This is a genomic window from Streptomyces sp. NPDC019890 (genome assembly GCF_044903445.1).
GTDB lineage: Bacteria > Actinomycetota > Actinomycetes > Streptomycetales > Streptomycetaceae > Streptomyces.
The window spans coordinates 631,149-688,194 of sequence record NZ_JBJDQK010000002.1 but is presented as its reverse complement, the minus strand read 5'-3'; the positions used below and the strand labels follow the sequence as shown (position 1 = coordinate 688,194).

The 57,046-nt window shown below is 70.5% G+C and carries 49 protein-coding genes and 1 tRNA gene (1 of these 50 running past the window's edge); 21 read left to right on the top strand and 29 right to left on the bottom strand.

The genetic code is table 11. The features are described from left to right. Nucleotides 1–13: 13 nt before the first annotated feature. The 5 genes from ACI2LP_RS07420 to ACI2LP_RS07400 form a co-directional block, all read right to left on the bottom strand. Entirely contained in the window at nt 14–355 is a 342-nt protein-coding gene (locus ACI2LP_RS07420; RefSeq protein ID WP_360872514.1) for a hypothetical protein, read from the bottom strand. Between the two features lie 62 nt (nt 356–417). Then, a complete protein-coding gene (locus ACI2LP_RS07415; protein ID WP_404723568.1) occupies nt 418–1,755 on the bottom strand; it encodes an AAA domain-containing protein in 1,338 nt (445 codons plus the stop codon). After that, nucleotides 1,752–3,338 carry a hypothetical protein gene (locus ACI2LP_RS07410; RefSeq protein ID WP_404723567.1) on the bottom strand — a complete coding sequence of 529 codons (1,587 nt, stop codon included), beginning with the start codon at nt 3,336–3,338 and terminating at the stop codon, nt 1,752–1,754. Before ACI2LP_RS07410 ends, ACI2LP_RS07415 begins: the two co-directional genes overlap by 4 nt. Further along, entirely contained in the window at nt 3,329–4,450 is a 1,122-nt protein-coding gene (locus ACI2LP_RS07405; protein ID WP_404723566.1) for a hypothetical protein, read from the bottom strand. Before ACI2LP_RS07405 ends, ACI2LP_RS07410 begins: the two co-directional genes overlap by 10 nt. Continuing rightward, nucleotides 4,380–5,282, bottom strand: a complete 903-nt coding sequence (locus ACI2LP_RS07400) for a phosphatase PAP2 family protein (RefSeq protein ID WP_404723565.1) — start codon at nt 5,280–5,282, stop codon at nt 4,380–4,382. The genes ACI2LP_RS07405 and ACI2LP_RS07400 overlap by 71 nt, the downstream gene beginning before the upstream one ends. A 192-nt stretch (nt 5,283–5,474) precedes the next feature. Here ACI2LP_RS07400 and ACI2LP_RS07395 point away from each other — a divergent pair, with 192 nt between their 5' ends. Next, on the top strand, nt 5,475–6,071 hold the full coding sequence (locus tag ACI2LP_RS07395; protein ID WP_404723564.1) for a histidine phosphatase family protein: 597 nt from the start codon (nt 5,475–5,477) through the stop codon (nt 6,069–6,071). Nucleotides 6,072–6,255: 184 nt separating this feature from the next. Here ACI2LP_RS07395 and ACI2LP_RS07390 read toward each other — a convergent pair whose 3' ends face one another. Further along, nucleotides 6,256–7,668 carry a tetratricopeptide repeat protein gene (locus ACI2LP_RS07390; protein ID WP_404723563.1) on the bottom strand — a complete coding sequence of 471 codons (1,413 nt, stop codon included), beginning with the start codon at nt 7,666–7,668 and terminating at the stop codon, nt 6,256–6,258. A 252-nt stretch (nt 7,669–7,920) separates the two neighbouring features. Between ACI2LP_RS07390 and ACI2LP_RS07385 the strand changes: the two genes are divergently transcribed. Then, complete coding sequence (locus ACI2LP_RS07385; protein WP_404723562.1) at nt 7,921–8,388, top strand: hypothetical protein; 468 nt, start codon at nt 7,921–7,923, stop codon at nt 8,386–8,388. 93 nt (nt 8,389–8,481) lie between these two features. Continuing rightward, nucleotides 8,482–9,378 carry a spermidine synthase gene (locus ACI2LP_RS07380; protein ID WP_404723561.1) on the top strand — a complete coding sequence of 299 codons (897 nt, stop codon included), beginning with the start codon at nt 8,482–8,484 and terminating at the stop codon, nt 9,376–9,378. 33 nt (nt 9,379–9,411) lie between these two features. On the opposite strand, the gene ACI2LP_RS07375 is transcribed toward ACI2LP_RS07380, so the two are convergent. Continuing rightward, on the bottom strand, nt 9,412–9,960 hold the full coding sequence (locus tag ACI2LP_RS07375) for a hypothetical protein (RefSeq protein WP_404723560.1): 549 nt from the start codon (nt 9,958–9,960) through the stop codon (nt 9,412–9,414). A 96-nt stretch (nt 9,961–10,056) separates the two neighbouring features. Between ACI2LP_RS07375 and ACI2LP_RS07370 the strand changes: the two genes are divergently transcribed. The 3 genes from ACI2LP_RS07370 (at nt 10,057) to ACI2LP_RS07360 (ending at nt 13,894) form a co-directional block, all read left to right on the top strand. Continuing rightward, nucleotides 10,057–10,788 carry a response regulator transcription factor gene (locus ACI2LP_RS07370; protein ID WP_404723559.1) on the top strand — a complete coding sequence of 244 codons (732 nt, stop codon included), beginning with the start codon at nt 10,057–10,059 and terminating at the stop codon, nt 10,786–10,788. Continuing rightward, the gene (locus tag ACI2LP_RS07365; RefSeq protein ID WP_404723558.1) at nt 10,785–12,179 is read left to right on the top strand and encodes a sensor histidine kinase; all 1,395 of its coding nucleotides are present in this window, start codon (nt 10,785–10,787) and stop codon (nt 12,177–12,179) included. Before ACI2LP_RS07370 ends, ACI2LP_RS07365 begins: the two co-directional genes overlap by 4 nt. A gap of 221 nt (nt 12,180–12,400) precedes the next feature. Then, nucleotides 12,401–13,894 (top strand): cellulose binding domain-containing protein, encoded by a 1,494-nt coding sequence (locus ACI2LP_RS07360; protein ID WP_404723557.1) that lies wholly within the window; start codon nt 12,401–12,403, stop codon nt 13,892–13,894. An 83-nt stretch (nt 13,895–13,977) separates the two neighbouring features. Here ACI2LP_RS07360 and ACI2LP_RS07355 read toward each other — a convergent pair whose 3' ends face one another. After that, nucleotides 13,978–15,399, bottom strand: coding sequence for a S41 family peptidase (locus ACI2LP_RS07355; RefSeq protein WP_404723556.1), 1,422 nt, complete (start codon nt 15,397–15,399; stop codon nt 13,978–13,980). Nucleotides 15,400–15,520: 121 nt separating this feature from the next. Next, nucleotides 15,521–16,372 (bottom strand): hypothetical protein, encoded by an 852-nt coding sequence (locus ACI2LP_RS07350; RefSeq protein WP_404723555.1) that lies wholly within the window; start codon nt 16,370–16,372, stop codon nt 15,521–15,523. 96 nt (nt 16,373–16,468) lie between these two features. Here ACI2LP_RS07350 and ACI2LP_RS07345 point away from each other — a divergent pair, with 96 nt between their 5' ends. Then, nucleotides 16,469–18,274, top strand: a complete 1,806-nt coding sequence (locus ACI2LP_RS07345; RefSeq protein WP_404723554.1) for a trypsin-like serine peptidase — start codon at nt 16,469–16,471, stop codon at nt 18,272–18,274. 116 nt (nt 18,275–18,390) lie between these two features. Here ACI2LP_RS07345 and ACI2LP_RS07340 read toward each other — a convergent pair. From ACI2LP_RS07340 to ACI2LP_RS07325, 4 genes are all read right to left on the bottom strand, one after another. Further along, nucleotides 18,391–18,463, bottom strand: a tRNA-His gene (locus tag ACI2LP_RS07340). A gap of 93 nt (nt 18,464–18,556) precedes the next feature. Further along, a complete protein-coding gene (orn, locus tag ACI2LP_RS07335) occupies nt 18,557–19,159 on the bottom strand; it encodes an oligoribonuclease (protein ID WP_404723553.1) in 603 nt (200 codons plus the stop codon). A gap of 35 nt (nt 19,160–19,194) precedes the next feature. Next, entirely contained in the window at nt 19,195–20,400 is a 1,206-nt protein-coding gene (locus ACI2LP_RS07330; RefSeq protein WP_360872470.1) for a helix-turn-helix domain-containing protein, read from the bottom strand. A gap of 386 nt (nt 20,401–20,786) precedes the next feature. After that, a complete protein-coding gene (locus tag ACI2LP_RS07325; protein WP_404723552.1) occupies nt 20,787–21,191 on the bottom strand; it encodes a hypothetical protein in 405 nt (134 codons plus the stop codon). A 398-nt stretch (nt 21,192–21,589) separates the two neighbouring features. Here ACI2LP_RS07325 and ACI2LP_RS07320 point away from each other — a divergent pair, with 398 nt between their 5' ends. Both ACI2LP_RS07320 and ACI2LP_RS07315 read left to right on the top strand, forming a co-directional pair. Continuing rightward, nucleotides 21,590–22,111: a universal stress protein gene (locus ACI2LP_RS07320; RefSeq protein ID WP_404723551.1), complete on the top strand. Its 522-nt coding sequence runs from the start codon at nt 21,590–21,592 to the stop codon at nt 22,109–22,111. A 179-nt stretch (nt 22,112–22,290) separates the two neighbouring features. Next, nucleotides 22,291–22,860 carry an acetate uptake transporter gene (locus ACI2LP_RS07315; RefSeq protein WP_404723550.1) on the top strand — a complete coding sequence of 190 codons (570 nt, stop codon included), beginning with the start codon at nt 22,291–22,293 and terminating at the stop codon, nt 22,858–22,860. Between the two features lie 210 nt (nt 22,861–23,070). Here ACI2LP_RS07315 and glmS read toward each other — a convergent pair whose 3' ends face one another. The 3 genes from glmS to ACI2LP_RS07300 form a co-directional block, all read right to left on the bottom strand. Further along, nucleotides 23,071–24,888 carry a glutamine--fructose-6-phosphate transaminase (isomerizing) gene (gene glmS / locus ACI2LP_RS07310; RefSeq protein WP_404723549.1) on the bottom strand — a complete coding sequence of 606 codons (1,818 nt, stop codon included), beginning with the start codon at nt 24,886–24,888 and terminating at the stop codon, nt 23,071–23,073. A gap of 42 nt (nt 24,889–24,930) precedes the next feature. Further along, entirely contained in the window at nt 24,931–25,218 is a 288-nt protein-coding gene (locus ACI2LP_RS07305; protein ID WP_404723548.1) for a hypothetical protein, read from the bottom strand. A 77-nt stretch (nt 25,219–25,295) separates the two neighbouring features. Beyond that, a complete protein-coding gene (locus ACI2LP_RS07300; protein ID WP_404723547.1) occupies nt 25,296–26,168 on the bottom strand; it encodes a DUF4429 domain-containing protein in 873 nt (290 codons plus the stop codon). Nucleotides 26,169–26,366: 198 nt separating this feature from the next. Here ACI2LP_RS07300 and ACI2LP_RS07295 point away from each other — a divergent pair, with 198 nt between their 5' ends. Then, nucleotides 26,367–28,034 carry a beta-N-acetylhexosaminidase gene (locus ACI2LP_RS07295; protein ID WP_404723758.1) on the top strand — a complete coding sequence of 556 codons (1,668 nt, stop codon included), beginning with the start codon at nt 26,367–26,369 and terminating at the stop codon, nt 28,032–28,034. Nucleotides 28,035–28,274: 240 nt separating this feature from the next. Here the strand turns inward: ACI2LP_RS07295 and ACI2LP_RS07290 are convergent, their stop codons facing one another. The 10 genes from ACI2LP_RS07290 to ACI2LP_RS07245 form a co-directional block, all read right to left on the bottom strand. Next, on the bottom strand, nt 28,275–30,056 hold the full coding sequence (locus ACI2LP_RS07290) for an IucA/IucC family protein (RefSeq protein ID WP_404723546.1): 1,782 nt from the start codon (nt 30,054–30,056) through the stop codon (nt 28,275–28,277). Beyond that, complete coding sequence (locus ACI2LP_RS07285) at nt 30,053–30,583, bottom strand: GNAT family N-acetyltransferase (protein ID WP_404723545.1); 531 nt, start codon at nt 30,581–30,583, stop codon at nt 30,053–30,055. The genes ACI2LP_RS07290 and ACI2LP_RS07285 overlap by 4 nt, the downstream gene beginning before the upstream one ends. Then, nucleotides 30,580–31,863 (bottom strand): lysine N(6)-hydroxylase/L-ornithine N(5)-oxygenase family protein, encoded by a 1,284-nt coding sequence (locus tag ACI2LP_RS07280; protein ID WP_404723544.1) that lies wholly within the window; start codon nt 31,861–31,863, stop codon nt 30,580–30,582. Before ACI2LP_RS07280 ends, ACI2LP_RS07285 begins: the two co-directional genes overlap by 4 nt. Next, nucleotides 31,847–33,289 (bottom strand): pyridoxal phosphate-dependent decarboxylase family protein, encoded by a 1,443-nt coding sequence (locus ACI2LP_RS07275; RefSeq protein ID WP_404723543.1) that lies wholly within the window; start codon nt 33,287–33,289, stop codon nt 31,847–31,849. Before ACI2LP_RS07275 ends, ACI2LP_RS07280 begins: the two co-directional genes overlap by 17 nt. A gap of 117 nt (nt 33,290–33,406) precedes the next feature. Continuing rightward, nucleotides 33,407–34,282: a siderophore-interacting protein gene (locus ACI2LP_RS07270; RefSeq protein WP_404723542.1), complete on the bottom strand. Its 876-nt coding sequence runs from the start codon at nt 34,280–34,282 to the stop codon at nt 33,407–33,409. Between the two features lie 2 nt (nt 34,283–34,284). After that, nucleotides 34,285–35,310: an ABC transporter substrate-binding protein gene (locus ACI2LP_RS07265; protein WP_404723757.1), complete on the bottom strand. Its 1,026-nt coding sequence runs from the start codon at nt 35,308–35,310 to the stop codon at nt 34,285–34,287. Between the two features lie 195 nt (nt 35,311–35,505). Next, nucleotides 35,506–36,666: an acyl-CoA dehydrogenase family protein gene (locus ACI2LP_RS07260; protein ID WP_404723541.1), complete on the bottom strand. Its 1,161-nt coding sequence runs from the start codon at nt 36,664–36,666 to the stop codon at nt 35,506–35,508. 2 nt (nt 36,667–36,668) lie between these two features. Beyond that, nucleotides 36,669–37,610, bottom strand: coding sequence for a hydroxymethylglutaryl-CoA lyase (locus ACI2LP_RS07255; protein ID WP_404723540.1), 942 nt, complete (start codon nt 37,608–37,610; stop codon nt 36,669–36,671). Next, entirely contained in the window at nt 37,607–39,550 is a 1,944-nt protein-coding gene (locus ACI2LP_RS07250) for an acetyl-CoA carboxylase biotin carboxylase subunit (RefSeq protein ID WP_404723539.1), read from the bottom strand. The genes ACI2LP_RS07255 and ACI2LP_RS07250 overlap by 4 nt, the downstream gene beginning before the upstream one ends. Nucleotides 39,551–39,564: 14 nt before the next feature. After that, nucleotides 39,565–41,181: a carboxyl transferase domain-containing protein gene (locus tag ACI2LP_RS07245; RefSeq protein WP_404723538.1), complete on the bottom strand. Its 1,617-nt coding sequence runs from the start codon at nt 41,179–41,181 to the stop codon at nt 39,565–39,567. Nucleotides 41,182–41,269: 88 nt separating this feature from the next. On the opposite strand from ACI2LP_RS07245, the gene ACI2LP_RS07240 reads away from it, so the two are divergent. Together ACI2LP_RS07240 and ACI2LP_RS07235 are read left to right on the top strand one after the other, a co-directional pair. Beyond that, nucleotides 41,270–41,863, top strand: coding sequence for a TetR/AcrR family transcriptional regulator (locus ACI2LP_RS07240; protein ID WP_360872429.1), 594 nt, complete (start codon nt 41,270–41,272; stop codon nt 41,861–41,863). 101 nt (nt 41,864–41,964) lie between these two features. Further along, nucleotides 41,965–42,744 (top strand): phosphatase, encoded by a 780-nt coding sequence (locus ACI2LP_RS07235; RefSeq protein WP_404723537.1) that lies wholly within the window; start codon nt 41,965–41,967, stop codon nt 42,742–42,744. 48 nt (nt 42,745–42,792) lie between these two features. On the opposite strand, the gene tesB is transcribed toward ACI2LP_RS07235, so the two are convergent. The 3 genes from tesB to ACI2LP_RS07220 form a co-directional block, all read right to left on the bottom strand. Further along, nucleotides 42,793–43,665 (bottom strand): acyl-CoA thioesterase II, encoded by an 873-nt coding sequence (gene tesB / locus ACI2LP_RS07230; RefSeq protein WP_404723536.1) that lies wholly within the window; start codon nt 43,663–43,665, stop codon nt 42,793–42,795. Nucleotides 43,666–43,696: 31 nt separating this feature from the next. Next, the gene (locus ACI2LP_RS07225; RefSeq protein ID WP_404723535.1) at nt 43,697–44,854 is read right to left on the bottom strand and encodes an acyl-CoA dehydrogenase family protein; all 1,158 of its coding nucleotides are present in this window, start codon (nt 44,852–44,854) and stop codon (nt 43,697–43,699) included. A gap of 110 nt (nt 44,855–44,964) precedes the next feature. Then, nucleotides 44,965–46,428 carry a PucR family transcriptional regulator gene (locus tag ACI2LP_RS07220; protein WP_404723534.1) on the bottom strand — a complete coding sequence of 488 codons (1,464 nt, stop codon included), beginning with the start codon at nt 46,426–46,428 and terminating at the stop codon, nt 44,965–44,967. A gap of 127 nt (nt 46,429–46,555) precedes the next feature. Here ACI2LP_RS07220 and ACI2LP_RS07215 point away from each other — a divergent pair, with 127 nt between their 5' ends. The 9 genes from ACI2LP_RS07215 to ACI2LP_RS07175 form a co-directional block, all read left to right on the top strand. After that, nucleotides 46,556–48,025: a sodium:solute symporter gene (locus ACI2LP_RS07215; protein WP_360882830.1), complete on the top strand. Its 1,470-nt coding sequence runs from the start codon at nt 46,556–46,558 to the stop codon at nt 48,023–48,025. A gap of 43 nt (nt 48,026–48,068) precedes the next feature. Further along, the gene (gene speB, locus ACI2LP_RS07210; protein ID WP_360882833.1) at nt 48,069–49,037 is read left to right on the top strand and encodes an agmatinase; all 969 of its coding nucleotides are present in this window, start codon (nt 48,069–48,071) and stop codon (nt 49,035–49,037) included. Further along, complete coding sequence (locus tag ACI2LP_RS07205; RefSeq protein ID WP_404723533.1) at nt 49,034–50,716, top strand: thiamine pyrophosphate-binding protein; 1,683 nt, start codon at nt 49,034–49,036, stop codon at nt 50,714–50,716. The genes speB and ACI2LP_RS07205 overlap by 4 nt, the downstream gene beginning before the upstream one ends. A 120-nt stretch (nt 50,717–50,836) precedes the next feature. Further along, on the top strand, nt 50,837–51,046 hold the full coding sequence (locus ACI2LP_RS07200; protein WP_404723532.1) for a type II toxin-antitoxin system VapB family antitoxin: 210 nt from the start codon (nt 50,837–50,839) through the stop codon (nt 51,044–51,046). Continuing rightward, nucleotides 51,043–51,465, top strand: coding sequence for a PIN domain nuclease (locus ACI2LP_RS07195; RefSeq protein ID WP_404723531.1), 423 nt, complete (start codon nt 51,043–51,045; stop codon nt 51,463–51,465). Before ACI2LP_RS07200 ends, ACI2LP_RS07195 begins: the two co-directional genes overlap by 4 nt. A 581-nt stretch (nt 51,466–52,046) precedes the next feature. After that, on the top strand, nt 52,047–53,537 hold the full coding sequence (locus ACI2LP_RS07190; RefSeq protein ID WP_404723530.1) for a UDP-N-acetylmuramoyl-L-alanyl-D-glutamate--2,6-diaminopimelate ligase: 1,491 nt from the start codon (nt 52,047–52,049) through the stop codon (nt 53,535–53,537). Between the two features lie 124 nt (nt 53,538–53,661). Continuing rightward, nucleotides 53,662–54,708: an esterase-like activity of phytase family protein gene (locus tag ACI2LP_RS07185; protein ID WP_404723529.1), complete on the top strand. Its 1,047-nt coding sequence runs from the start codon at nt 53,662–53,664 to the stop codon at nt 54,706–54,708. 96 nt (nt 54,709–54,804) lie between these two features. Beyond that, a complete protein-coding gene (locus tag ACI2LP_RS07180) occupies nt 54,805–55,761 on the top strand; it encodes a serine hydrolase (RefSeq protein ID WP_404723528.1) in 957 nt (318 codons plus the stop codon). A 100-nt stretch (nt 55,762–55,861) separates the two neighbouring features. Continuing rightward, nucleotides 55,862–57,046, top strand: the start of a protein-coding gene (locus ACI2LP_RS07175) for an ABC transporter ATP-binding protein (protein ID WP_404723527.1). Its footprint extends 2,526 nt past the window's final position; the window shows 1,185 of its 3,711 coding nt (coding positions 1–1,185); the start codon lies at nt 55,862–55,864; its stop codon lies beyond the right edge, outside the window.

Sequence of the window (57,046 nt, the reverse complement as noted above, 5' to 3'; positions counted from 1 at the left end):
CTCCGGCATCGTGCTACTGCTGAGATCCGCCCCGGAGCAGGTCGCGCCCGAACTCGATCATCTTCCTGGCATAGTCCTCGGTCCACTCTGCCCGCTCGGCGATGTCCCCGGGCGTCAGCCGGTCGAAGTGGCGTGGATCGGCCAGCTGTGCCGCCGCGATGGCCTGGTACTCCAGCGCCCGGTCGGCCGCCGCGCGGAAGGCGAGCGTCAGCTCGGTGGCACGCGCCAGCAGCTCCCCCGGGTCGTCCATCGACTCCAGATCGAAGAAGTGCTCCGGATCCGCCGCGGCCTCCGAGGGCTCGAAGAGCAGCGGTGCGGGCCGCAGCCTTCGCTCGGTCCGCTCGTGCTCTGACATGCGCTTCCTCCTGCTCATTGCCTCCGGGCCACCCTCTATTGTCCAACTCCCCGCAAGTGGGCCTACGGGACCCAGCTCACCCGGTGTTCCGCCAGGTGCGCCAGGACCGCATGGTTGGCCTCCCAGCCATCGGGAAACTTGACCGTGACGCCCAGCTGGACCGGCTCCGTCGACGGGTGTTCGTCCAGCAGATCGCCGACGCCCGCCCGGCACACCACGATGCATGCGTGGCGGTGGCGGGACGCCAGTACGCACAGCCGGCCCGTCTCCAGGTGGAACGCCGTCGCGTCCGGGCGGCCCGACAGCGGGTGGAGGACGACCGTGACGTCGAACTCCCGGCCCTGCAGCCGGTTCGCCGTGTCCACGGTGACATCCGCGACGCCCAGCTCGGCGAGCGCCGCGCGGACCGCCGCCGCCTGGTCTCGGTGGGCCGTGCCGACCGCGATCCGGTCGGCGGTCACCGGGACCGGGTCCGCGGACCGCTCGCTGGTGGCCGCGCCGCCGCGGTCCAGGAGCCGGCGGACGACCAGCGCCACGGCCCGTACCGCTTCGGGGTCGGTACGGGGAGTGTGCCGGGCGGGCAGTTCCAGCAGGCCCCAGCCCGACTCCGCCGCCTCGTCGAGCACCCGGTCCGGCCCCGATCCGTCCGACGGCACCCCGAAGGCGAGCCGCCGGTCGTCCGGGCCCGTGCCGCTGCGGAAGCGGGTGTACGGGTAGAACGCGTCGGAGACCAGCGGCGCGGCGGACGCCGGGAGCCGCCAGGAGACGGGCAGCCGGTGCTGAGGCAGCTCCGGATTGTGGGCCAGCAGTGTGGAGACGGCGCTCGCGGAGGGGTCGTACGACAGCCCGGCCCACTGGTCCGCGCCGACGATCGAGAACGGGTCCAGCTGCCCGGGGTCCCCCACGAACAGTGCGCGCTCGAACAGCCCGGCGACGGCGAGCAGCGCGTCGGAGCGCATCTGGTACGCCTCGTCGACGATGGCGTGCCGCCACGGCTCGACGCCCTGCACATGCGCCCACTTTGCGGCGGTCGAGATGACGATCTCCAGGCCCGCGAGGTCGCCCGCCTTGGCGGACTTGCGTACGTTGTCGAGCTCGTCGAGGGCCTTGTCGTACGGGTCGGGGTCATTGCTGTGCAGCCGCCCGACGGGCAGCTCGGGCTCCTTCTCGGCGAGCCGCACGACGAGGTCGTCCACCTGCGCGTTGGTCTGCGCGATGACCATCAACGGCCGTCCGGCCGCCGCGAGTTCACGTGCGGCGTGCACGACGAGCGTGGATTTGCCGGCACCGGGCGGGGAGTCCACGACAACGCCGCGGTGAGTCCCGTGAAGCGTGTCGCCGAGGATCGCCTCGGTGGCCCGAGCGGCCTCACCGGCGGGGTCGAATGCGTGCCCGCTCACAGCAGGTCCTCCGGGGTCACGGGGTCGGGGTTCTCTGCGGCGGTGCCCGGAGGGCCGCCGTGGGTCCACGGGGTCTCCTCCGGGGACGGGAGTTTCGGGCCGCCGCGTTGGTCGTGCTCGAACAGGGTCCAGGCGATCCGGTCGCCCTTCTCCGGTACGGAGCCCTCCGCCGGGTCCTTGGAACGGCCCATGCGGTCCGTCAGCCGCAGCACCAGCGTGCCCTGCTGCTCGTAGCGTACGAACTCCGCCGTCTGCGGCTTGCCGTCCAGCGTGCGGTACACCTTTGCCCGCTCGCCCAGCTGCGGGCGGTCGTCCGTACGGACCGTGAGCAGCGGGCGGGGGCTCGGGCGCTTCGATTCGGACCAGGCCATCACCACCTCGGTCACCTCGCTCAGGAACGCCTCGCCCGCGAGCCTGCGCCCGGCCAGGACCAGCGGGTCGTCCAGGGCCTCCTGCGCCTCCAGTTGGGCCTGGGCGCTCTCGCGGGAGGCGAGCTTCTGCGCGGCGGTGACCGCGTCGTCACGGCGGGGCTGCGGCGGCTCCCCGGCCCGGATGCGGTCGCGGTGCGCCGTGAACGACCAGCGGTCGCGCGTCCAGCGGTCCGCCGTGCGGGAGCCCTCCGGCAGCTCGCGCACCAGCTCCAGGCTGCGCCACACCGCGTCCCAGGTGGGCCGCAGCTGGGTCAGCAGCAGCCGGCGGATCTCCCGCTCGGCGGCGGCCAGTTCACCCAGCCGCGCATCCGCCACGGCCCCGTCATCCGCCGCGCCCAGCGCTTGGCGTGCCCGGTCGTACCGCTCCACCGCCGGGGCCAGCAGCCTGTTGTCGAAGGCCGGGTCGGTCGCAGGCCCGGCCGGCGGGCAGAGCAGCTGGCCCGCGGCATCCCGCGCGAGCTCGGCCCGCAGCGCAGCCTCCGCACCCGACTCGCCCTCGGGCACGTCGATCCAGGCGAGCAGCGCCCCCAGATGCTGGTCCTCCAGCGACGACTGGCCACTCGCCCAGTGCCGGTTCAGCAGATCGGTCGCGGCGAGCAGCAGCGATGACCCGGGCACCCGCGCCCGCTCGCCGTAGTGCGTCAGCCAGCGGCCCAGCAGTGGCACACGCGGCGGCGCGGGATGCGGCGCATCGGGGTCCTGCTCGGTCGTACGGCGAAACCGCATCGACCGGCCGAGCAGCCGTACGAAGTCGATGCCGGCCCTACCGGGCACGATCAACTGCGGTGCGTCCACGCACAGTTCGACCTCGACCTTGACCCTCTTGCCGGTCTCCGGGTCGGTATCGCTGCGCTCAGCGGGCTCGACAGCATCGGCGTACGCCTCCAGATGCGGCAGCACCGCATCGGCCAGCTCGGCCAGGAACGTGAAGCGCAGATCGCGGTCGCGCGGCTGGGCCACCACCAGCAGCCGCGGCTCGTCCGCATCCGTGCCGACCAGCGCACCCAGCGGCGCGCCGGCCTCGCCCGCCGTGGTGAGCGGCACAAAGACCAGCGGCCGCTCCGACAGATGCCGGTGCCGCACCGTGGCGAGCGGCGTCGCCCGCCCCGACTCCACGGCCTCCAGCCTGGCGAGTGTGGAGATCAACGACATCCGGCCGCCTCCAGCGCCTCGGCCCGCAGCGCCGCCGCCCGGCGCAGCGCCGCGACCGCCGGATCGTCCGGATCACCTGCCGCACCGCGTGCCGCCGCCAGGACCTCGCCGATCGTCGTCAGACCGCCCAGCTCGCCGCGCACCCCGCGGCCCAGCGTCTCCACCGCGCCCGCCGCACGGGCCTTGTCCCGGCAGTGGAAGGCCAGTTCGCAGGCGGCCAGGCACTCGGGTGCGTACGCGGCGGACACCGACTCCACGGCCGCCGTCAGTTCGTGTGCCGGGCGCTCCAGATCGAAGGTCGTGCCCTCGGGCAGCGCGGCGGCGATGTCCTCGATCCGGGTCAGCCGGGCCAACTGCCGCCGGGTGACCGACAGCTGCTTGCGCACATCGACGACGGACGCGGTCGGCAGATTGGAGAAGTCCTTGGGGCAGACCAGCAGGATCCGGTGCGCCACCTGCGCGCCCTGAGTGAGGGCGGCGACACGCTCCAGCGCCAGCACGTACACGGCGGCCTGGCGTGCGGCCGCGCCCACCTTCGCCGCGTCCGCCGCTGCGTCGATCATCGGGAACGACTTGATCTCGACGACCGTCCACCGTCCGTCGGGCGCGACGACCACCGCGTCGGGCTCCAAATAGGCGGGGGAGCCCGCCACCTCCAGCGCCAGCAAGGGGTGGTCGAGCAGCGTCCACGCGTCCGCCGCAGTGGCCTCCCGCAGTGCCAGCGCCGTACGCGCGGCCCGGCCCTCGGGGCCCGCCGCCGACAGATCGGGCAGCCGGCCCCCGGCCGGTTCGTCCACGCCCAACAGTCGCAGCAGCTCCTTGCCGCCGTCGGACTTGACCTTCGCCTCGAAGGCATTGCCCCGCATGAACGCGAACTGCGACTGTCCGAAGGCCGCGGGCGACCCCAGCGCGGAGGCCAGCGCCGCCTTGTCGACCCCGGCGCCGTCCAGCAGCGCGCGCCGTTTGCAGCCGGGGTTCGCGGCCAGGGCGGCGAGCGCGCGGGCGTCGAGCGGATGGGGCTGGGCGGCGGGGCCGCGCAGCTCAGCGAGCCGCTGCCGTAGTGCTGTCGTCGGCGCCTGCGGAGGTGGTCCGCTGTCCAGGGATTCGCTCACCCGCGGAAGTCTCGCATCCGCCACTGACAATCGTGGACTTCGAGCCGGAAGAGCCGGAGGGGGCGGAGGTGAAACGGGTGCGCACGCGGTCGGCGAGGCGCATCGCCGGGCGGGTCAGCAGCGCGCCGACGCACATGACCGCGACGCCCGCGGCCGCGTCCAGGAAGTAGTGGTTGGCCGTGCCCATCACCACGAGTGTGGTGAGCAGCGGGTAGGCGACGCCGAGGACCTTCAGCAGCGGCGTACGCCCGTGCCGCCACAGCATCACACCGCACCACAGCGCCCAGCCGACGTGCAGGCTCGGCATCGCCGCGTACTGATTGGTCATCGCGCCCATGCCGCGCGGCGCGCTCGCCTCGCCGCCCCACCAGCCGTACGAGCTGAACTGCGCCATCGTGTCGACGAAGCCCTGACCGGCGTCGAGTAGCCGTGGTGGGCAGGTCGGCAGAAGCGTGAAGCCGACGAGACCGAGGAGCGTGGAGAGCATCAGCCAGGTGCGCGCGGCCCGGTACCGGGCGGGGCGGCGGCGGAAGAGCCAGACGAGGATGGCCGGAGTGACGAGATAGTGCAGCGAGGCGTACGCGAAGTCGGCGGGGATGCCGAGGGCGGGGGTCTTGGTGAAGAGGCGGTTCAGGGGGTGCTCGGCGTTCAGGTGGAGTGCCTTCTCGGCCCGGAGTATCGCCATGCCGTGGTCGACGGCGGTCGTCACATCGCCGCGGGCGAGCAGCCGGCCGGCCGAGTACGCCACGTAGACCACGGCGATCAGCGGCAGTTCGGTCCACCAGCGGAGCCGATGGCGAGGCGCGGTGTACGGCATCCGAACGTTCTCCATGTGTGTTCAGGCGACCCTTGGCCAACGATCAACCGTACGGTGTATGAGAAAGCGCTCCGTCAGCGGGTCCCGGACTGCAACTGCCCTGCCCCCGACCTGTAGAGGGACGCTCGGAGCGTCCAGCAGGTTGCCCCGGGTTCAGGTGCGCGATGATGGAACGACACCGAATGTGAACCTCTGGAGAGCCCCCTCATGGCACCGCGCATCCTGCTCGCCCGGCACGGCCAGACCGAATGGTCACTGCTCGGAAGGCACACCGGCCGGACGGACATCCCTCTGCTGGAGGAGGGCAGGCAAGGGGCGAAACTGCTCGGCGAGCGGCTGCATCGGTCGCCGTGGTCGGGCCTGTCGGGCGTCGAGGTCCGGACCAGCCCGCTGCTGCGTGCGAGCGAGACATGCGCGCTGGCGGGGTTCGGCGAGCGGGCGTCCTCGTGGGACGCGCTGATGGAGTGGAACTACGGGGCGTACGAGGGTCTGACCCAGGCGGAGATCCAGGCGGACCGCCCGGACTGGTTCATCTGGCGCGACGGGGTACCCGAGGGGGAGACGCTGTCGGAACTCGGCGCGCGGGCGGACGAGGTGATCGCGTGGGCGCGCTCGGCGGACCGCGACGTGCTGGTCTTCGCGCACGGCCACATCCTGCGCGTCCTGGGCGCGCGCTGGCTGAACGAGGACCCGTCGTTCGCGGCGCGCATCAAGCTGGATCCGACGTCGCTGTCGATTCTGGGCTGGGCGTACGGGGAGCCGGCGGTGGAGCGCTGGAACGACACGGGGCACATGGAGGTGTGAGGGTCCGCGGTACGGGTTGCGGTGGCTCGGGCCGGGGCTTGTTCCCCGCCCCTTCCCTGAACCGGGGCGGAGCCCCGAAACCAGCCCCGCCGGCGATTGAGGCACCGGGGGCTGGGGGCTTGCCCCAAGTTCAGGGAAGGGGGCGGGGAGGGGAACAAACCACAGGCCCGAGCCACCGCACCCGTCACACTCGCCGCACCGCCTCCGCATGGCGGTCCAGAAACGACCCGACGCTCCCCGTCCCTCGCTCCGGCGCAAGCACACTCGCCGTGTCCGACAGCATCGACTGGATGCGCGACGACTGGACCCCGTCCAGCAGGTCCAGCACCTGGTGGCCCGCCTCCGCCGCCTCGTCGGGGAAACCCCCGCGCGCCAGGTCCGCCGCCAGTTCCGCGCGGTACAGCGCCAGGTTGCGGGTGAAGCGGCGGTCCTGGAGGGCCGCCGCGCGGCGCGCGTGGCGGGCCGCCCGTGGCCATTCGCCCAGCGCCGCCCAGCACTGCGCCTGCAACGACTCCAGCTCGGGCTCCCCGAAGAAGGACATCCACTCCGGATCCGCCTCCGCCGCCCCCCGGTCGAAGTACGCGTGCGCCCGCGCCAGCGACTTCTCGCAGCCCGACCGGTCCCCCAGCCCCGCCCAGCCGCCCGCCTCCCGCAGCGAGAGCAGCGACAGCAGCCGCGGTGAGGCCAGCCGGCGGGCCGCCTGCTGGCCCGCCTGGGCGGAGCGCACCGCCTCCCGGTGCCGGCCCGCGTCCCGCGCCAGGAAGGACGTATTGCAGAAGGCGTGCGCCTCCAGTGCCTCGTCGCCCGCCACCCGCGCCGTCGCCAGCGCCTCCGCGTAGTGCGAACGCGCATCGTCGAAACGGCCCGAGTCGTGCGCCAGCCAGCCCACCGAGATGGCGAGTTCGCCCGCCCCCGCGTGCAGCCGGTCCGCGGTCGAACGGCGTGCCGTCAGTCCCGCGTCGAGCAGCGCGTACGCGGCCCGCAGCGGCTGCGCGGCCCGTTGGTAGAGCCCGTCCGCGCCGTGCCGGTCGTCGAGCAGCCGGATCCGCCGTACCGCTTCCTCGACGGCGTTCACCTCCGCGTCGCCGACCCGGCGCTGTGCGGGCACGAGACCGAGGCCGAGCCCGAGGGACGCGGCCGCCACCGTGGCGGGGCCGCTCGTCATGAATGCGCGACGCAGCACGTCGCTCACCTCGTCGATGTTGCTGTCAAAGGGACTGGTGGGACTGGCGGGACTGCTGGAACTGGTGGGGCTGTCCAATGGACGGAGACAAGGGGCATCCGGTTCCGGCGGACGGCCCCTACCGCCCCGCCCGCCCCGCACCTGCTCCCGCGCCGTGAACCCCAGGTCTCCCAGCGCCAGACCGGGAAACATGTGCAGAAACACCCGCTCGTACGCGTAGTTCGGACAGCGGATCTCGCCCGCCTCGACGCGCCCGATGTAGCGGGCGTCACACGAGACCTGCTCGCCGATCTGCCGGGCGGCCTTGCGTACGGCCGCCGCGAACTCCCCAGGCGAGCGCTGTCCGCGCAGCCTGCGAAAGGCGAGGTTGGGAACTGCCCGTGCTGCCTGAGACGATGACGATGACGACGCCATGGCCGAGCCCTCTCTTGGTGCAGCTCTTCATGCAGCCGTGTTCCGGCGGAGCAAGAACGTACCCGCTGTGACGAGCCACTTACACAGAGTTTGCCTACAAAAGGGATATCTCCCCCTCGATCTGCCATGAACTGCCACCCTTTGCGGCGGCGTGCCGCCGTAGCCCTTGACGCGTAGAGGCGTTGAACCCTTCGGAGGCCCGATACGTGTCTCCACTCGAGCGAGGAGGGGATCCCCTTGTTGGAGGTCGGCATGAAGACCAGCGCCAACCGCGACGCGAACGGCTCCGGCACGACTGCGACGACTGCTCGCCACAGGCCAACCCCGGACAGCAGCGCACCACCCCACAGAGCCCCGGCCGACGACGACACCGAACCCTGCGACCTGGTGACCGTCCCTGCCCGCCAAGGGCTCGAGGCGGTGGACATCCTGCGCCGCGGCGCGGACGCCCCGGCCGTCGGTCCGGTAATCCACGACGGCGCCTGCGACACCCTCGGCTTCCTGGTGCCGCCCGGCACGGCCGACGGCTGGGACATGCCGGGCAGCGCCTGTACGCAGACCTCGGGACGCGGTCTGCGTATCCCTGCCGAGCTCCCGGCCACCGGCTCCGGCTGGCTGCTGCCGCCGGACGACACGGGCCCGGTCACCGACCCGGAGGTGCTGCGCGAGGCGCTCGGCGAGGCGGCCCGACTGATTGAGGCCGCCGACAACTGCGTATGAGCCGATAATGGGTGAGTAACAGGGAATCCCGGCCGGTCCGCTCGCAGCGGACGGGCCGGGCACCCGCGGACTCAGCGAGCGAGGAACGAGCGCGTGCAGCGTCGAGGAGCGTCGAGCGGGGGTACGAGCGCCCGGAGGCGAGCTGAGCGCAAAAAGGGCCCTGAGCCCGTCGTCGAGTACGTCGACGGCGGGCTCGCGGAGCTGATACCCGACCCCGACCGGCCGCGCGGCTGGACGCTGCTCGTCGACGGCGCCCCGCAGTCCCATGTCGACCTCGACGACCCGGCTCATCTCTCCTTCGAGTACCAGCGCCGCCTCGGCCATGTCGCCGATCTCGCGGCCCCGCCCGGCCGCCCGCTCCAGGTCGTGCACCTCGGCGGCGGGGCCTTCACACTCGCGCGCTACATCGCGGTGACCCGCCCCCGTTCCACTCAGCAGATCGTCGAGCTGGACGCCTCGCTGGTCCAACTGGTCCGCAAACAGCTCCCGTTGGACCCGGGCGCCCGCATACGGGTCCGGTCCAACGATGCCCGTGCCGGGCTCGCCAAGGTCCCGGACGGCTGGGCGGACCTGCTGATAGCCGATGTCTTCAGCGGCGCCCGCACCCCCGCGCATCTGACCAGTACGGAATTCCTCGCCGAGGTGCGCAGGGTTCTGGCGCCGGGCGGGCGGTACACGGCGAACCTCGCCGACGGGCCGCCGCTGGCTCATATTCGCGCCCAGGTCGCCACCGCCGCGGCCGTCTTCCCCGAACTCGCGCTCGCGGCCGATCCGACCGTGCTGCGCGGCCGCCGCTTCGGCAATGCGGTGCTGCTCGCCTCCGACCTGCCGCTGCCCGTCGCCGAACTGACCAGGCGGGTGGCGAGCGACCCGCACCCCGGCCGGGTCGAACACGGCAGAGCGCTGGTCGACTTCACGGGCGGCGCGGCCGCGGTCACCGACGCGAGTGCGAAGCCCTCGCCCGTACCGCCGCCGGAGGCGTTCCGCTAGTGCCCCGGAGCTCCAGCCTGAGCCGGTAACCGGCTAACGGTCGTCGAACTCGACCGTCGGTGGATGGCCGTTCCAGGTGCAGAACACCGAGACCTCGCGGCCGTTCTGGGTGAACGTCACCCGGATCCACTCCGGCTGCTTCCAGACCTGCATCTGCCAGCCCGAGTCCGGTGTCGCCGAGACCAGTTCCGCCGACGTCTTGCCGATGTCGAAGACGACCCGGCCGCCATCGACCGTATAACCCTTCACATTTCCGGATGTTGGCGGCGAATAGGCGGGCGGCGACGACGGCGACGTGTTCTTGGACGGCTTCGAGGCCGGTGGTGTGGCCGACGGCTTGCGGTCCTTGTTCGCCGCGTCCGACTTCGACGGCGACGGGCTCGGCGGCCGCTGTGTGGAGGAGGCCAGCGGCTTCGCGCCCTGCGTGGTGACCGAGTCCGCGCTGATGGGGAGCGCGCGCGGCCGGTCGTACGCGGTCCCGGACATGACGGTGTGGACGCCCCACCAGGAGAGCGTGACCGCCGCTCCGGTGGACAGCGACCACGCCATGGCATGTACGAGTCCTCTGCGCATCGGGCCCATACTGCACCACGCGCCCCACAGCTGTCCCGAGTCCCATGGTTGTCTCTCGGTTCACCCACGGGACCGACGTACTCCGGATGGCGTACGGTGCCGCCCATGGCAAGTGTGCTCGTGGTCGAGGACGACCAGTTCGTGCGCTCCGCCCTCATCAGGCACTTGACCGAGGCCTCCCACACGGTACGGAGCGTCGGCACGGCCCTCGAGGCGCTGCGCGAGGTGGCCCATTTCCGTTTCGACGTGGTCATTCTCGACCTCGGCCTGCCCGATCTGGACGGGTCCGAGGCGCTGAAGATGCTGCGCGGCATCACCGACGTACCGGTGATCATCGCGACCGCGCGGGACGACGAGGCGGAGATCGTACGGCTGCTCAACGACGGTGCCGACGACTACCTCATCAAGCCCTTCTCCGTGGAGCATCTGTCCGCCCGGATGTCCGCCGTGCTGCGCCGATCGCGGGCCTCGGCCGCGGACGCGCCGCCCTCGCGCGTCATCCAGGTCGGCGGGCTCTCCATCGACCCGTTGCGCAGGCAGGCCGAGCTGGACGGGGCGGCCCTCGACCTCACCCGCCGCGAGTTCGACCTGCTGGCGTTCCTCGCCGGGCGGCCGGGCGTCGTCGTACCACGCAAGGAACTGCTCGCTGAGGTCTGGCAGCAGAGCTACGGCGACGACCAGACCATTGACGTACATCTGTCATGGCTGCGGCGGAAGTTGGGCGAAACCGCGGCCAGGCCCCGGTACCTTCACACCCTGCGCGGCGTCGGCGTCAAGCTGGAGCCGCCGAACGGACACAGCTCGAGCGGACCCGAGTCGAACGGACACCGGCCATGAGATGGGCCCTGGTCAAGGTCTCCCTGGCCGTCACGGCGATGGTCGTGGTGGCCTTCGCGTTCCCGCTCGGGCTCGTCATCAAAGAGATGGCCAGCGACCGGGCCTTCTCCAACGCCGAGCGGCAGGCCGCGGCCATCGGCCCGACCCTCTCCATCACGGCCGAACGCGATCCGCTGGAGCGGGCCGTGATGTCCACGCAGGCCGGGGCGGCCGGGCGGATGGCCGTGCACATCCCGGCCTCCGGCGAGCCGGGCAGCCAGCCGGTGACCATCGGCACCCGCCGCGCCGCGCAGAAGGACCTGGCCACCACCCAACGCCTCGGCCGCGCCTCCATCACGGAGGTGACCGACGGCTCCGCGCTGCTCCAGCCGACCGCCATCAGCACCGGCCAGATCGCGGTCGTCGAGGTCTTCGTACCCGAGGACGAGGTCTCCAACGGTGTCGGCACGGCCTGGCTGGTGCTCGGCGGCGTCGGCATCGCGCTGATCGTCGGCTCGGTCGCGGTCGCGGACCGGCTCGGCATCCGGATGGTGCAGCCCGCCCAGCGGCTCGCGGGCGCCGCCCACGACCTGGGCGAGGGCAGACTGGGGGCGCGCGTCCCGGAGGAGGGGCCGACCGAGCTGCGCTCCGCCGCGATCGCCTTCAACTCCATGGCCGACCAGGTGGTCCAGCTCCTCGCCAATGAGCGCGAGCTCGCGGCCGACCTCTCGCACCGGCTCCGTACACCGCTGACCGTGCTCCGCCTCAATGCCGCCTCGCTGGGCGAAGGACCCGCCGCCGACCAGACCAGGGCGGCCGTCGAGCAGCTGGAGCGCGAGGTCGACACGATCATCCGCACGGCGCGCGAGGCGAAGCCGCAGACCGTGGCGACCGGCCCCGGCGCGGGCTGCGACGCCGCCGAAGTCGTCCGGGAGCGGATGGACTTCTGGTCGGCGCTCGCGGAGGACGAGGGCCGCAAGGTGCGGGTCGCGGGCGTCGACCGGCCCGTACGCATCCCGGTGGGCCGCCCCGAACTGGCCGCCGCGCTGGACGCGCTGCTCGGCAATGTCTTCCGCCACACCGCGGAGGGCACGGCCTTCTCCGTCGACCTGCACAACGGCGGGGACGCCGTCATCGTGCTGGTCTCGGACGCGGGTCCGGGCATCGACGACCCGGAGGCGGCGATGGCCCGCGGCAACAGCGGGGGCAGGGACGGCTCGACGGGGCTCGGCCTGGACATCGTGCGCAGGGTGGCGGAGTCGACGGGCGGGGACGTACGGATCGGCAGGTCGGTGCTCGGCGGCACGGAGGTACGGATCTGGATCGGGCTCGACCCGCGCGAAGGGGTGCCGGGGGAGCGGAGCCGGGGGCACCGGGGGACGGTCAGGCGCCGCAGGCGGGCGGCGGCGTAGTGCGGTGGGGCCGGGCCGCGGGCCGCTCGGTGGTTCGCCCGAGCCGGCTCGATGGGGCTCACCGGCGCCCGCACTGGTCTCGACCATTAATCCGCTCCGATGCCTTCCTTAAGGCCGCCCTAAGAAGTCCAACCCCCGCCCCGAACAGGCCATTTGTCCGTTTCGCGGCCGCTAGCGTGCTGCCACATCCCCCACTCCCGTAACGCAGAGGCAGGCACGCAATGGGCAGCACTACGCACCGGCGCACGGCGAGCGCAAAGACCAAGGCGCTCGGCGCCATTGTCGCGGCCGCGGTGATCGGCGGCGCGGCGTTCGCTCTCACGGGCACCGCGCAGGCCGCGTCCGTCGGCGCCGCCTACACCAAGACGAGCTCCTGGACCGGCGGTTACACCGGGCAGTACGTCATCACCAATGACACCGACAAGGCCCAGTCGGACTGGACGCTCGAATTCGATCTGCCCGCGGGCACCACGATCAGTTCGCTGTGGAACGGCGAGCACACCGTCAGCGGTCAGCACGTCACCGTGAAGCCCGCCAGCTGGAACAAGCAGCTCGCGCCCGGTGCCTCGGTGACCGTCGGCTTCGTCACCGCCGCGAGCGGCACCGCGACCGTCGCCGACCCGACCTCCTGTCTCATCAACAAGGTCAAGTGCTCGGTCGACGACGGCGCCACCCCGCAGCCGAGCGGCCGCCCCACCGAGCAGCCGACACCCACCCCCACCCCGACCGCGAGCTCCACGCCCACCAAGCCCCCGACCTCGACTCCGACGCCGACTCCCACGCCGACGCCCACGCCGACTCCCACGACGCCCGGCAGCGGGTCCGGCGCGGGCTTCGCGCCGTACGTCGACACGTCCCTCTACCCGGCGTACGACCTGGTGGACACCGCCACCAAGACCGGGGTCAAGGAGTTCAACCTGGCCTTCATCACCTCCGGCGGCAGCTGCGCCCCCCTCTGGGGCGGTGTCACCGACCTCGCCAGCGACAAGGTGGCCTCCCAGATAGGCGCGTTGCGCGCCAAGGGCGGTGACGTCCGGGTCTCCTTCGGCGGCGCCGCGGGCTCCGAGCTCGCGCTCAAGTGTTCCTCCGCCGACGAGCTGGCGAAGGCCTACGGCAAGGTCGTCGACGAGTACAAGCTCACCAAGGCCGACTTCGACATCGAGGGCGCGGCCCTGCCCGACACCGCCGCCAACTCCCGCCGCTCGCAGGCCATCGCGCAGCTCCAGAAGTCCCACCCGAACCTCGACGTCTCCTTCACGCTGCCCGTGATGCCCGAGGGGCTGACCCAGCCCGGCGTGGACCTGGTCGCCGACGCCAAGAAGAACGGCGTGAAGATCTCTGCCGTCAACATCATGGCGATGGACTACGGGCCCGCCTACAGCGGTGACATGGGCCAGTACGCCATCCAGGCTGCGACCGCGACCCAGGCGCAGATCAAGGGCGTGCTCGGGCTCTCGGACGCGGCCGCGTGGCAGGCCGTCGCCGTCACCCCGATGATCGGCGTCAACGACGTCGCGACCGAGATCTTCAAGGTCGAGGACGCGACTCAGCTGGTCGACTTCGCGAAGTCGAAGAACCTGGGCTGGCTGGCGATGTGGTCCTCGGCGCGTGACAAGGAGTGCGCGGGCGGCGCGAAGCCGACCGCGGACGCGACGTGCAGCTCGATCGTTCAGGAGCCGCTGGCCTTCACGAAGGCGTTCGCCGCCTTCAAGTAGGCACGACGAGCACCTCGGCGCCCCCCACCCGCGCGTCCCGGCCGGACTTCCCCCCACCCGGCCGGGACGCGCGCTTTCGTTGGTCAGTGTGGTGCGTGCCCGCCGAGCACGGCGACGGCCCGGTCGAAGGCCGAGTCCCGGCCGTGCTCGAACTCCTCCTCGGTGAAGACCGGTTCGTGCAGGTGCGGCGGGATGCCCGGTCCGTCGAAGGTCGCTCCCGTACGGGTCAGGAACTCCTCGTTCGGGAGCATGAACGCCCAGCCGTTCGGCAGCGCCCGCATCATCGTGTCCGAGAACACGCCCTGCGTGTGCTCGCCGATCCTGACCGTCCGGCCGGGGCGCTCCATCAGGGCCTGGGTGAACGTCTCCCCGGCGCTGACCGTCGAGCCGCCGGTCAGCACGGCCACCGGTCCGGTGTACCGGGGAGCCGCCGCGGGCCGTACGTACTGCGGCTGCGGGCGGGTGAAACGGGTCGGGTCGCCGGGGTCGTTCCTGTTCCGCTTGGCGTAGGCGAAGTAGGGGCGGTCGGTCAGCCGCCCGGCGAGCTGGAGCCCCAGCGAGTCCGAGCCGCCGCCGTTGATCCGCAGGTCGATGACGAGGCCGCGCAGGCGGGCGGTGTTCGCGGTGGTGAGGATCGCGTCCAGCGCCTCGTCCAGTGCGGCGCTGTTGGCCGCGAAGTCGTCGGCCTTGGCGTATCCGCCGAATCCTGACACCCGCAAGTAGCCCTGTCTGCCGGGAAGTTCGGCGTACGAGATGCGGCCGTTCGCGAACTGCCGCAGCTTCTTGCCCGACAGATCCCGCTTCTCGATGTACGACGTGACCTTCGCGTCCAGTTCCTTGGTGGGCATGACGGTCCCCGGCCGGGCCATGCCGAAGGCCCCGGTCCTGCCCGCGAACACGGCGACATGCATGTCGTGCAGGGGCGAGACCATCTCCCGGAAGACCGCGAAGAGTTCGGCGTCGGTCGTGCCCGCGTGGATGCGGGGGCGGTAGCGGTCCCGTACCGCGTGCCAGTCGACGCCCTTGGCGGCGAAGAAGGGATAGTTCTCCTCGAAGGTCTGCCAGAAGATGTCGAAGGCGGCGACCGGACCGCCGGGCGCCGGTGCGAGGGAGTCGGCGGGCAGGGCGTCGATCCGCCGCAGCCCACGGTCGCCGGGCGAGCCGTCGATGTGGAACGCCGCCCGGTCCGGCCGCCCCTTGGACCGTACGGTGAAGACGAAGCCGTCGTCGCCTGCGTACCGCGCCGTCCCGCCCTGCCCGCCCGCGCGCTCGGCGCCGACGCCCTTGACGCAGCTGACTCCGGTGACCTGGTACTCCTGCAGGTGGCCCGCGTCCAGCGTCAGCACCTCACCGTATCCGTCCACCCGCCACACCCCGGTCGGCACAGCCGCCGGCTGCGCGCTCGCCGCCGGGGCGAGCGGCAGGGCCATGCCCGCGGTGACGGCCAGCAGCGCTGCCGCCGCGACGGTCCTGCGGATGGTGCCCGATCCACTCCTGCGCTGCATGGTGATGCCTTCCCCGTACGCCGTTGATCCGGTAGCACCACGATCGGCCCCGCAACGGCATGGGGGACATCCCGCTGTCCGGTCGGTATGGGGTGGGGAAAACCCCCGCGAGGGCTGAGGCTCACCGAGCCCTGGCGCGCCGCCTGAGCACAACCAGAGCGCCTGTCACCGCAGTGAGGGCGACCGCGCCGCCGCCCGCCCATGCGGCGGTGGGCGCTCCAGCGTCGGCCGAGTCACCGGCGAGGGGCTTCTTGGCCGTATCGCAGTCGCCCGTGCCGGACACGACGCGGTACCGAGCCCAGACGGTGCGCCGGTCCTCGGGCCGTGGGTCGTTCTTGTCCTCGCGGTAGACGGCGTACAGACCGGGCTTCGCGTCGCAGGCGATCGTCGCCGTGGCCGTGAGGACGTTCTTCCCGCCGCGCAGTACGGGTTTCCCGGTGAAGGCGGGGGAGTTGAGGGCGACCGCCCCGTCGGAAGCCATGCTGTCGCTGGCCGTGATCCGGCCGCCGGCCGGGACGGCCCGTACGTCCCACTCGGTCTGGGGCCAGGGCGCACCCTTGTCCCAGTGCTCTTCCTTCGACGTGGGCGGCAGGTTCTTCAGCTTCGCCCGGCACTTCTGCAGCGCGGACGCGTCGGCCTTCTCGACCCGTACCTTCGTGAAGAGCGAGCCGTCGTCGCCGAGCAGGACCGGGTAGGTGCCGGGCTTTGCATCGCACTTGACGGCGACGGTGGCGGTCAGCCGTGGCGCGTTCATCCGCAGGGTGCCGTCGGAGAGGAAGGACTTCGAACGGACCGCGAGCCCGTTTGCGACCTCACCCGCGCGGAGGTCCACCGTGAGGACGTCGCCGGGCCGGACGGGGCGCGTGTTCTTGGGTCCGTACGGCAGCGGGTCGGCCGCGAGGGCGGGAGCCGCCGTGCTCAGCACGCACCCGAGGGACAGCAGTGCGGCGGCTGCGGCACGGAGGTGACTCATGGCGGCCCCGTTTTTGTGGCGTTTACACCCATTGAACCGTACAACTGTGCAAGTGTCGCTGCGTTACGGATGTTGATCCTCTATTAGAGAGACAGTGTGGTGCGCTCATATTGGTTGCCTGCTCTTGCGCTCGTTCTTCTCGCGGGAGCACTCGGCACCGGTCCCGCCACGGCGGCGACCGGCCCGCCCACCCCCAAGCCGACCGTGGCCGAGGAGGAGTTCTGGACGGCCGAGCGCATGGCGGAGGCGGTGCCGGTCGATGCCGCGAGGGACAGGGCGCCGTTGAAGGCCTCGGCCCGGCCGGCCGGACCGCGGGTCGCACCCCCAGGCACCAAGAAGGGTGAGTACTTCGGCGGCCTGCCGATGGTGGGTACGTTCTTCTACAAGGCGAGACCGTTCGGCGGCAAGGCGACCTCCTGCACGGGCAGCGTCGTCCACAGCGGCACCAAGGACCTGGTCCTCACCGCCGGTCACTGCGGCAACGGCCTCAAGGCAGCCACGCAGCGCATCTTCGTACCGCAGTACCGCCACGGAGCCTCCGTCGCCAACCAGCCCAGCGGCGTCTTCGGGGTGAACCGGGTCTTCGTGGACCCGAGGTATGAGCAGAACACCAAGAAGCCCGTCTCAGACCTGGACTTCGCCTTCGTGCGAGTCGCCCCCAACGGCAAAGGCAAGGCCGAAGACGTCACCGGAGCGCTCACCTTCACCCAGGCTTCCGGCTACCGCCACAACGCGACCGTGATCGGCTACCCCAGTGGCGAGAGCGTCAACAAGAAGCACCAGGCGCTCCGCTGCAACGTCGCCACCTCGCGCCTGCCCAACTTCCGGCAGCTGCAGATGACCTGCGGCGGCTTCTACGGCGGGGTGTCCGGCGGTCCCTGGATCACGGACTACAACGCGAGCACCCGTACCGGGAAGGTCATCGGAAACACGGGCGGCTACAACGGCGGCGGCAACGACCAGAACGTCGACTGGATCAGCTACGCGCCGGTCTACGGCAAGGACGCCCAGGCCCTCTACAACGACGCTGTCGCGGACACCAAGGACGAGGACATCAAGCGCCCGCCGTACGTGCCGGCGAACGCCGGCCCCTATCTGCCGGGCAGCGGCGAGCTCTGGAAGCGCGCCAGGCTCATGGTCTCCGGGGACTTCTCCCGGCCCGGTCACAGCGACCTGATCGTGGCGTGGACGAACGGCGAGACCTCCTTCTACCCCGGCGACGGCAAGGGCGGCTTCACGCGCGGGCGGCGGCTGCTGCCGGCGAACGACCTCTGGAAGAAAGCCGGGTCCATCACCGGCGGCGACTTCACCGGCTCCAACCAGTTCGACCTGCTGGTGCGCTGGAACGACGGAGCGGTCACCCTCTATCCGGACGTGAGCACCAAGGGCCTCGGCAAGTCCGGGATCCAGATGGCCAGGAAGGGCTCCGTCTGGAAATCCGCCACCCAGATATCGGCGGGCCGCTTCAACGCCGGCACGCGCGTCAGCGATCTGGTGGTGCGCTGGAAGGACGGCGAGCTCAGCCTCTACACCAATGTGGGCTCCGGGACCTTCGGGCAGGAGCACAGGCTGCGGGTGGCCGACCCGCTCTGGGAGCGCGCCACGCTGCTCACCAGCGGGCAGTTCTCCGGGAACCACACATGGGACCTCATGATCCGCTGGTCGGGCGGTGAGCTCGACAACTACGTCGGCACCACGACGGCCGGCCTCGGCACCCAGAAGCGCGTCCTGGGCCGCAATGAGCTGTGGGCGCAGCAGGGCTCCGTCATCTCCGCAGGCGGATACACCGCCAATGGCCTGACCGACGACCTCCTCGTACGGTGGTCGGACGGCGAGACCACGATGTACACGGACACACGGGCCGACGCGCTCGGCGACGAGGTGATGCTGGTCGCGCCCTGAACCCCTGACGTGCCGGGCCACGGCGCCGCCTGGACGGCTACCGCGCGGGCCTGGCCGAGGCCGCATGAAAACGATCAAGGGCCCCGGTCCGAAGACCGGGGCCCTTGATCGTTCAGGGTGAGTAACGGGACTCGAACCCGCGACATCCTGGACCACAACCAGGTGCTCTACCAGCTGAGCTATACCCACCACGACCGGTCTCTTTCCCGACCGGCCGAGAAAAAGTGTACAGGGTCGGGGAGGGTGCTCGCTCCCGGGTTTACGGCCCCCAGGACCTGGGGTCTACTCCGCAGGCAGGACGTACTTCGCGGCGATCGTCTTCGCCGTGTCCGAGTCCGGTCCGGGCTGCGGCACGAAGACCGCTTCCCGGTAGTAGCGCAGCTCCGCGATGGATTCACGGATGTCCGCCAGTGCCCGGTGGTTGCCGTTCTTCTCCGGACTGTTGAAGTACGCCCTCGGGTACCAGCGCCGGGCCAGTTCCTTGACCGAGGAGACATCGACGATCCGGTAGTGGAGGTACTGCTCCACCTTCGGCATGTCGCGCAGCAGAAAGCCGCGGTCGGTGCCGACCGAGTTTCCGCACAGCGGGGCCTTGCCGGGCTCCTTGACGTGCTCGCGTACGTACGCCAGGACCTGCTCCTCGGCGTCGGCCAGCGTGGTGCCGCCCGCCAGCTCGTCGAGGAGGCCCGAGGTGGTGTGCATCTGCCGCACCACCTCGGGCATCGTTTCCAGCGCCGCGTCCGGCGGGCGGATCACGATGTCCACCCCTTCGCCGAGCACGTTCAGTTCCGAGTCGGTGACCAGCGCGGCCACCTCAATGAGTGCGTCGTCCGTCAGCGAGAGCCCGGTCATCTCGCAGTCGATCCACACCATGCGATCGTTCATGCGTCCTACCTTAGGCCGACCGGCGGTCGGTCGGTCTATGGCGCACTCCGCTGGCCGGGCAGGCTCGGGCGGCCGTGACCTGTCGCATACGCGTCGGACGGAGGCTTGCCGAGCTCCGGCGGAGCGGCCGTGGTCGCGGCCGGTCCCGACGGGCCCGCCGCTGCGGCGGCGCGTCTGGTCTGGGCGGGTACGACCGTCTCCACCACCGTGGGCGGGGCGGGGTCGCTCTGCGGACGGCGGACCCGGTACGCGGCGCGGTAGGCGGCCGGAGAAGAACCCAGCTGGCGCCGGAAGTGGCCACGCAGCGCCACCGGCGAGCGGAAGCCGCAGCGGCCCGCCACCTCGTCGACCGAGTAGTCGGAGGTCTCGAGCAGCCGCTGGGCCTGCAGCACCCGCTGGGTGATCAGCCACTGCAGCGGCGCGCTGCCGGTCAGCGAACGGAATCGCCGGTCGAAGGTGCGCCGGCTCATGTACGCACGTGCGGCCAGAGTCTCCACGTCGAACTGCTCATGAAGATGCTCCAGCGCCCACGAGACGACCTCGGCCAGCGGGTCCGACCCGATTTCCTCTGGTAAAGACCTGTCCAGATAGCGTTCCTGCCCGCCACTGCGGCGCGGCGGCACGACCAGCCTGCGGGCGAGCGCCCCGGCGGCCTCGGTGCCGTGGTCGGTGCGCACGATGTGGAGGCAGAGATCGATTCCGGCCGCCGTTCCCGCGGAGGTGAGCACATCGCCGTCGTCGACGAACAGCTCGCGCGGATCGACATGGACGGACGGATATCTCTTGGCCAGTGTCGGCGCGTACATCCAGTGGGTGGTGGCCGGGCGGCCGTCCAGCAGTCCGGCCGCGGCGAGCACGAACGCACCCGTGCACAGTCCGACGATCCGGGCCCCCTCCTCATGCGCGCGACGCAGCGCGTCGAGCGCCTCCGGCGGTGGCGGTGACGTGATCGACCGCCAGGCCGGTACGACGACGGTGCCCGCTCTGCCGATGGCCTCCAGGCCGTACGGCGCGGTCAGTTCGAGCCCGCCGGTGGTCCGCAGCGGGCCTTCCTCGCCACCGCAGACGAGCAGTCGATAGCGGGGAACTCCGGCGTCCTGACGGTCAATTCCGAACACCGAGAGCGGGATGGAACTCTCAAAGATGGGGCCACCGCTGAACAGCAGCACCGCGACGACTTCCCTTCGCCGGCGGCCGGAGAGCTTCCGTGCTGCCTCCGGTGCGGCGGAGTCCTGACTCATGACGCTAAGCCCCCCTCGGTGTTCGCGTCTCCCCGTTCGTTTCGGGCCTTTCGCTCCTGCACGTTTCCCCTCGGTTTTGCACGAGTCCCGAGACTTCGATACTCATGATCGAATCTACTGTGTCCCGTGGCGCCGACGTGACAAGTTCGGCATGCCCCGCTATGTCGACATGGCAACTTGGCGCGAAGCATTCGATCACGAAGCGTTCCACTCGGGGGCCGCGCAGGGAAGTGCGCGTCGCGCGCATGGCCCGTCCACGTAGGGTGCAAGCGCTGCGAATGGTCCTTTCTTCCCTGGTGGCAAGGGGGTTGGCAGGCCATTTCGCCAAGGGAGGGCCACTCACGTGAAGTTGGCTGAAAACATATGGGTGCGGGTGTGCGAAACGGTCAGTCGAGGGGCGCACTTCCCGGCCCGTGCCGACCGCCCCGCTGCGTCCTGGGGGCCGCCCGCGCGCGCCGTCCGCGGGCCGGCGCCGGCCCGGCGGTACGCGCCCTGGCCGCCTCGCGCTCGGACTTGCGCAGCAGTGCCCGGCACGCGGCCGTCACGGCGGCGAGGCCGAGGGCCGCGGCGGCCGCCCCGCCCACCGACGTCCCGTACACGACCAGGACCACCGGGACGAGCACACAGCTGAACGCCGCCCAGCGCACCACGTCGCTCGCCGAGTCGGCGGACGGGCCCGGGGAGTGCTTGGGCCGGGCGGCCGTCTCCTGCACCCGGCGCGGCGCCCTGCGCCGGCCGCGCCGCGGGACCGGCGAGGGTACAGAGGGCGGGCCGGGCGGTCGTGCGGGCACAAAAGCTCCCTGGAGGCAGTGGGATGACCGTGGTGCAACGAGGAGCGGAGCGGATCGGTCACCCGGGGCTCCGCCTCCGGACGGGGCTCTGCCTACAGGCTGGGGCGCCGGACTCCGCCTTCAGAGGGGCCTCCCCCGGACGGGCCGGGAGAAGGTGTCCAGACCGCTGTAGACGCCAAGCGGCATTGCCATACGGGGCGGGCTCGGGCATGCTCCCTGGAACGCCGCGGCATGGGGCAGCCAGCTCTGGGCAGGAGAGGAGTGTCGCCGTACCCTTGGGGGTATGGGCCAGGGAAGATGATTCCCGGACACAGCTCCACTGCCATGCCAGCCGGGGCAGTCGAATAACCCTCCCCGAGACGATCCCTCCACCAGAGGACTTCTTCGCCGAGACACCGATGGCCGGTCACGAAATCCCCGAACCCGCGGACCGCAAGCAGGTAGCCGACCCTCTGTCGGACCTCCAGGCGGCGGAAGAGACATGTCAGTCATGCGACCCAGCCTTCCGGCACGGAGTCGTCGTCGGCTTCGACGGATCGACCTCCAGTGAGCGGGCGCTCGCGTACGCCATCGGCATGGCCCGGCGGTCCGGCTCCGGCCTGATCATCGTCCATGTCGCCAACCGGCTGCCGACCACCGTCTGGGCAGGCTGCGAGCCCCCGGTCTTCGTGGACGTCCCCGATCACCGCACCGAGGTGCTCGGTCTGGAGCTGGCCTGCGCGGACTACCTCACCGAGGTGCCGTGGATCCTGGTCGAGCGCGGCGGCGACATCTGCAACGAGCTGGAGGAGGTCGGCCGGGAGTATTCGGCCGACGCGATCGTGGTCGGCTCCACGCACGGAATCGTCGGGCGCATCTTCGGCTCGGTGGCGGGACGGCTCGCGCGGCGCGCGCAGCGGCCCGTCGTTGTCATCCCGTAGCCAACCCGTAATGGCGCTTCCACTTGCGCTTTCCACCAGGTCGGGCCGGGTCAACTCCCTTTGTGCGCAAGTAAATCTACCCACGCGTAGAGGTGGATTGTGCGCTTGTGAAGGGTAATTAACGGTGGCTGGGAATCAGCGATGCAGAACAACTGCACAGGACACGAAGGGAGCCCGCCGTGGACAATGAAGTCTCTGCGGGAAGCGCCAGCACCTCGACTCTCGGCCACCTTGCGCTCGGACTGACCCTGCTGGCGTTCGGCGTCGGCAACACCGGTGTGATCGACAATGTGACGGCGGCGGACGCGGCCGGACTCGCGACCTGGGTCGGCGGCGTCGCACTGTTCATCGTCGGACTGCTCGAGTTCCGCGCGGGCAACGCCGGTACGGGCACGGCCTTTTCGGGTCTCGGCGCCTTCTGGTTCACCTGGGGCACCGGGGTCGGCACCGAGGTGTCGGCAGAGGCGGCAGGTCTCTTTCTGCTGCTGTGGGCGCTGCTGGCGCTGACCCTGACCGCCGCGTCCGCGGGCAGCGGACTGTTCGGACAGGGTGTGTACGGGCTCTTGTTCGTCTCGCTGCTGCTGCTCGGCATCGCATCGTTCGCGGAGAACGACGGGCTGGCCAAGGCGGGCGGCTGGGCCGGCGCGGTCGCGGGCCTCGCGGCCTGGTACGGCGCGACGGCGGCCCTCGCCAAATGGCCGACCTTCTCCGGACGCGCTGCCGGCCGGGGAGTGACGGCCACCGGCTGAGGTCCTGACGGGCCTCTGGGCAGCCATGCAGCCGGCGCTGTGGGCGGCACCGGCTGACGAAAAGGGCGGTCCCCCGCGCGCCTGGGTGGCAACGCGCGGAGGGACCGCCCCCCTTTGCGGCTAAACCGCCGCCGCTCTCGCAGAAGTGGTTGCTCGCCGTCGGGGTACTCAATTGATGGTTGCGCTACGCCCAGATGAGGGGCTGCCTGCCTACTCGACCGTGACCGACTTGGCGAGGTTGCGCGGCTTGTCGATGTCCCGGCCCATGGCCAGCGCCGTGTGGTACGCGAAGAGCTGCAGCGGGATGCCCATCAGGATCGGGTCCAGCTCGTGCTCGTTCTTCGGCACCACGATCGTGTGGTCGGCCTTCTCCTGCTCACGGTGCGCGACCGCGAGGATCCTGCCGCTGCGGGCCTTGATCTCCTCCAGGGCCGCGCGGTTCTTCTCCAGCAGGTCGTCGTCGGGGACGATCGCGACCGTCGGCAGCGCGGGCTCGATGAGCGCCAGCGGGCCGTGCTTGAGCTCGGAGGCGGGGTAGGCCTCGGCGTGGATGTAGGAGATCTCCTTGAGCTTCAGGGAGGCCTCCAGGGCCACCGGGTAGCCGCGCACGCGCCCGATGAACATCATCGACTGGGCGCCCGCGTACTCCTCGGCCAGCTTCTTGATCTCGGCCTCGGACTCCAGGATCTCGCTGATCTGCGCGGGCAGCCTGCGCAGGCCCTCGATGATCCGCTTGCCCTCGGAGACCGACAGGTCGCGGATGCGGCCCAGGTGCAGGGCGAGCAGCGCGAAGGCGACCACCGTGTTGGTGAAGCACTTGGTGGAGACGACGCAGACCTCGGGGCCCGCGTGGACGTACACGCCGCCGTCGGCCTCGCGGGCGATCGCGGAACCGACCACGTTGACCACGCCCAGGACGCGCGCGCCCTTGCGCTTGAGCTCCTGTACCGCGGCGAGCACGTCGTACGTCTCACCCGACTGGGAGACCGCGATGTAGAGGGTGTCGGGGTCCACGACCGGGTTGCGGTAGCGGAACTCGGAGGCCGGCTCGGCATCCGCGGGGATCCGGGCCAGGTTCTCGATGAGACCCGCGCCGATCATGCCCGCGTGGTACGAGGTGCCGCAGCCGAGGATCTTCACGCGGCGGATGCCGCGGGCCTCGCGGGCGTCCAGGTTCAGACCGCCCAGGTGCACGGTGGAGAACCGGTCGTCGATGCGGCCGCGCAGCACGCGGTCCACGGCGTCGGACTGCTCGGAGATCTCCTTGTGCATGTACGTGTCGTGGCCGCCCATGTCGTACGACTCGGCCTCCCACTCGACGGTGGTCGGCGTAGCGGTCGTACGCGATCCTTCGGTGGTGTACGTACGGAAGTCGTCGGCCTTCAGGGTGGCCATCTCGCCGTCGTCGAGGGTGACGATCTGGCGGGTGTGGGCGACCAGCGCGGCGACGTCGGAGGCGACGAACATCTCCTTCTCGCCGATGCCGAGGACGACCGGGGAGCCGTTGCGGGCGACGACGATGCGGTCGCTGAAGTCGGCGTGCATGACGGCGACACCGTACGTGCCCTCGACCAGCTTCAGCGCCTGGCGGACCTTCTCCTCCAGGGTGTCGGCCTGGGAGCGGGCGATGAGGTGGGTGAGCACCTCGGTGTCCGTTTCGGAGAGGAAGACGACGCCGTCGGCGACGAGCTTGGCGCGCAGCTCGGAGGCGTTGTCGATGATGCCGTTGTGGACGACCGCGACCTTGTTGTCGGCGTCCAGGTGGGGGTGGGCGTTCTCGTCGCTGGGCGCGCCGTGCGTGGCCCAGCGGGTGTGTGCGATGCCGGTGGTGCCGGCGAAGCGCTTGGGGACCCGGGCCTCCAGGTCACGGACCCGGCCCTTGGCCTTGACCATCTTCAGGCCGGTGGCCTTGGGGCTCGTGATCACGATGCCCGCGGAGTCGTAACCCCGGTACTCCAGCCGCTGCAGGCCTTCCAGCAGCAGCGGTGCCACATCACGCTTGCCGATGTATCCGACAATTCCGCACATAAAGTTCTACCCCTCTGTGGATCTGGTGTGTGCCCGGGCCGGTCAGCCGTAGACGATGCGGCGCAGCTGGCGGAGCGAGAGCTCCGGCGGCGCCACGGCGCGGTGCGGCAGCTCGGCCGCGATCCGCTCGAAGATCTCCGTGTTCGCCAGGCCACCGGACTGCAGCTCACGGTGGCGGCGGCGGACGAATTCCTCGGTCTTCTCGTCGAAGTACGCCAGCACGTCGAGTACCACCCGGGCCGCCTCACCGCGCTGGAGCGCGGTGCTGCGCACCAGGTGGTCGATGAGGTCGTCGTGGGACGAGCGCCCCGACTGGCGATGTTCGAGCACCCGTAGATATTGAGGGGTCGCCGCCTGTGATTGCAAGAATCCTGCCCGATTCCGGGCAGTAAGCGGTCACGGGGGCCTCACAGGCGCTTCAGAACGGCCTGCTTGGCGGTGGTGAACTCCTCGTCCGTCAGTATCCCGGCCTGATGCAGCTCGCCGAGCTCACGCAGTCGGCGCAGCAGCACGTCGTGATCGTCGCCGCCGGGCGCGGCGACGACGGGTGCGGCCTCGGCGGGAGCGATCCGGGCCGGGGCGTACGGGTGCGGCATGCGGGCCGCCACGGCAGCTCCGACGAGTGCCATCAGGGGGTCCTTGCGGAAGCCCCAGAGCTCGACGGCGTGCGGGTCGTACTTGGGCGGGGCCTTGGTGGGGGCCTTGGACACGGCGAAGCGGAGGTAACCGTTCTCCAGACCGGCCGAGGGCAGCCACTCGACGGACTCCACCTCCTCCAGGGCGAGGGTGCGGGCGCCGCCGGAGGACTTGGACTCCTCGGTCTTCCAGTTCCACTCCAGGCGGATCCGCTCCCCGTCGAAGGTGGCGGTGCCGTCTCCCGCGCCGACGGTGATCGGCAGGGCGGGGCCCGGCAGGAGATAGCTGTCGACGGGTCCTGTCCCGACCTGCTCGAGGAGCAGGGCGTTGCGGACCTCGTCGACGAAGTACTCGGCGACGCCGGTGCGGTCGTTCTCGACGGTCAGCCGGTAGGGGTCGGAGCCGTCCTCCAGCTTGCCGCCGGTGATCTGGAGGAGCGGGTCGGCGCCGTTGCGCAGGCGCAGCCGCAGCCGTCCGGACTTCTTGCCCGGCTCGAAGGAGATCCCGGCCAACGCGCCCAGCGGTACGGCGACTTCGCCGAGGGTCTTGCGCAGCAGGCTCACGCTCTTGTCGTTGCCGGGCACGATGCGCACTGTGTCGCCGTCGAAGGCCCAGGTGCCGTCCTTCTGGATGATCTCCGCCATGCCCGCGATTCTCGCATCGGGGGGTGGGGTACGGGGGTCGCCCGGGGCGAGTTGGGCGGGGTAACCCCGGCGGGGTCTGGGCCGGGGGTCCGGGGGTTGTCCCCCGGGATGGCGCAGTCGCCATGCGGGGATTCTTTCACCAGCGGCTTGAGGGAGTGGTCTACACCTTGACCTCAACTGGGGTGCGCGGTACGCATGATGACTGCCGGTCGGTTGTTCAGCACCACAGTCGCGACGCCCGCTGAAGGGACCCAGCCTGTGAGACAGCCAAGAGCGTTACCCCGACTGTTCGGCTCGCTGCTGCTCGTCGCCGCCGCGGGCATCGCCGGAATCGGCGCCGGACCCGCACCCGTCCAGCCCGCTGCCGCCCCGCGGCAGCTCGGCCAGATCGTCCCCGCGCCCGCCTCCGTCCACCCGGGCGGAGCCCCGTACACCCTCACCCCGCTGACCCGTATCCGCGCCGACCACCATTCCCCCCAGGTGCGCCGGATCGGCGCCTATCTCGCCCGGCTGCTGCGGCCTTCCACCGGCTACCGTCTGCCCGTCACCCACGACCGCGGTCCCGGCGGCATCCGGCTGCGGCTGAGCTCCCACGAGCGCGCCCTCGGCGACGAGGGCTACCGGCTGGAGTCGTCCCCCGGCTCGCTCACCCTCACCGCCCGCAAGCCCGCCGGGCTCTTCCACGCCGTGCAGACACTGCGCCAGCTGCTGCCCGCCGCGGTCGAGAAGGACACCCGGCAGCCCGGCCCCTGGCAGATCGCCGGCGGCACCGTCACCGACACCCCGCGGTACGCCTACCGGGGCGCGATGCTCGACGTCTCCCGGCACTTCTTCACCGTCGACCAGGTCAAGCGCTATATCGACCAGCTCCCGCTTTACAAGATCAACAGGCTGCATCTGCACCTCTCCGACGACCAGGGCTGGCGGATCGCCGTCGACTCCTGGCCGCGCCTGGCCACGTACGGCGGCTCCACCCAGGTCGGCGGCGGACGCGGCGGCTACTACACCAAGGCCCAGTACAAGGAGATCCTGCGCCACGCCGCCTCGCGGTATCTGGAGGTCGTCCCCGAGATCGACATGCCGGGGCACACCAACGCCGCGCTCGCCTCGTACGCCGAGCTGAACTGCTCCGGCGTCGCGCCGCCCCTCTACACCGGCACGGACGTCGGCTTCAGCTCGCTGTGTGTGCCGAAGCCCGTGACGTACGACTTCCTGGACGACGTCGTACGGGAGCTCGCCGCACTCACCCCCGGCAGGTACCTCCACATCGGCGGCGACGAGGCGCACTCCACCAGCCACGCGGACTATGTGGCGTTCATGGACAAGGTGCAGCCGATCGTCGCCAAGTACGGGAAGACCGTGGTCGGTTGGCACCAGCTGACCGGCGCGACCCCGGCGAAGGGTGCGCTCGCCCAGTACTGGGGTCTGGACGACACCAGCAACGCGGAGAAGGCACAGGTCGCCAGGGCCGCGCGGAACGGCACCGGGCTGATCCTGTCGCCCGCGGACCGGATCTACCTCGACATGAAGTACAACAAGGACACTCCGCTGGGCCTGGACTGGGCCGGATTCGTCGAGGTGCGCCGGTCCTACGACTGGGACCCGGGGACGTATCTGCCGGGCGCGCCGGCGTCCGCGGTGGCGGGGGTCGAGGCGCCGCTGTGGTCGGAGACGATCTCGACGAGCGACCACATCGAGTTCATGGCGTTCCCGCGGGTGGTGGGGGTGGCGGAGCTGGGCTGGTCGCCGGCGTCCACGCACGGGTGGGAGGCGTATCGGGTGCGGTTGGCGGCGCAGGGGCCGCGGATGGCGGCGCTTGGCATCGACTTCTACCGCAGCCCGCAGGTGCCGTGGCCTTCTGGCTGAGCGGGGGCTGACCCCCGGCCCCCCGCGCCTCAATCTCCCCCAGACTTCGTCCGAGGGGGACCCCACGGGGCTTGATTTGCCCGGGCCGTTGTCGGGGCTCCGCCCCGAACCCTCCCCCTACGCCCTGTGGGCGTGGGGGGACCCCCACCCCTCAATCGCCGGAGGGGCTGAAATTCAGCACGTCCGGCGATTGAGGACACGCCCGCAGGCGTCCGGGTTCGGGGCGGAGCCCCGCCCCGCTCAGTGCGCGAACCGCGCGATCGGGTTCTCCAGCGTGCCGACCAGTTGCAGCGCGCCCGACGGATCCGCCAGGTCCACCATCTGCTCGTTGTTGCGCAGCTGGAGCCGGTTCAGGCAGGAGAGCGCGAACTCGTCCGCGAACATGTCGTACTGACTGAACTTGTCCGCGAGATGCGGCACCGACTCCTGGTACCCGCGGACGCTCTCCGCCACCGTCCGCCAGAACGTCTCCTCGTCCAGCCGCCCCTCCGACACCAGCACCGCTCCCAGGAAGCGGAAGAAGCAGTCGAAGACGTCCGTCAGGATCGACAGCAGCTTCATCGGTTCGGGCACGTCCGCGCGGATCCGCTCGACCGCCGGTGGCAGCACCGCGTCCGGGTCCATCACCGCTATCTCCTCGGCGATGTCCTTGAAGATCGCCCGCTGGACCGTGCCGTCCTCGCCGATGACGAGGATGACGTTCTCGCCGTGCGGCATGAAGACCAGGTCGTACGCGTAGAAGCTGTGCAGTACGGGCGTGAGGTACGCGTCCAGATAGCCACGCAGCCACTCCACAGGGCCCAGGCCCGACTCGTCGATCAGCGCGCCCGCGAACGACGCGCCCTCGTGGTCCACATGCAGCAGCGATGCCATGGTCGCCAGCCGCTCGCCCTCCGACAGCTGCGGCACCGGGCTCTCCCGCCACAGCGCGGCGAGCATTTTGCGGTAAGGGGAGTAGCGGTCGGTCGCCCGCTCGTACTGGCGGTGGTGGTAGCCGATCGCCGCCCGCTCCTTGATGATCGAGAAGCGGGCCGCCCTGAGGACGTCGTCGCGCTCGATCAGGCCCGCGAGCCAGTCGTTGATCGCCGGGGTCGCCTCCATGTACGCGGCCGAAAGGCCGCGCATGAAGCCCATGTTGAGGACGGACAGCGCGGTCTTGACGTAGTGCTTCGCCGGGTCGCTCGTATTGAAGAAGGTGCGGATCGACTGCTGCGCCAGATACTCGTCGTCGCCCGTGCCCAGGCAGACCAGACGCCGCTGGGCGACCTCGGCGGCGAAGGTGACGGAGATCTTGTTCCACCACTGCCAGGGGTGGACGGGCAGCAGGAAGTAGTCGGCGAGGTCGAGGCCCAGCGCGCCCAGCTGTCCGCCGAAGCGGGCCAGGGCCGCCTCGCCGAGTTCGGCCCGCACCAGCGAGTCGTAGTCCAGTCCGGCGCCCGATGTGAAGGTGGCGCGGTCGCGGTGGGCGGCGAGCCACACCAGGCGGACCTCGGCGGCCGTCTCGGGGGCGTACGAGAGGTATTCGTGCACCCCGAAGCCGAGCCGGCCGTTGTTGGCGACGAAGCAGGGGTGGCCTTCGGTCATGCCCGTCTCGATGGCCTGGAACCCGGCCGTGGCCAGTTCGGCGGATGTCACCGGCTTCTTGGCCAGTTTGTACGCGGTGCCGGAGAGCGTGGAGGAGATCTCCTCCAGATAGACCGGCAGGATCGTCTCGCTCAGGCCGAGCGAGGTGCGCAGCTCGATGAAGAAGTCCAGCGCGTCCAGGGGCTGGTACTCGCCGTCCCGGTGCCGGGTGATGGAGTCGGCGGGAACCTGCCAGTGGTCGAGCGCGAACCGGCGTGCGGTGAAACGGTATTCGGTGGCGGAGTCGTCGCTGAGGACCCGGTAGTGGTCCTCGCCGAGGGACTCCGGGACCAGCAGCCGCTCGTGCGAGAACTCCGCCAGCGCCTTGCGTATGAGCAGCCGGTTGGCCTTCTCCCACAGCTCGGGCGTCAGATGCGATACGGCGCCGGACAGGGTCATGCCGTCACTCCTCGTGCTGTCTCGAACTGGGCGCGGGTGCAGAAGCTCAGCAGGGCGTCCTTCTCCGGCTTCTTGATCTCTCGTGCGGGTACGAAGCCGACGGCCTCGTTGAGCGCGTGCACGGCCTTGTTGCGCACGTCCGGTTCGACGACGACACGCTCGGTGGCCGGGTCGGCGAACAGCGTCTCCATCACCGCGGTGATCACGGCGCGGGTGAAGCCGTGCACGGGGGTGTCGGTCGGCGCGACCAGGAAGTGCATCCCGACATCGCCGGGCTGGGCGTCGTACAGACCCTTCAGCTCCACCTCCGCCGGGTTGTAGCGCTCCATCAGGAAGACGGGCACTCCGTCCTTCAGCCCGATGAAGGCGTCGTGGTGCTCATGGGCGGTGATCGCCATGTACTCGCGCTCGACGTCCTCCAGTTTGGCGTCCTGCATCAGCCAGAAGGCGGCCTTGGGGTGGGTGACCCACCCGTGCACCAGCTGGGCGTCGGCAAAAGGGTCGAGGGGGCGGACAGTGAAGGTCATACCGAGAACTCCTGGAACGCGATGGACTTTTCGACGGGGTAGTACTCGCGGCCCAGCAGCTCGCCGATGATGTAGGCGTTGCGGTACGCGCCCATGCCCAGGTCGGGCGAGGTGATGGAGTGCGTGTGCACGCCCGCGTTCTGCAGGAAGATCTCGCGTCCGGCCGTGTCGATCGTGTAGTTGCGGGCGACGTCGAAGCGGCCCTGCCCGTCCCAGCGGATCCGGTCGCGCACCGGCTGGAGAAACTGCGGGGTGACGTATCTGTAGCCGGTGGCCAGGATCAGGCCGGAGGTCTGCAGCTCGAAGTCCTTGCCCTGCTCCTCCTGGCGCAGCCCCAGGGTGTAGAGCCCTGCCTGGTAAGTCGCACTGTGCAGAGCCGAGTTGGTCAGCAGTCTGGTCGGGACGGGACCCTTGAGGTTCTTCTGGTAGAGCAGATCGAAGATCGAGTCGATCAGCTCCCCGTCGATGCCCTTGAACAGGCCCTTCTGCTGCGACTCCAGGCGGTAGCGGGTGGCCTCGGGCAGCGCGTGGAAGTAGTCGATGTACTCCGGAGACGTCATCTCCAGCGTCAGCTTGGTGTACTCCAGCGGGAAGAACCGCGGGGAGCGCGTGACCCAGTTGAGCCGGTAGCCGTGCACGTCGATCTCGGAGAGCAGGTCGTAGTAGATCTCCGCGGCGCTCTGCCCGCTGCCGACGAGGGTGATCGACTCCTTCTGCTGGAGCGCCTCCTTGTGGTCGAGGTAGCGCGAGTTGTGCAGGAAGTCGCCGCCGAGGCCCTGGCAGGACTCGGGTATGTACGGCGGGGTGCCGGTGCCCAGGACGAGGCGGCGGGCGCGGAACCGCTCGCCGGCCGTGGTGTGGACGACGTACAGCTCGTTCTCGTACTCGACCCGTTCGACCGTCGTGCTGAAGCGGACGGAGCTCAGTTTGGCGGCGGCCCAGCGGCAGTAGTCGTTGTACTCGGTCCGCAGCGGATAGAAGTTCTCGCGGATGTAGAAGGAGTACAGCCGTCCGGATTCCTTCAGATAGTTGAGGAAGGAGTACGGGGACGTGGGGTCGGCGAGGGTGACCAGGTCCGACATGAACGGCGTCTGGAGGTGAGCGCCTTCCAGGAACATGCCCGAGTGCCACTCGAAGTCCGGCTTGGACTCCAGGAAGAGGCCGTCCAGTTCGTCGATCGGCTCGGTCAGGCAGGCGAGGCCGAGGTTGAAGGGCCCGAGCCCGATGCCGATGAAATCGAGGGGCTCAAGAGACTCACGGGGCTCAAGAGGCGTGGACAAGGTTCTCTCCCAGGTACTGCTCGGCGTGGCCGGCGATCAGATCGAGTACGGCGGCGATGTCTTCGGTCGTCGTCTCGGGGTTGAGCAGGGTGAACTTCAGGTACTGGCGGCCGCCGACCTTCGTCCCGGCCACCACCGCCTCACCGGACGCGAACAGCGCCTTGCGGGCATAAAGATTGGCCCGGTCGATCAGCGTGGGGCTGGTGACGGCCTCGGGGATGTAGCGGTAGACCAGCGTCGACAGCTGCGGCTGGACGACCACCTCGTAGCGCGGGTCGGCAGCCAGCAGCTCCCAGCCCGCCCCGGCCAGGTCGCACACCTCGTCGAAGAGCTGCCCGACGCCGTCCGCGCCCATCACGCGCAGCGTCATCCACAGCTTCAGCGCGTCGAAGCGGCGTGTGGTCTGCAGGGACTTGTCGACCTGGTTGGGGATGCCTTCCTCGATGGTGCGCCGCGGGTTGAGGTAGTCCGCGTGGTATGTGGCATGGCCGAGCGTGGCCGCGTCCCGCACCAGCACGGCGGACGAACTCACCGGCTGGAAGAAGGACTTGTGGTAGTCGACGGTGACCGAGTCGGCGTGCTCGATGCCGTCCAGGAGATGGCGGCGGCTGGGGGAGGCCAGCAGCCCGCAGCCGAACGCGGCGTCCACATGCATCCAGGTCCCGTACTGCTCCGCCAGCTCGGCGATCTCGGGCAGCGGGTCGATGGAGCCGAAGTCGGTGGTGCCGGCGGTTGCCACGACCGCCATCGGGACCAGGCCCTCGCGCGAGCAGCGCGCCAGCTCGGCGGCGAGTGTGACGGTCTGCATCCGCTTGTTGCGGTCGACCGGGATCGAGACGACGGCCTCACGGCCGAGGCCGAGCAGGGTCGCCGACTTCTGCACGCTGAAGTGGCTGCACTCGGAGGTGAAGATGCGCAGTTTTCCGAGGTCCGCCGTCTTGGCCTCCTCGCGGGCGAGCAGCAGCGCCTGGAGGTTGGACTGGGTGCCGCCGCTGGTGAAGACGCCGTCGGCGGCGGCGCCGAGGCCGATGCGCTGCGCGGTCCAGTCGATGAGGCGGCGCTCGATGAGGGTGCCGCCGGCGCTCTGGTCCCAGGTGTCGAGCGAGGAGTTGACCGCGGAGAGCACCGCCTCGCCGAGGACGGCCGGGATGACGACCGGGCAGTTGAGGTGGCCGAGGTAGCGGGGGTGGTGGAAGTAGACGGCGTCCTGCAGATAGACCCGCTCCAGCTCGTCGAGGGCGGCGGAGGCGTCGCCGAGCGGCTGGTCGAGGTCGACCGCGGAGATCACCGGAGCGAGGTCGTCGGCACTCACGCCGGTGAACGGCCGCCGGGTTGTGGCGAGTCGGTTCGCCACCCGCTCGACTCCTTCGGTCACGGAGCGCCGGTAGCTCTCCGCCGTTACGTCATTGAGCAGGTGCGAGCGCATGGCAAATGTCCTCCGGACAAGCGAGGGGGGCGAGGGGCGTGAAGTAAGGTTAGCCTAACCTAAGTTACTTCACCAGTGGACCCTCGCCCCCTCGGGGCACGGCGCTCCTGCCGTGGTTCACATGTCGGAGGACTCTTCTGTCGCGGCTTCCTCGCGCAGGCCGTCCTCGCTCACACCGCGCCGCCAGTAGCCGACGAACGTGACGCGGCGGCGGTCGAGTTCACGCTCGCGCACCAGATGACGGCGCAGCGCCTTCACGCTGCCAGACTCGCCCGCGATCCAGGCGTACGGAGTGCCTTCGGGCAACTCGGCCCCGCTGACCGCCTCCAGGGCGGAAGGCGCGCCTTCGTCCCGTACGAGCCAGGTGATGCGGGCGTCCGCCGCCGTCTTCAGGTCCTGGCGGTCCGCGGCGTGCGGCACCTCCAGCCAGACCCGGGCCTGCGTCCCGGCGGGCAGCCACTCCAGGATCGCCGCGGCGGCCGGCAGGGCCGTCTCGTCGGCCCAGATCAGCACCCAGTCGGTGTCCTCGGGCGGCCGGAAGCGTACGGCGGTGTTGTCGGCGATCGCGGGGCCGAGCACCATCACGCGGTGCCCGGGCGCGGCCTGTTGGGCCCAGCGGCAGGCGGGCCCGACGCCCGCCGCGTCAGCGGCTGATGTCGCAGTGTGGAGCGCGAAGTCGATGTCGACCTCATCGGGGTCCCGGCGCTGCTCCCGCACGGTGTACGAGCGCATCACGGCCCGTACGTCGTCGGGCAGCGCGCGCCAGGCCGCGAATATCGCACTGCCGTCGCCCGCGTCCACGGGCACGACCGGGGCCTGCTGGCCCGGTTGCGGCAGAAACAGCGAGAGGGACTGGTCGCGGCCTCCGGCGGCGAAGTCCTTGAGGTCCTCTCCCGCGAAAGTGATGCGGACCATGGACGGGCCGAGCCGCCTGGTCCGTACAACCTGCAGGTCGAAGAAGCGGAACGGGGCGAGCTCGACCGTCGTCGTCATGGTCAGGCGACCTTCTTCGCGGTCTCGATGGCCTTGGCCAGGTCCTCGAGGATCGGCGCGCACTTGTCGTAGGAGTAGATCGGCTCGGTGACGCGCGGGATGACCTGCCCCGCCTTGACGGCGGGCAGCCCGGCCCAGGTCGGCTTGGACTTGAGCGAGTCGGGCTGCAGGGTTCCGGTGCGGTTGTCCAGGATGATGAGGTCGGCGCCGTACTTGCCGGCGTTCTCCCAGCTGAGCTCCTCGAAGAAGCCCTGTGCGTTCGGCTTGGGCTCGACGAATTTCACGCCCAGCTCCTGGAAGTACAGGGTGTCGGCGGACATCTTCGGCACGGAGACATAGAACAGGTCCTGGCTGCCGGATCCGATCAGCACCTTGATGTCCGGACGGGCCTTGGCGGCGGCGCGCAGCCGGGCCGCGGCCTTCTCGAAGCGGGCCTTGGCATCGGCCGCCTTCTTGCCCTTGACGTCACCGCCGAGCGACTCGGCAAGCTCCGCGTGGCGCTGCAGGGCCTTGGCCATCGTGGTCTCGGCCGCCCACAGCAGAACGCTGGGGGCCAGCTTCATGATCTTGTTCTTGGACTGCGGCGGGACGTACCACGGGTCGTCCTTGGCCCACATGTTGGTGATGAGCAGCTCGGGGTTGAGCGCCGCGTACTGCTCGATGTTGAACGTGCCGTAGACGTTGCCGAGGATGGTGACCTTGGTGATGTCGAGGTCGCCGGCCTGGACGTCGGGCTTGTCGTCCTTGGTTTTGGTCGGGCCGAACACCCCCTTGACCTCGACGCCGTAGTCATGGAGGGCGGCGGCGGTGCCGGTGAAGGCGACGATGTTCTTCGGCGTGGACTTCAGCTTCACGTCCGTGCCGCGGTCGTCCTTGAAGGACCAGGGGCCGGACTTCTCGGCAGACTTGCCCGTGCCGTCCTTGGTGTCCCCGCTGCCGCAGGCGGCCAGCACGGCGCCGAGCCCGAGGGCGCTGCCCGCGGCGAGCACGCCGCGGCGGGTGGGATGGGAGGGGCGGGCGTTGGGCATGATGATGTCCGCTTTCGTACGTGCCGGTTCGGCCACTGGCAGTTCGAGGATAGGTTAGCCTAACCTCACCTGCTGTCCAGTGGGCAGCCGGCAACCGAGCACGTCCGGTGGTCGGGGACCGAACCCGGAACGGGGACGACCCGAAGCCGGCCGTCCCCGTTCCTGCCCTCGGGCCGTATCAGCCCCTCGGCGGTCTCAGCCGGTCAGGCCCAACTCCCTGGCGATCAGCATCCTTTGCACCTCGCTGGTGCCCTCGCCGATCTCCAGAATCTTGGAGTCGCGCCACATCCTGGCCACCGGGTACTCGTTCATGAAGCCGTAGCCGCCGTGGATCTGGGTGGCCTCCCGGGCGTTGTCCACCGCGACCGTGGAGGAGTACAGCTTGGCGAGTGCCGCCTCCTTCTTGAACGGCTCGCCGAGCACCAGACGCGAGGCCGCGTCCCGCCAGCCGACCCTGGCCATGTGCGCCCGCATCTCCATGTCGGCGAGCTTGAACTGGATGGCCTGGTTGTCACCGATCGGCCGGCCGAACGCGTGCCGCTCCTTGGCGTACTTCACGGACTCGTCCACACAGCCTTGCGCCAGCCCGGTCGCCAGCGCCGAGATGGCGATCCGGCCCTCGTCGAGGATGCGCAGGAACTGGGCGTATCCACGGCCCTCTTCGCCCAGCAGATTTGCCAGCGGCACCCGCACGTCGTCGAAGGACAGCTCCCGCGTGTCCGAGGCATTCCACCCGACCTTGGAGTACGGGGCCGCGACCGTGAAGCCGGGGGTGCCGGACGGGACGATGATCGAGGAGATCAGCGGCTTGCCCTCGGGGGTGCGACCGGTGACCGCGGTGACTGTGACCAGTCCGGTGATGTCCGTGCCGGAGTTGGTGATGAAGCACTTCGAGCCGTTGATCACCCACTCGTCGCCGTCGCGGACGGCCGTCGTCCGCGTACCGCCCGCGTCCGAGCCGGCGCCGGGCTCGGTCAGCCCGAACGCGCCGAGCAGCTCGCCCGAGCAGAGCCGGGGCAGCCACTGAAGCTTCTGCTCCTCGGTGCCGAAGCGGTACACGGGCATCGCGCCCAGCGAGACACCCGCCTCCAGGGTGATCGCGACGGACGAGTCGACGCGGGCCAGCTCCTCCAGGGCGATGCCGAGAGCGAGGTAGTCGCCGCCCATGCCGCCGTACTCCTCGGGGAAGGGCAGTCCGAACAGGCCCATGCGGCCCATCTCGCGGACGATCTCGTACGGGAACTCATGGCGCTCGTAGAAGTCGCCGATCTTCGGCGCGACGACGTCGTGTGCGAACGCCTCGACGGTGCGGCGCAGTTCCTCGTGTTCAGGGGTGAGGCGATGGTCGAGCGACATTGCTACGACTCCTTGTGGGAGAGGGCACGTACGGTGCGGGAGGGGCTGGGACGACCCAGCTGTTCGGCCATCCACACGCTGGTGGCGGTGAGCCGGCCGAGGTCGACCCCGGTCTCGATGCCGAGGCCGTCGAGCATCCACACGAGGTCTTCGGTGGCGAGGTTTCCGGTCGCGCTCTTCGCATACGGGCAGCCACCGAGGCCGCCCGCGGAGGCGTCCACGGTTCTCACCCCGTGCTGGAGCGCGGCGAGCGTGTTGGCGAGGGCCTGGCCGTAGGTGTCGTGGAAGTGCACACCGATGGCGCTGGTGGGCACGCCCTCCTCGTTGAGCTGCGCGAGAAGGGCCAGCACATGACCGGGCGTGGCCACGCCGATGGTGTCGCCGAGGCTCAGCTCGTCGCAGCCGAGATCCATGAGCTGCTTGGCGACCCGTACGACCTGGTGAACCGGGACCGGGCCCTCCCACGGGTCGCCGAAGCACATGGAGAGATAGCCGCGGACATGGATCTTGTCGGCGCGCGCCTTGGCGACGACCGGCTCGAACATGGCGAGCGACTCGTCGACGCTGCGGTTGAGATTGCGCTGCGCGAAGGTCTCGGTCGCGGACCCGAACACGGCGATCCGGCGCGCGCCGAGGGCGGTGGCCCGCTCCAGGCCGCGTTCGTTGGGCACGAGGACGGGCAGGGCGACGCCCCCGATGTCGCCGAGGAGGGGGAACAGCTGCTCGGCGTCGGCGAGTTGGGGCACCCACTTGGGGTGCACAAAGCTGGTCGCCTCGATCGTGGTCAGCCCGGCGTCGGCGAGCCGGTGGACGAACTCGGCCTTGATCTCGGTGGGTACCACCGCCTGCTCGTTCTGCAGCCCGTCGCGGGCGCCGACCTCGTGGATACGGACGCGGGGCGGCAGATCCTGCGCGGGGACCTCCATGGGCAGCCCGTCGGTCATGCCTCCTCCTCCCTCGGGGTGACGACCGCCAGGACCTGGTCCATGGCGACGGTCGTGCCGGGTGTGACGTCGAGCTCGGTGACGGTGCCGGCGTGCGGGGCGGAGATGACGTGCTCCATCTTCATCGCCTCGACGACGAGCAGGCTCTGGCCCGCGTCGACCTCGTCCCCGACGCCGACCTTGACGACGGTGACGGTGCCGGGCATGGGCGCGGCGAGCGTGTCCACACCGGCCCGCGCGGCGCCGGTGAGGCTCGCCTCGACGGGGTCGTGGTCCAGGACGTGCCAGCTGTCGCCGTCCCGCCCGAGCCAGCTCCCCGCCCGCCAGAATGTGTGCACCACGCCGCCGAGGGTCACCGACACCCGTTCGTTCTCGACCCGGTGGCTGCTGCGGTCCTTTGCCTCGTATGTCACGGGTTCGAGTCCCGGTACTCGGAACCAGTGGGTGACGGGGACCGGCAGGCCGCCCATGCGCCAGCCGCTCGGCACGGAGAAGGGGTCGGTCCAGCCCGCGCCCCCCTGCGGAGCCAGTTCCGCGAAACGCACCGCCGCGGCGGCCTCGTACACCTCGTCCGGTACACCCCCCGGCACCAGGCCCGGCCCCTCGCGCTCCACCAGCCCCGTGTCCAAGTCGCCCGAGACCACCGCCGGATGGGCCAGCAGCCGGCGCAGGAAGCCCGCGTTCGTCGGGACGCCGAGGGTGACCGTGTCCGCGAGGGCCGCCCGCAGTCGGCGCAGTGCCGTCCCGCGGTCCGGGCCGTACGCGATGACCTTCGACAGCATCGGGTCGTACAGGCTGCCGACCTCCGTGCCCTCGGTGAGCCCGGAGTCGGTGCGCACACCGTCGTCCTGCGGCTCGTGCAGCGCGAGCACCGTGCCGCCGGAGGGCAGAAAGCCCCGCGCCGGGTCCTCCGCGCAGATACGGGCCTCGATCGCATGGCCCGAGAGCGTGATGTCGTCCTGTGCGAACGGCAGTTGCTCGCCCGCCGCGACCCGCAGCTGCCACTCCACCAGGTCGAGACCGGTGATGAGTTCCGTCACCGGGTGCTCGACCTGAAGGCGGGTGTTCATCTCCATGAAGAAATACGCGGACGGGTCATTGCCCGGGACGATGAACTCGACCGTGCCCGCGCCCCGGTAACCGCACGAGCGGGCCGCCTGCACCGCCGCCTCGCCCATCGCGGCGCGGGTCTTCTCGTCGAGCAGGACGGACGGCGCCTCCTCGATGATCTTCTGGTGGCGGCGCTGCAACGAGCATTCGCGCTCGCCGAGATGGACCACATGGCCGTGGCCGTCCGCCAGGACCTGGATCTCGATGTGCCGGGGCCGGTCGATCCACCGCTCCACGAGCAGCGTGTCGTCGCCGAAGGAGGCGCGCGCCTCGCGGCGGGCCGCCGCGATCTCCTCGAGCAGCGCCGACTCGACCCGGGTGAGCCGCATGCCCTTGCCGCCGCCGCCCGCCGACGGCTTCAGCAGCACCGGCATGCCGATCTCACGGGCGGCATCGGCCAGTTGATCGTCGGTCAGGCCCGATCCCGAGGAGCCGGGCACCACGGGCACACCAGCAGCCCGCACCGTCTCCTTCGCGCGGATCTTGTCGCCCATCAGAGAGATGGCTTCGGCGGACGGGCCGATGAAGACCAGGCCCGCATCCGCGCAGGCCTGCGCGAAGCCCGCGTTCTCCGCGAGGAAGCCATAGCCCGGGTGGACCGCTTCCGCGCCCGTGCGTGCGGCGGCCTCCAGCAGGCGTTCCACCGAGAGATAGCTCTCGGCCGCGGGTGCGGGGCCGATGCGGACCGCGGTGTCCGCCTCCCGTACATGCCGGGCATCCGCGTCCGCGTCGCTGAAGACGGCGACCGAGCGGACGCCCATCGCGCGCAGCGTGCGGATGACGCGCACCGCGATCTCGCCCCGGTTGGCGACAAGGACTGTGCTGAACATCGTCATGGTCCGTCTCACATCCGGAAGACGCCGAAGGCGGGGTCGGTCAACGGGGCATTGGCGCAGGCCGTGAGCGCGAGGCCGAGCACCTGGCGGGTCTCCAGCGGGTCGATCACACCGTCGTCCCAGAGCCGGGCCGTCGCGTAGTACGCATTGCCCTGGGACTCGTACTGCGCCCGGATCGGGCTCTTGAAGGCCTCTTCGTCCTCCGCGGACCACTCCTCGCCGCGGCCCTCCAGCTGGTCGCGCTTCACCGTGGCCAGCACCGAGGCGGCCTGCTCGCCGCCCATCACCGAGATCTTGGCGTTGGGCCACATCCACAGGAAGCGCGGGGAGTACGCCCGGCCGCACATCGAGTAGTTCCCCGCACCGTACGAACCGCCGATGACGACCGTCAGCTTCGGCACGCGCGTGCAGGCCACCGCCGTGACCATCTTGGCGCCGTGCTTGGCGATGCCGCCCGCCTCGTAGTCCCGGCCGACCATGAAGCCCGAGATGTTCTGCAGGAAGAGCAGCGGGATGCCGCGCTGGTCGCACAGTTCGATGAAGTGCGCGCCCTTCTGGGCGGATTCGGAGAACAGGATGCCGTTGTTGGCGACGATGCCGACCGGGTGGCCGTGGATGCGGGCGAAGCCGGTGATCAGCGTCTGTCCGAACTCGGCCTTGAACTCCTGGAACCGGGAGCCGTCCACGACCCGGGCGATCACCTCACGCACGTCATAGGGGGTGCGGGAGTCCACCGGCACCGCGCCGTAAAGACCGGCGGGGTCGACCTTGGGCTCCTCGGCCGGCTCGACCGACCAGGGCAGCGGGCCGCGCGCGGGGAGCGTCGCCACGATGTTCCGTACGATCCGCAGCGCGTGGGCGTCGTCCTCGGCGAGATGGTCGGTGACCCCGGAGATACGGGAGTGGACCTCGCCGCCGCCCAGCTCCTCGGCCGTGACGACCTCGCCGGTCGCGGCCTTCACCAGGGGCGGGCCGCCGAGGAAGATCGTGCCCTGGTTGCGCACGATGACGGCCTCGTCGCTCATCGCCGGGACATACGCCCCGCCGGCCGTGCAGGAGCCGAGGACCGCGGCGATCTGGGGGATGCCGGCGCCGGACATCCGGGCCTGGTTGTAGAAGATCCGCCCGAAGTGCTCGCGGTCGGGGAAGACCTCGTCCTGCATGGGCAGGAAGGCGCCGCCGGAGTCGACGAGATAGACGCACGGCAGGCGGTTCTCCAGCGCCACCTCCTGGGCGCGCAGATGCTTCTTGACCGTCATCGGGTAGTACGTCCCGCCCTTGACGGTGGCGTCGTTGGCGACGACGACCACCTCGCGGCCGCTGACCCGGCCGATGCCCGCGATGACGCCTGCCGCCGGGGCCTGGCCCCCGTACATCCCCTCGGCCGCGAGGGGCGCCAGCTCCAGGAAGGGCGAGCCCGGGTCGAGGAGGGTGTCCACGCGGTCGCGCGGCAGCAGCTTTCCGCGCGCGGTGTGGCGCGCGCGGGCCTTCTCGCCGCCGCCCTCGCGGGCCGCGGCGAGCTTGGCGCGCAGGGCGTCGGCCAGTTCCTGGTGCGCCGCCTCATTGGCCTGCCAGGCCGGGGAGGCGGGATCTGCCGCGCTCGCCAGCACAGGTGCCTGCTGCATCGCTCGAGCTCCCTTGCTCGGTTAATGAGCGTTAACGTGTTTCATCTAGGTTAACGACCGCTAACACCTCTGTCTAGAATGAATTCTCATGAGCACCAGGACCGCTGCACCGACGCGACGCGAGCAGATCCTCAAGGAGGCCGCGCGCCTCTTCGCCGAGCGCGGCTTCCACGGCGTGGGCGTCGACGAGATAGGAGCCGCGGTCGGTATCAGCGGCCCGGGTCTGTACCGCCATTTCCCGGGCAAGGACGCGATGCTCGCGGAACTGCTCGTGGGCATCAGCGAGCGCCTGCTGAGCGGCGGCCGGCTGCGGGTCGAGGAGGCGGCGGCCGACCCCGAGGTGCTGCTGGCCGCCCTCATCGACGGCCACATCGACTTCGCGCTCGACGACCGTCCACTGATCACCCTGCACGACCGGGAGCTGGACCGCCTGCGGGACAGCGACCGCAAGCTGGTGCGGCAGCTGCAGCGGCAGTACGTCGAACTGTGGGTCACGGCCGTCCGTGACCTGCACCCGGACGTCGCGGAATCGGAAGCCCGCGCGGCGGTCCACGCGGTCTTCGGCCTGCTCAACTCGACGCCGCACCTGGGCTCGTACGGCAGCGGCCTGCCGGGCCGCGCGGCGACGGAGACGCTGCTGCGCCGTCTGGCGCACGGGGCGTTCGCCTCGCTCACCGGCTGACGGCCGGGTTCCGCCCGTGGCCCGGTGCAGGTCCGCGCGCGACACGTCCAGGGTTCGGGACGACGGGTGCCGGCGGGGCACCTGACGGCACAATGGGCTGCATGCCGATACCCAGCCGTGCCGCCCTTGTCGATCACCTTGTCCGCTCACGTATCGCCGGAGACGTCGCCACCCCCCGCGACAACAACCTCTCCCACTACCGCAAGCTCGCCAACGGCGACCGCCACTACTGGCTCGGCCTGGAGCTCGGGGACCGCTGGACCGATGAGCAGGACGTGCTGGCAGTCATGGCCGAGCGGTGCGGGGTCAGCGACGACCCCGAACACCGGAGCGGTCAGGACACCATCGACCCGGAGCTGACCGTCGACGCGCTGGAGCGGCTCGCCGCGCGGCTGCGCAAGGCCGCCGCCGGGCAGGAGCGGGTGCTGTTCGCGACCGGGCATCCGGGCGGGCTGCTGGACGTGCACCGGCAGACGGCCGACGCGCTGCGGGCAGCCGGGTGCGAGATCGTACGGATTCCGGGCGGGCTCACGGCGGACGAGGGCATGGTCTTCCAGTTCGCGGACGTCGCGATGCTGGAGCGCGGTGCGACCCTGTGGCACACGCATTCCCCGGCCCCCATGGCCGCGATCCTGGACGGCCTGGAGCGGGACGGCAGACCCCAACCCGACCTCGTGGTCGCCGACCACGGCTGGGCCGGGTGCGCGGGGCAGCGCGGCCTGGACTCCGTCGGGTACGCGGACAGCAACGACCCGGCGCTGTTCATCGGCGAGGCGGAGGGCACCCTCCAGGTGACCGTCCCGCTGGACGACCATGTCACGGACCCGCGCTTCTACGACCCGATGACGGCCTATCTGCTGGACGCGGCGGGGCTCGTCTGACCCATCGGCGGGCTCGTCCGGCCCGTCGGCGGGGGACGCGTCGACCCGTCAGCGGGGGACGCGGACCACGCCCTCCTGGATGACCGTGATCGCAAGACGCCCGTCCTGCGTGTAGATCCGGGCCTGTCCCAGGCCCCGGCCGCCGGACGCCGACGGCGACTCCTGGTCGTACAGCAGCCATTCGTCCGCCCTGAAGGGCCGGTGGAACCACATCGCGTGGTCCAGCGACGCGCCCACCACGTCGCCGACGGCCCAGCCGCCGCGCCCGTGTGCCAGCAGGACCGAGTCGAGCAGCGTCATGTCGGAGACGTATGTGGCGAGGCAGACGTGCAGCAGGGGGTCGTCGGCAAGCTTGCCGTTCGTACGGAACCACACCTGCGAGCGCGGCTCGCGAGGCTGTCCGAAGTCGCCGAAGGGAGGGGTGTCCACATAGCGCAGATCGACCGCGGCCCGCGACTCGAGCATCCGGTCCACCATGCGGGGGTCGGCGAAGCGGTCGGCGTACCGCGGCAGCATCTCGGCCGCGGTCGGCAGCGTCTCCGGAGTCGGCGCGGACGGCATCGCCGCCTGGTGCTCCAGGCCCTCCTCGTACGTCTGGAAGGACGCCGAGAGATGGAAGATCGGCTGGCCGTGCTGGACGGCGACGACCCGGCGCGTGGTGAAGGAACGGCCGTCGCGGATGCGGTCGACCGTGTAGACGATCGGCGCCCCGGGGTCGCCCATGCGCAGGAAGTACGCGTGCAGGGAGTGGGCCGTGCGGTCCTCGGGGACGGTGCGGCCCGCGGCGACCAGCGCCTGCGCGGCGACCTGGCCGCCGAAGACGCGCGGTACGACGGCGGAGCGCGACCGCCCCCGGAAGATGTCCTGCTCGATCCGCTCGAGGTCGAGCAGATCGAGCAGGGCGTCAAGTGCTGAGCTCATGGAGTGAAGGTAGTTGAACTACTCAACTGCCCTACAGACCCATGGACTTCGCGATGATCGACTTCATGACCTCGCTGGTGCCGCCGTAGATGCGGTTGACGCGGTTGTCGGCGTACAGCCGGGCGATCGGGTACTCGTTCATGTAGCCGTAACCGCCGTGCAGCTGAAGGCACTTGTCGATGACGCGGTGTGCGACCTCGGTGCAGAACAGCTTCGCGGACGCGGCCTCGGCGGCGGACAGCTCGCCCGCGTCCAGCGCCTCCAGGGCACGGTCGGCGACGGCCTCGGCGGCGTCCACCTCGGCCTGGCAGGCGGCCAGCTCGAACTTGGTGTTCTGGAACGACGCGACCGGCTTGCCGAAGACGGTGCGCTCCTGCACGTACTGCTGGGCGAACCGGACGGCGGCCTTGGCCTGCGCGTACGCGCCGAAGGCGATGCCCCAGCGCTCGGAGGGCAGGTTCTGGCCGAGGTAGTAGAAGCCCTTGTTCTCCTCGCCGAGCAGGTCCTCGACCGGGACCTTGACGTCAACGAAGGCCAGCTCGGCGGTGTCGGAGGTGCGCAGGCCGAGCTTGTCCAGCTTGCGGCCGACCGAGTAGCCCGCCGACTTGGTGTCCACCGCGAACAGCGAGATGCCGAAGCGGCGGTCGTCCTCGCGCGGGGCGGAGGTGCGGGCGCACACGATCACGCGGTCGGCGTGCACACCACCGGTGATGAAGGTCTTGGCGCCGTTGAGGACGTAGTGCGTGCCGTCCTCCGAGAGCTTGGCGGTGGTCTTCATGCCCGCGACGTCGGAGCCGGTGCCCGGCTCGGTCATCGCCAGGGCCCACATCTCCTCGCCGGTGACGAACTTCGGCAGGTAGTTCTTCTTCTGCTCGTCGGTGGCGAGCAACTTGATGTAGGGGAGAGCGAGCAGCACGTGTACGCCGGAGCCGCCGAAGTTGACGCCCGCGCGCGAGGTCTCCTCGTAGAGCACGGCCTCGAACTTGTGCGTGTCCAGGCCTGCGCCACCGAATTCCTCGGGGACGTTGATGCCGAAGATGCCCAGCTCACCGAGCTTGTAGTAGAAGTCCCGGGGCGCCTGGCCGGCCGCGAACCACTCGTCGTAGACGGGCGCGACCTCGGCCTCGATGAAGGCGCGTATGGTCTCGCGGAACGCCTCGTGGTCCTCGTTGAAAACGGTACGGCGCACGGACGCCTCCTCGTGACTGTGTGGGTACGCTGCGCTGTCTAAGCGCTTGCTCAGTCCTAAGTTACCCGGCGGTCGCAAGTGCTGTCCAGGGTCCTGAGTGGTCGTCCGCGTCACAGCGAGCGCAGCGCGAACCACAGCTCCATCCGTACGTCCGGATCGTCCAGGTCCTCCTCCAGCAGCGTCGCGCAGCGCGCGATGCGCTGGCGGACGGTGTTGCGGTGGACCTCCATCGCGGCGGCAGTGCGATCCCAACTGCCGTGCAGCGAAAGCCAGTTGCGCAGCGTGTCGAGCAGGGCGGGGGAGTCCGCGAGGGGGGCCAGGCGCAGGCGGGCGTGGGCAGCGGCCTCCTGAGGGGAAAGCAGTGCCGAGAGCGAGGTGCCGCGGTGTCTGACCAGGTCGGTACGGGTGGCCGCGGCGCGGTGGACGGCTCTGGCCGCCTGGGTGTCGGCGGCCGGAAGTTCCTGCGGGCTCACGGGGGCGCTGACGCCCATGATCCAGCCGGGCTGCGGGGTGACCTCGTGGTCGGCCGGCAGCAGGATGCGTACGGTCCCGTCGTCGGCGGGGTCGACGAGCGCGCTGCCGAGCGCGGCGCCGAGCGCGGACGCGTCCAAGCGGGTGCCGCGACCGCCACGCGCGTGTACGACGGTCCACCGCTCGGCCCCGAGCAGCCGCGCGGCCTCGTCGGCCCCGGCCCCCAGCAGCAGCCGTACGAGTGCGGCGCTGCGCCCGGTGCCGTCGGCGCCCTGGTGGGGCGCGGTCAGCAGCGAGAGCAGCACGACGGCGACCCCGGCGACGGTGTGATCGCCGGCCTCCCGCGCCGGGGTGGCAAGCCCGAGGGTGAACCCCTGGCTGCCCCCGAGTGCGTATGCGGCGAGATGCGCCCCGGGGATGCTGTCACTGGCGGACGCGGGCGCCGGCCCTTCCGCCCCGCCCGGCGGGTTGCCCGACGGCGGGTTCACCACGCGCGCCAGGCGCGCCAGCGCCGCCCCCGCCTCCGGGACGGGCGCGCGGCCCGCCGTGGACAGTTCCGTGGCGTCCGGCCCCAGCAGGACCGCCTGGCCTTCCAGGCGGGACGCCAGTTGGTGCAGGACCGCCGGGACCGGGTCCGGGCGGGCCGCCGCCGCGGCGAGGCCCTGCTGGGCCTGGGTCACCCGGCGCAGTTCCCGGTGGCGTGCCTCGGCCATCAGCCGCCACACCGCCCGTGCCACCGCCGTGAAGGTGGTCTGCGGCGGCACCTCCAGCAGCGGCAGCCCATGCCGGTCGCATGCCTCGATCAGGGCCGCGGGCACCGTGTCGTGCACCGGCGCGAGCCCGAATCCCAGCGCCGCCGCGCCCGCCTGCACGATGCGTGACACATATCTGTCGGGGTCCTTCAGCAGCACCCCGGCGCTCAGCAGCAGCTCCCCGCCGAGCAGATACGGATAGGGATCCTCCATCTCGGAGGTGTGCACCATGTGCACCGCCGCGCCCGCCTCCACCGGCCCGGCGATCTGCCGCAGGCCCAGATCCTCGCGGGCGAGCAGTGCGACGAGGGGGATCGGTGGGGTGGGTGGGGCTGCGGTGGTCTCCGGCATGGACAGTCCATCCATAGGCGGTATTGACAATGGATGAAACGTACACTTCAGCGTTTCTTTCCGGCCACCTAGCGTCGTCAGACAACAAGACCTGAGAACCCCGGGGGACGAGACGGAAGGAAAGCCGATGGCTGTCGACTACGCAGTGATCGTTGTCTATCTGGCCGGCATGCTCGGCATGGGCTGGTGGGGCATGCGCCGCGCCAAGACCAAGAGCGAGTTCCTGGTCGCGGGCCGTCGCCTCGGCCCCACGATGTACTCCGGCACCATGGCCGCCATCGTCCTCGGCGGCGCCTCCACCATCGGCGGCGTGGGCCTCGGCTACAAGTACGGCCTTTCGGGTGCCTGGATGGTCTTCACCATCGGCCTCGGCCTGCTGGCGCTGAGCATCTTCTTCTCGGCCCGCATCGCCCGCCTCAAGGTGTACACCGTCTCCGAGATGCTCGACCTGCGCTACGGCGGCAAGGCCGGTCTCATCTCGGGCGTCGTGATGTGGGCGTACACGCTGATGCTCGCGGTCACCTCGACCATCGCCTACGCCACCATCTTCGACGTCCTCTTCGACATCAACCGCACCGCCTCGATCATCCTCGGCGGCGCCATCGTCGTCGCGTACTCGACCCTCGGCGGCATGTGGTCGATCACCCTCACCGACATGGTGCAGTTCGTCGTGAAGACGGTCGGTGTGCTCCTGCTCCTGCTGCCGATCGCGGTCGTCAAGGCCGGCGGCTTCGCCGAGATGAAGGCGCAGCTGCCCACCGAGTACTTCTCTCCCCTCGGCATCGGCGGCGAGACGATCTTCACGTACGTCCTGATCTACACCTTCGGCATGCTGATCGGCCAGGACATCTGGCAGCGGGTGTTCACGGCGCGCAGCGACAAGGTCGCGAGCTACGGCGGCACGGTCGCCGGCACGTACTGCCTCGTCTACGCCCTGGCCGGCGCCGTCATCGGCACCGCCGCCCGGGTCCTCTACCCGAAGCTGTCCAACGCCGACGACGCCTTCGCCACCATCGTCAAGGACGAACTGCCCATCGGTGTGCGCGGTCTGGTGCTCGCCGCGGCCCTCGCCGCCGTCATGTCCACGTCCTCCGGCGCGCTCATCGCCTGTGCCACCGTCGCCAACAACGACATCTGGTCGCGGCTGCGCGGTCTCACGTCCCGGCGCGGTGACGACCACGACGAGGTGAAGGGCAACCGCGCCTTCATCCTGATCATGGGTGTCGCGGTGATCTGTATCGCCATCGCGCTCAACAACGTCATCGAGGCCCTCACCGTCGCGTACAACCTGCTCGTCGGCGGTCTGCTGGTGCCCATCCTGGGCGGCCTGCTGTGGAAGCGCGGCACCGTGTACGGCGCGCTCGCCTCGGTGGTCGTCGGTGGCGTCGCGGTCATCGGCCTGATGGCGTCGTACGGGATCCTCGCCAACGAGCCCGTCTACTACGGCCTGCTGCTGTCGCTGGCGGCGTACGTGATCGTCTCTCTGGCGACCAGGCCGACGGACCCCGCGATCCTGGCCAACTGGCGCGAGCGCCTGGCGGGCCGGTCCACCGAGGACGAAGAGGCCGCGGCCGAGCCTGTGGCTGTCCCGAGCTAAAGTCGAATTACCGCAACGAAGCGTACGAAAGAAGGCAATTCACATGAGCAGCAACGAGCAGCCGCGCGGCCCGATCGACTCGTCCCGTATTCCGCGGTACGCCGGACCCGCGACGTTCGCCCGGCTGCCCCGGCTGGACGAGGTCGGCCGCGCCGACGTCGCCGTGGTCGGTGTTCCCTTCGACGCCGGGGTCTCCTACCGTCCCGGCGCGCGCTTCGGCGGTAACGCCATCCGCGAGGCGTCGAGGCTCCTGCGCCCGTACAACCCGGCGCAGGACGCCTCGCCCTTCGCGCTCGCGCAGGTCGCGGACGCGGGTGACATAGCCGCGAACCCGTTCAACATCAACGAGGCCGTCGAGACGATCGAGGCCGCGGCCGACGACCTGCTCGGCACCGGCGCGCGGATGATGACGCTCGGCGGCGACCACACCATCGCGCTGCCGCTGCTGCGCTCGGTGGCCAAGAAGCACGGCCCCGTCGCGCTGCTGCACTTCGACGCGCACCTGGACACCTGGGACACGTACTTCGGCGCGGAGTACACCCATGGAACTCCCTTCAGGCGGGCCGTCGAAGAGGGCATCCTCGACACCTCCGCCCTGTCCCATGTGGGCATCCGCGGCCCGCTGTACGGCAAGCAGGACCTGACCGACGACGAGAAGATGGGCTTCGGCATCGTCACCTCCTCCGACGTCTACCGCCGGGGCGCCGACGAGGTCGCCGACCAGCTGCGCCAGCGCATCGGTGACCGCCCGCTCTACATCTCCATCGACATCGACTGTCTCGACCCGGCCCACGCCCCGGGCACCGGCACCCCCGAGGCGGGCGGCATGACCTCCCGCGAGCTGCTGGAGATTCTGCGCGGTCTGGCCTCCTGCAACCTGGTCTCGGCGGATGTCGTCGAGGTCGCGCCGGCGTACGACCACGCCGAGATCACCTCGGTCGCGGCGTCGCACACGGCGTACGAGCTGACGACCATCATGTCCCGCCAGATCGCGGAGGGCCGCGCCAAGTGACGCACGACCACGACCTCGTACTGCGTCCGACCCAGGCCCAGACGACGGCTGCGCTGTCCCCTCCGCCCGGCCGCAACGGCGGCGATCTCGTCGTCGAGACCCTGGCCGGCCTGGGCGCGACCACCGTCTTCGGCCTCCCCGGCCAGCACGCGCTCGGCATGTTCGACGCGCTGCGCCGCTCGCAGCTGGAGTACGTCGGACTGCGCGTCGAGAACAACGCGGGCTTCGCGGCCGACGCGTACGGCCGAGTGACGGGTGAAGTGGCCCCGCTGCTGCTCTCCACCGGCCCGGGTGCGCTGATGTCGCTGGCCGCACTCCAGGAGTCGGCGGCGGCTTCGGCGCCCGTGCTCGCGATCGGCAGTCAGGTTCCGACCGCCGGTCTCGGCGGCGGCCGGCACGGCTACCTTCACGAACTGCGCGACCAGCAGGCGTCGTTCAGGGATGTGGTGAAGTCGGTCCACACGGCCCGCACGCAGTCCCAGATCCCGTCGGCGATCGCGGCGGCGTGGCAGTCGGCACTGACGGCCCCGCACGGACCGGTGTGGGTGGAGATCCCCCAGGACGTCCTGCTGGCGGAGACGACACTGCCGGTCGTCACGGCGATGGACGCGACCCCGCACGAGGTCGTCCCGCGCCCCGAACTGACCGCGGTGGCCGCCGACTTGCTGTCCCGTGCCACCCGTCCGGCGATCATCGCGGGCGGCGGAGTCGTACGCTCCGACGCCTCCGGCAAGCTGCTGGCGCTCGCGGAGAAGCTTCACGCCCCGGTCGTCACGACCTTCGGCGGCAAGGGCGCGTTCCCGTGGGAGCACCCGCTCTCACTGCAGTCCTGGCTCGAGGACCGCCACACCACGGACTTCCTCGAGTCCGCGGACGTACTGCTGGTCGTCGGCTCGGGCCTCGGCGAACTGTCCTCGAACTACCACACGTTCGCGCCACGCGGCCGGGTCATCCAGATCGAGGCGGACGCGGGCAAGCTGGAGTCCAACCACCCGGGCCTCGGCATCCACGCGGACGCGCGGCTCGCGCTGTCGGCGCTGCTGGAGACGGTGGAGGAGCGCTCCGACGAGTCGGCGGCGGAATCCGTACGCACGGTCCTGTCCCAGGTCCGAGCCCGCATCGACGCCCAGTCCCTCACCCTGGAACAGCAGGTGCTCGCGTCCGTCCGGGAGGCCCTGCCCGACGATTCGCCGAGCTTCTGGGACATGACGATCCTGGCCTACTGGGCCTGGTCGGCCTTCGACGCCCGCCACCCGAACACCATGCACTCGGCCCAGGGCGCGGGCGGCCTCGGCTACGGCTTCCCGGCGGCCCTGGGCGCGGCGGCGGCGGACCGCTCCCGCCCGGTCCTCGCGGTCTCGGGCGACGGCGGCGCGATGTACTCGATCGCGGAGCTGGCTACGGCTCGCCAGTACGACCTCCCGGTCACCTGGCTGATCGTGGACGACGGCGGCTACGGCATCCTGCGCGAGTACATGGAGGACGCGTTCGGCGAGGCGACGGCGACGGAACTGTCCCGCCCGGACTTCGTGGCACTGGCGGAGTCCTTCGGGGTGCCGGCGGTCCGCACGACTCCGGAGTCCCTGACGGAAGACCTGGGCAAGGCGCTCATGGAGCCGGGTCCGTCGGTGGTCGTGCTCCCGGCACTTCTACGGATGTTCGCCGCGACGCACGCCTGAGCCGTCGCTCTGAATCCCTGGCCCCGCTGCCCCATCCCCCTGGGCAGCGGGGCCAGGCCTTTGCCCTTCTCGGGTGACCGATATATGCTTCATATGTCGACGACCTATGGAGGATATGCCGTGTCGAATCTCTACGTGGAAGTCGACGACGACGCACTGAGCGAGGCCGCGTCGATACTGGGCACCACAACGAAGAAGGACACCGTCAACGCCGCCCTGCTCGAAGTGGCGAAGCGCCGACGGCGGCTGAACGCACTCGACGAACTCGCCGAGATGGGTGAGCGCGGCGACTTCGACGTCCTGCTGGACAAGAGCAACTACCGTCGATGAGTCCGCTCACCCACCTCATCGACACATCGGCCGCTGCCAGGATTCTGACCAACAAGGCGGTGCGGGAGCGCTGGAGCGAGCATCTGGCCGAGGGTGTGATCGGCTTGTGTGACATCACCGAGATGGAGATGCTCTACTCCGCCCAGTCGCTGGGCGACCGGATCGCCAAGGAGGAGCTCCTCGCCGAGCTCTTCAACTGGATCCCCGTACCCGATGACGTATACCAGCGGGCCCGTACCGTGCAACGGATGATGACGCAGCGGGGCGAACATCGCAGCGCCGGACCGGTGGACCTGCTCGTGGCAGCCACCGCGGAGCTGTCCGGACTCACCGTGCTCCACTACGACGCCGACTTCGAGACCGTGGCCAGAGCGACCAATCAGCCCACGATGTGGGTGGCGCGGCCCGGCACGCTGTAAGGCGGTTGCCGCCTCGCAGCCCCGCGCTGTTCGGCGGACTGCGAGCCAGGCGGAAGGCGCGCTGCCGATGTCCCTGCGCATGGCCATCCGCAGGCCCGTCACCGCCTCGTCGTACAGCGCCAGAGCCCGCTAGTAGTCGGGCGAATCGACGGCGCAACCGCGGGACGCAAGGTCCCTGAGGTCACGCGAACGGTGAAGTGCCGTACCGTCCCCGTCCGCCCGGGGGTGACAGCAGCGCGGAGCCCGGGCCGCTCCGTGGGACGTACACTCCACCCATGGGTTGCACACATGCGGTGAGGGAGGGCCTGCGACAGGCACCTCGCGCGCTGTGCACCACCGGCCCCGGGGCCCGCTGCCGCGCCTTGCACGGCCACGGCTGATCAGTTCCCGACGGGCCCTGCCCGGCCCGTGCCCCGCCCGTGGAGCTTCTCCGCGCTGCCAGGCCCTCTTTTCGGTTTGCGGAACACCGCACCACTTTTCTGTCTCCTGAGCACCACCCCCGCGGCTTCCCGGCGTGCCGTCGCCATCGCCCTCGGCGACGGCTGGACGGCCTGCTGAGCCGCACCCTCGAGAGGACCCCTGTGAAGTTGAGTGAGTTGCTGGCCGGGCACGACCACGAGGTCCTTCTGGGCGATCCGGAGACGAGGATCACCGCGGGAACATGCTTCGACGCCCACCGTGTCTCGCCCGGTTCGCTGTTCATCGCGGTGCCCGGTCACTGTGAGGGTGGCCCCGAGCTCGTCGCACCGGCTCTGGCGCGTGGCGCCGTGGCGATACTCGTCGACGAGGCGGTGCCCGATCTCCCGGCGGCCGTGTGGGCGTCGGCCGCCGGAGTGTGTGTCGTACGGGTGCCGGACACGCGGCAGGCGGCCGCGGTCGTCACTTCCCGCTACTACGGCGACCCCGGGCGGGAGATGGACATGGTGGCCGTCACCGGTACCAACGGGAAGACGTCGGTGTCGTACATGGTCGAGTCCGTGCTGCGCATCGCCGAGGGCGCACGCGTGGGCGTGATCGGGACGGCAGGCAGCCGGATCGGCGACGAACTGATCCCGATGCCGCGATCCGTGCTGACCACACCGGAGTCGCCGGACTTCCAGTACCTGCTGGGGCACATGCGCGACCGCGAGGTGGGCACCGTGGTCCTGGAGGCCACGTCCATGGGCTTGCTGACCCACCGCGTGGACCACGCCTTCCTCGACGTGGGGATCTTCACCAACCTCACCCAGGACCACTTGGACGACCACGGCACCATGGAGAACTACCGGGATGCCAAGCTGCGCCTGTTCCAGGGGCTGTGCCGACGCGCGGTGGTCAATGTGGACGACCCTGTGGGAGCAGGCATCCGGGCGATGATGCCCGGTGCGGTCACCACGTACGCGCTCGACGCCGAGGCCGACTACCGGGCGACCGACCTCAGCATGAACGCCCTCGGTACGCGCTTCACCCTCCACCACGCCGGACGCAAGTACCCGGCGGCGATCCGCGTCCCCGGCCGGTTCTCGGTGGCCAACGCGCTGGCCACCGTGGCGGCCTGCCATCTCCTGGGGTACGACCTGACAGGGCTGGTCGCGGCACTCGACCGGATGCCTCCGGTCCCTGGGCGGTTCGAACGCTTCGAGACTCCACGCGGCACGTCCGTGATCGTGGACTACGCACACTCTCCCGACTCCCTGGACAAGGTGCTCAGCGCCATCCGGGACTTCGCCACCGGCCGGGTCATCACCGTCTTCGGTTGCGGAGGCGACCGGGACATCACCAAGCGCGCGCGGATGGGCGAGATCGCCGGGACCCTCTCCGATCTTGTCGTCCTCACCTCGGACAACCCGCGGAACGAAGACCCCGAGACGATCCTGGACCAGATCACGCCGGGTCTCAGGGCGACCGGCACCCGGTTCGAGCGGTTCTCCGACCGCCGCCGGGCGATCGCCTTCGCGCTGTCCGCCGCGGAGCGGGACGACATCGTCCTCGTCGCGGGGAAGGGCAGCGAGCCGTTCCAGATCGTCGGCGAACAGCTGCTGCCTTTCAGCGACATGGCGACGGTGCGCGAACTCGCTGCCGCGCAGAAGTAGTACGCGGCGGACGCCGTTCGCGGCGGCGAGTGCGGCGCCGAGTGCGGCTCACCACGAGACCGTGCGGCAGAACGTTCATGGAAAGTCCGCCCGGGCTCAACCCCTCGCCGCCTAACGTGGCGGCATGCGTCTGCGAAACGTACTCGCCGCCGTCAGTGCCGTGCTGGCCGTCGTCGGCTCTGTGGCCGCCGCCCCCTCGGGCAACGGGCGGCCCCCGTCCGGCAGTTGCTCTCCCCGCGTCGGCATCGACAGCTACTCCGACGTGCTCGACAAGACCCAGTTCCAGGGTGCCTTCGTCGGCAACTTCTCCGCTCTCGCCGTCGACCGGGACGGCCGCATCGCCGCGCTCTCCGACCGGTCCGAGCTGTTCACCCTGGACGCGCGTACCTACGCGCCCCGCACCGTCGTCCCTCTCGCCGACGAGAACGGTGGGCAGCTCGACTCCGAAGGGCTCGTCGTCGAGCGTGACGGCAGCCGGCTCGTCACCTCGGAGACCGAGCCGTCCGTACGCCGCTACGGACGGGACGGGACCCTCCTCGGCAGGCTGCCCGTGCCCGACGCTCTCAAGGTTGCTCCGGCCGGACGGGCCACCCGGAACCTCACCTTCGAGGGGCTGACCCTGCAGCCCGGCGGCCGCACCCTCGTCGCCGCCATGGAGAGCCCGATCGCCGGAGACGGCACGGGGATCGTACGGATGCAGACCTGGCGGCGAGCCACCCCCCGACACGACTTCCGGCTCTCCGCGCAGTACGCGTACCAGGCCGATGCCAAGCTCGGAATCAGCGAGACCACCGCCACCGGCGACGGGCGGCTGCTCGTGCTCGATCGCGGGTTCACCGCCGGGGTCGGCAACACCGTCCGGCTCTACCTCGCCGACCTGCGGCATGCCACCGACGTCAGCAATGTCGCGTACGTCACAGGGCAGGCAGGGCAGGAAGGCGTCCGGCTCGTACGCAAGACACTGCTCGCCGACCTCGTCGACTGCCCCTCACTCGGCGCGCCCGCCAAGCAGCCCCAGCCCAACCCTCTGCTCGACAACATCGAGGCCCTGGCTGTCACTTCACGAGGTCCCGGCGGGCGGCTGCACGTCCTGCTCGCCAGTGACGACAACCAGAACGCCGCCCAGACCACCCGGCTGTACCGGATGACGATTCGGTTGCCACGCCGCTGATCTGTACAACTTTTCGGCCAGTCGTGAGTCATGAGTGGCGGGCGCGCCGGAAAGGGCGCGCCCGCACCAGGCACACAGGGGACGGGAAAAGCCTCCATGACTCACCACCGAATAGGCGGTCGCGCACGCGCCGCCGCCGCGGTTCTCGCCGCCGCGACGCTCGTGCCGCTCGCCACCGGCGCCGCGCCCGCGGCCGCCGTGACGCCGACGGTCAGTTGCACTTCCGGCAAGTCGGGACTCGCCGCCAAGCTGACCCAGGACATCACCGCCTCGCTCGCGGGCCGCGCCTCCACGACCGCCGTCGCCGTGCGTGACAACACCACGAACACCACCTGCGGGCTGCGGATCGGCGACCGTTACGACTCCGCCAGCGTCGTCAAGGTCACCGTCCTGACGACGCTCCTGTGGGACGCGCAGAAGACCGGTCGCCAGCTGACCGACCGCGAGAAGCAGCTCGCCTCCGACATGATCACCAAGTCGGACAACGCCGCCACCAGCGCGCTGTGGAAGCAGCTCGGCGTCACCAAGATCCAGGGCTTCCTCAACGCCGCCAAGATGTCCCGGACCATCCCCGGCTCGGGCGGCTACTGGGGTCTCACCCAGATCAGCGCCGGCGACCAGATGCTGCTGCTGAATCTGCTGGCCCTGAAGAACACCGTTCTCACCGACGCCTCGCGGGGCTACACCCTCGGCCTCATGTACAAGGTCGTCGCCTCGCAGCGCTGGGGCGTCTCGGCCGGTGCCCCCAGCACGGCCCGCGTCCAGCTCAAGAACGGCTGGCTCTCCCGGGCCACCCACGGCTGGCGCGTCCACAGCGTCGGCGCCTTCACCAGCGGCGGTCACAGCTACACGATCTCCGTGCTGACGCACGACAACAGCTCCATGCAGTACGGCGTCGACACCATCCAGCGGGTCGCCCGCGCGGTCCACAAGGATCTGGCCCCCACGGCCACCGCGGCGTCCGAGGTCTTCACGCCGCCCGCCGTCCCGCAGGAGGCTCTGCCGGGCACCCCGGAGACGGCCCCGAGGGACGCGGTCCCCGCCACCCGCTGACCCACCGGTCTCTTGCGGCCCGAATTGTTGCAGCGGGATGAAATCCGCTGCTCGCGGCGTTGGTGCCTTCCGGCGGATCAAAACAAACGGGAGGCACCACGTGGCGGCGTCGGCAGAGCAGAGCTGGGCACGGCGGCTGTCCGGATACGCCTGGCGTTACCGGCGCAATGTGCTGCTCGCGCTCGGGTCCTCCCTGGCCGGTATGGCCGTCATGGCGCTCGTCCCGCTGATCACCAAGGTCGTCATCGACGATGTGATCGGCGACAGTACGAGATCCCTCGCCGTCTGGACCGGGCTGCTGATGGTCGCGGCCGTTGTCGTATATGTCCTGACATATATACGCCGCTATTACGGCGGCCGACTCGCCCTCGACGTCCAGCACGACCTCCGTACCGAGATGTACGGAACCATCACCCGCCTCGACGGACGACGCCAGGACGAGCTCTCCACCGGCCAGGTCGTCGGCCGCGCCACCAGCGACCTCCAGCTCATCCAGGGCCTGCTGTTCATGCTCCCGATGACCATCGGGAACGTCCTCCTCTTCCTCATCTCCCTCGTGATCATGGCGTGGCTGTCGCTGCCGCTCACCCTGATCGCCGTCGCCGTCGCCCCCGCCCTCTGGTACATCGCCAAGCGCAGCCGCACCCGCCTGCACCCCGCCACCTGGTACGCCCAGAGCCAGGCGGCCGCCGTCGCGGGCGTCGTCGACGGCGCCGTCTCCGGCGTACGCGTCGTCAAGGGCTTCGGCCAGGAGGACCAGGAGACCGGCAAGCTGCGCGAGGTCAGCAGGAAGCTCTTCGCGGGCCGGCTGCGGACCGTCAGGCTCAATTCGAAGTACACCCCGGCCCTTCAGGCCGTCCCCGCGCTCGGACAGGTCGCGATGCTGGCCCTCGGCGGCTGGCTGGCCACCCGCGGCCAGATCACCCTCGGTACGTTCGTCGCCTTCTCGGCCTATCTGGCGCAACTCGTCGGCCCGGTCCGGATGCTCGCCGTGGTGCTGACCGTCGGACAGCAGGCACGGGCCGGCGTGGAGCGCGTACTCGAACTCATCGACACCGAGCCGACGATGACCGACGGCACCAAGGAACTCCCGGCCGACGCCCCCGCCACCGTCGAGTTCGACGACGTCACCTTCGGATACGACAAGGAACGGCCCGTTCTCGACGGCTTCTCGCTGGAGATCAGGCCCGGCGAGACCGTTGCCGTCGTCGGCTCCTCCGGCAGCGGCAAGTCCACCGTCTCCCTTCTGCTGCCACGCTTCTACGACGTGACGCACGGCGCGGTC

Bases quoted from the DNA above. Each gene is read 5' to 3' on its own strand.
- ACI2LP_RS07420 (WP_360872514.1), bottom strand. From the start codon at position 355: ATGTCAGAGCACGAGCGGACCGAGCGAAGGCTGCGGCCCGCACCGCTG.
- ACI2LP_RS07410 (WP_404723567.1), bottom strand. From the start codon at position 3,338: ATGTCGTTGATCTCCACACTCGCCAGGCTGGAGGCCGTGGAGTCGGGG.
- ACI2LP_RS07400 (WP_404723565.1), bottom strand. From the start codon at position 5,282: ATGGAGAACGTTCGGATGCCGTACACCGCGCCTCGCCATCGGCTCCGC.
- ACI2LP_RS07395 (WP_404723564.1), top strand. From the start codon at position 5,475: ATGGCACCGCGCATCCTGCTCGCCCGGCACGGCCAGACCGAATGGTCA.
- ACI2LP_RS07390 (WP_404723563.1), bottom strand. From the start codon at position 7,668: ATGGCGTCGTCATCGTCATCGTCTCAGGCAGCACGGGCAGTTCCCAAC.
- ACI2LP_RS07385 (WP_404723562.1), top strand. From the start codon at position 7,921: ATGAAGACCAGCGCCAACCGCGACGCGAACGGCTCCGGCACGACTGCG.
- ACI2LP_RS07375 (WP_404723560.1), bottom strand. From the start codon at position 9,960: ATGGGCCCGATGCGCAGAGGACTCGTACATGCCATGGCGTGGTCGCTG.
- ACI2LP_RS07370 (WP_404723559.1), top strand. From the start codon at position 10,057: ATGGCAAGTGTGCTCGTGGTCGAGGACGACCAGTTCGTGCGCTCCGCC.
- ACI2LP_RS07365 (WP_404723558.1), top strand. From the start codon at position 10,785: ATGAGATGGGCCCTGGTCAAGGTCTCCCTGGCCGTCACGGCGATGGTC.
- ACI2LP_RS07360 (WP_404723557.1), top strand. From the start codon at position 12,401: ATGGGCAGCACTACGCACCGGCGCACGGCGAGCGCAAAGACCAAGGCG.
- ACI2LP_RS07355 (WP_404723556.1), bottom strand. From the start codon at position 15,399: ATGCAGCGCAGGAGTGGATCGGGCACCATCCGCAGGACCGTCGCGGCG.
- ACI2LP_RS07350 (WP_404723555.1), bottom strand. From the start codon at position 16,372: ATGAGTCACCTCCGTGCCGCAGCCGCCGCACTGCTGTCCCTCGGGTGC.
- orn (WP_404723553.1), bottom strand. From the start codon at position 19,159: ATGAACGATCGCATGGTGTGGATCGACTGCGAGATGACCGGGCTCTCG.
- ACI2LP_RS07330 (WP_360872470.1), bottom strand. From the start codon at position 20,400: ATGAGTCAGGACTCCGCCGCACCGGAGGCAGCACGGAAGCTCTCCGGC.
- ACI2LP_RS07320 (WP_404723551.1), top strand. From the start codon at position 21,590: ATGGCCGGTCACGAAATCCCCGAACCCGCGGACCGCAAGCAGGTAGCC.
- glmS (WP_404723549.1), bottom strand. From the start codon at position 24,888: ATGTGCGGAATTGTCGGATACATCGGCAAGCGTGATGTGGCACCGCTG.
- ACI2LP_RS07300 (WP_404723547.1), bottom strand. From the start codon at position 26,168: ATGGCGGAGATCATCCAGAAGGACGGCACCTGGGCCTTCGACGGCGAC.
- ACI2LP_RS07295 (WP_404723758.1), top strand. From the start codon at position 26,367: ATGACTGCCGGTCGGTTGTTCAGCACCACAGTCGCGACGCCCGCTGAA.
- ACI2LP_RS07290 (WP_404723546.1), bottom strand. From the start codon at position 30,056: ATGACCCTGTCCGGCGCCGTATCGCATCTGACGCCCGAGCTGTGGGAG.
- ACI2LP_RS07285 (WP_404723545.1), bottom strand. From the start codon at position 30,583: ATGACCTTCACTGTCCGCCCCCTCGACCCTTTTGCCGACGCCCAGCTG.
- ACI2LP_RS07275 (WP_404723543.1), bottom strand. From the start codon at position 33,289: ATGCGCTCGCACCTGCTCAATGACGTAACGGCGGAGAGCTACCGGCGC.
- ACI2LP_RS07270 (WP_404723542.1), bottom strand. From the start codon at position 34,282: ATGACGACGACGGTCGAGCTCGCCCCGTTCCGCTTCTTCGACCTGCAG.
- ACI2LP_RS07265 (WP_404723757.1), bottom strand. From the start codon at position 35,310: ATGCCCAACGCCCGCCCCTCCCATCCCACCCGCCGCGGCGTGCTCGCC.
- ACI2LP_RS07260 (WP_404723541.1), bottom strand. From the start codon at position 36,666: ATGTCGCTCGACCATCGCCTCACCCCTGAACACGAGGAACTGCGCCGC.
- ACI2LP_RS07255 (WP_404723540.1), bottom strand. From the start codon at position 37,610: ATGACCGACGGGCTGCCCATGGAGGTCCCCGCGCAGGATCTGCCGCCC.
- ACI2LP_RS07250 (WP_404723539.1), bottom strand. From the start codon at position 39,550: ATGTTCAGCACAGTCCTTGTCGCCAACCGGGGCGAGATCGCGGTGCGC.
- ACI2LP_RS07245 (WP_404723538.1), bottom strand. From the start codon at position 41,181: ATGCAGCAGGCACCTGTGCTGGCGAGCGCGGCAGATCCCGCCTCCCCG.
- ACI2LP_RS07240 (WP_360872429.1), top strand. From the start codon at position 41,270: ATGAGCACCAGGACCGCTGCACCGACGCGACGCGAGCAGATCCTCAAG.
- ACI2LP_RS07235 (WP_404723537.1), top strand. From the start codon at position 41,965: ATGCCGATACCCAGCCGTGCCGCCCTTGTCGATCACCTTGTCCGCTCA.
- tesB (WP_404723536.1), bottom strand. From the start codon at position 43,665: ATGAGCTCAGCACTTGACGCCCTGCTCGATCTGCTCGACCTCGAGCGG.
- ACI2LP_RS07220 (WP_404723534.1), bottom strand. From the start codon at position 46,428: ATGCCGGAGACCACCGCAGCCCCACCCACCCCACCGATCCCCCTCGTC.
- ACI2LP_RS07215 (WP_360882830.1), top strand. From the start codon at position 46,556: ATGGCTGTCGACTACGCAGTGATCGTTGTCTATCTGGCCGGCATGCTC.
- speB (WP_360882833.1), top strand. From the start codon at position 48,069: ATGAGCAGCAACGAGCAGCCGCGCGGCCCGATCGACTCGTCCCGTATT.
- ACI2LP_RS07195 (WP_404723531.1), top strand. From the start codon at position 51,043: ATGAGTCCGCTCACCCACCTCATCGACACATCGGCCGCTGCCAGGATT.
- ACI2LP_RS07185 (WP_404723529.1), top strand. From the start codon at position 53,662: ATGCGTCTGCGAAACGTACTCGCCGCCGTCAGTGCCGTGCTGGCCGTC.
- ACI2LP_RS07180 (WP_404723528.1), top strand. From the start codon at position 54,805: ATGACTCACCACCGAATAGGCGGTCGCGCACGCGCCGCCGCCGCGGTT.